The following is a 41332-nucleotide window of genomic DNA, read 5'->3' as shown; positions in this document are numbered from 1 at the left end:
TGATTCCCTGCCGTCCGCTCTCGGGGCTCTGGAAGGGCTGGTGTTACTTGCCAATCAACTGCCCGCAGGCACCAACCGGCTTGAACTTGACAGCGGCTGCGCTGTGGCCGGCATCGAGTTTCTCGGCACCGGTGACGCGATGGATTGCGTGACGGTCTCCGATCTGGCCGCAAAAAGCGGTGTCTTTGCTCGGCTGCAGTATCGCGAAAAAGGCGCCTGGAGTGGACTGTCCCTGCTCAACCGGGCCACTGAAGGCGCCAGGGTAACCTTGATCGCCTATGATGATGAAGGCAACTACCTGGGAGAAGAGGAACACCGGATCGAGCCCCGGGCGCAGTTGTCGGGCTTGCCCGAGGATTTGTTCAGTCGTCTGCTCTCCGCCCCCAGCTGTGTGCGCTATGTGGCGGATCACGCGCTTTCCGGACTCGTCATCAATTATCAAAGCACCGCCGCGACGGATGCCGGCCCGAAATCCGCCCTGATTGATATTCTGCCCGCCCTGGTGCTTGAGACCAGCGGCAGTCTGTACTAGTTTCACGACGGGGTTGGATCGGTTCCGACGCGGGGCCTGAGTTGCTGGAAAGGGGTCGAGAACGCGGTTTTTTGCCGCCGTCCTCGACCCCTTGATTTTTTAGAGGTTGTCGATCAAACGATTGATGTCATCGAGCTCGCTGTCGGTTTCAAGGTTGCCGGAGGGGCTTGGGTTGGCGCCGAAAAGCGACGCTTCATTTTGAAACGCCGCGATGAATTCGGTGTCCTCCATGGAGAGCTCAACATGGAAACTATGGTTGTCGGCGGAGCGAAAGGAGATGCGTCGGCACTGAGGGCGGGTCAGCGGGGTCGCAATCGACATGGTAATGACGCTGGCGATGGTGATGCCCTTGGGCTGATGGTTGCCGGCGATCAGGCCGAAACGGTCCTTGATCAGGCTGCGCGCCTTGCCCATGATCTGGTTAACCAGCTCCCCGATACTGTCCACCACCTCGTCCGAGGTATGGTCCCGAGCCAGATCCTCCGCCGGTAAACCCATATAGAGCATGGATTTGCGATACAGTTCCAGGGCGACTTCGCCGCCGAGGTTCATGATGAAAAGGCCGGAATAATCCCCGAAAAACTGCACAAAGCAACCGATGTCGGGCTTGAGAAACACCGCCGGGACCTTCTGAATGGTGGGGGCGATAGTGATTTTGCTGTTGGTGGCCTGGCTCAGGGTCTGTTCGCAGGCGTGAGCGAAAATGCGAGCAACTTCATTGATTGTCTGTGTGCATCCGTAAGGCATGAAAGCTCCAGTACCGTAAGTTTGCCTGCGCTCAATCCCGGCCCGTAGTCATCGGTCCGCTCTGACGACGCAGGGGCCGAGAAATATCAATATGCCCGGCCAGGGTTTTTTCAATTTTACCCCCAATTAGAATTTGTAATTGATCGTATTCCGGAAAGTTTTCGAGCAGGCTCTGCGCCAGACAAAAGATGGCCAGCCTTTCGTCCTGAGCTCCGTAGGCGGCAACCGCGGTAAGGATTTCAGGGTCCAGATCCAGGACCATGACGGGCGGAGCCAAATTGCTGTTAAGGATTCGGGTCGACTCCGGCAGCGGCGCGATTCCGGGATAGCGCGTTTCGGTTAAGCGCGCCACGATAGCGGTTATCTTTTCCGATTGGCTAAGTTTCGGCATTGATACGCTCAGGGGTTGCGGCCGGCTCAGATCGGAGGTCAGTCGATAAATTGTCAGGCTGTCCCGTGTGGTGATCGGTGGGTTGCGGTCAATTTTCGGACTTGGGTTTCGACCGGGCGGCGCCCCGGGAGCCGGCTTTTTTTGCGAAGCGGCTGGTCGGTTTGCGCAGGTCTCCTGCCCGGGGAGCTTAAATCGGTCAGCAAAAAACAGGGCAGCCAACAAACCGCAGACCAGCAGCAGAAAAAAAACGGCCGGGAGTAATCTTGGTTGCCGGGCTGCCGGGTGCGCTCCTCTATGGGTCGGTTTTTTCCTTTTATGGATAGGTTTACGAGCCAAGAATATTTCCTGCTACCGGTTTCACTCGCGTCGCCGAGGAAAATCGGTTGAGAATCAAAAAAACCTGCCTGACTAAGCCTGTCTTTTATCACAGCCGCGCCTGTGAAACAATCTCAAAATATTTCGGCTCAACCTGATGCCTTTCCTGGGCGACCACAACCCGGTTGCGGCCGTTCTGTTTGGCTTCGTACAGAGCTTTGTCCGCGCCCTGGACCAGATCAAGCCCTAACTGGCTTTCATTGCCTGCCAGCCCTAGACTGGCGGTTATTTTAAGATGGATGTTGCCTTGGGCAGCAAGGGTCAATTTCGCAATGGCGCGGCGGATGCGCTCGGCAATCTGGCGACCTTCTCGAAGCCCGGTTTCCGGAAGAATGATCGCGAATTCCTCTCCTCCATAGCGACAAGCGATATCGCTGGCGCGGAGTTCACTGGCTAAAACCCGTCCCAGTTCTTTGAGGACCAGATCTCCGGTTTGATGTCCGAAGCTATCGTTGATCTTTTTGAAATGGTCGAGATCGAGCAGAATCAGGCTCAGGGCGTGCCGGTAGCGGTCGGCCCGGGCACTTTCGGCTTGTAGCGCCTCATCAAAATATCGGCGATTGCCAAGCCCGCTCAGACTGTCCAGCCGCGCGTCTTTTTCCAGAGCCTTCAAGTGCCGGGCTTCGGTAATTCTGGTGCTGAGCTGCTGCAAACAAAAATTGAGGATTTGTCGCTTCTCCGCCGTCACCGGTCGGGACAGATACAGCTTGAGTCGCTCCGATTCCCCGGCTGCGCCGTCGCCGGCCAGGGCGAATGCCGCCAAAAATCCGTCGGGGTCGGCAGACGGAGGAAAAACCGAGGTCTGGTCGACAAGGTGTTGGGAATGGCCTTGCGGATTGAGTTCGGCCAACAGCCCGCGCAGCTGCAGGCTGAGGGCGGGGCTAAGCTTCTGGCCGGTCAGCACCACGGTGATTTGGGAGCGGTGTTCATGGAAAAGGATGGCGGTGCCCGGCGCCACAATGGTCCCCAGGTGTTTGCCGGCGGCGATCAGCATGGCTGTCGGAGACTGGAGGCGCAGGCGAATAAAAAAATTGTGCAGAAATGAGGCGCCGCAAAAACCGGGGGCTTCGTGGCGCTTGTTGACTGCGAGGGTGGATGGCTTTGAAAACAGATATCCGATGGCCGCTATTGCCGGATTGGGGCGGGAACCAAATCTGAGTGGTTGGTTGTCATAAAACATGTGTTTTCCTCCCAAAAATTCCAGATGGGGCTGATTTTGCGCCGCCGCGGCCGACGTGGATTTTCTTTACGGTCGCCGTTCGCTTGCGGTTTTTCAGCGTTCATGGCGCCCAGATTGTGGAACGCGCTCAAAGCGCTCAGACCGCTGATCGCCCTCGAAATGGCAGCTTGGCCGCAGAGCGAGCAAGGTTCTTTCTTTTGCTGAGCGGGTTCGCAACAGTCGTGCCAGGGTTCTTGCGGGCCGCTTCCGAGCCGCGAATTTATTCTATAGTAAGCTGTAAGTCGTTGATAAAACAGGGGATAAAACAATGTGAAGGTTGCGTCGGCGGCGCTGTTCTGAGCGCTTGCGTGCTCGATAAAAGGAACGCAGAAAAGGTCTTTTGAGATGCCTGTCAGAAAAATGGAAACCCAGTGTCAATTTCCCCGGCGGTAAAAAAGCAGAGGCGAAGGTGGGGCTGATTCGTGGGGGGGGTACTGAGGGCTCAACCTTTTAACATCTCAATAAAGGTTTCAAGGCGTGTCAGGGTGCGTCCGTCGATCGCGCCCGGTTGGTCGGCTTCAAGCGTCAGGCAGGGGACCGGCAGTTGCCGTTTGAAAAGAATATCTTCAATTTGACGAAAACAGAAGGATTGGGTGTAATGAATGATTCCGTCAAGCCGGCGTTCTTCGCAGGCATGAATAATATCTCGCAGGCGTCCCGTGACGGAGTAGGGATAGGTGTAAAGCGAATACTGCTCGGCGAGGCTGGTATCCGGCCCCTGGAGCATGGCGAACTGGCGTGGAACCTCATTAAAAACCACGGCCGCGCCCAGTTGTTCGAGGGTTGGGAAAAGATTGCTGAGAATCGGCGGCACACCGGCCAGGCCGAGGCGGATTGTCGGATTTGCCGGGCGGCGCCTTGCGGCCTGGCCGAGAAACGTATTCAGATCATTTGCAAAAAGCCGCGGCTCGCCGTTGAAATCGCTGGCTCCGACCAGAAAGAGCAGGTTTTCAGCCCCGGAAACCTGACCGCTCTGCCAGGTCAGACGGTCAAGCTCGCCCAGGCGCAGGCGGATTCTGTCGAGCCCGGCTTTGATCTCATTGGTGGCCCCTATCGGGGCTTGAAGTCGGTCGGCCAGGTCGTTGATGGCTTGAGTCATTTGGCGGGAATCGGGAGTCAGGGGATAGGAAAAAGGCATGACTTCTCTGCCGTCATCGGAGAGAATTTCTCCCAAAGCAATGCCGTTGCTGCAGTCGCCGCCGCTGACAATAATAATCTTTTCGATCTTTTGCTCCAGCATGACGCCGTAGAGTCCCTTGGTCCAGGCGCAGGAGGTTCGCGGGAATCCGGCGTCTTCGGCCAGATGGATGAAATGGCCGGGGTCGGCGTGGTTGATGAAAAGGTTGTTGAGATCGCAGGGTTGATGGCCGGCGGCGAAAACAACTTCGATGGGAATCGTGGAGGTGATGCCGATTTTCATGGGTGGACTCAGGCCGGGGTTGAGGTTGAGACTGCTCGTGGGCGGCAAGCAGGTTGAACGCGCTGCTTTTGTCGCGTGTCTTGATCGGCAACGCCACGCTAAAAGGGCGGACCGTTGCCGGCCCGCCCTTTTAGCCTAAAAAGAATTTTTTGGTCAACCGGAATTTATCTTGATCACCCTCGATTTTCGCGGGTGTCAACCAGGCTTTGCACCACGGAAGGATCGGCCAGGGTGGAAGTGTCTCCGAAACCTTCGACCTCGTTGGCCGCGATCTTGCGCAGGATGCGGCGCATAATCTTGCCGGAACGGGTTTTGGGCAGGGCCGGGGCCCACTGAATCATGTCGGGGCTGGCGATCGGTCCGATCTCCTTGCGCACGAGACTGACCAGCTCTTTTTTGAGTGCATCTGTACCCTCGATGCCGGCGTTCAGGGTCACGTAAGCATAGATGCCCTGTCCTTTGATTTCATGCGGCATGCCGACAACCGCAGCTTCGGCGACGCTGGGATGAAGCACCAGCGCGCTTTCGACTTCGGCGGTCCCCATGCGGTGGCCGGAGACGTTGATAACGTCATCAATCCGGCCCATCAGGCGATAATCGCCATTAGCTTCGCGCATGGCGCCGTCACCGGTGAAATAATAGCCGTCGTACTGAATGAAATAGGTGGTGCGGAAACGATCCGGGTCTCCGTAAACACCGCGCATCAAACCCGGCCATGGTCTGCGAATGCAAAGGGCTCCTTCGCCGGGCCCGTTGATTTCAACCCCGCTAACCGGGTCGACAATCAACGGATCGCAGCCAAAGAAAGGTGTGGTGGCGTAACCCGGTTTCATATCGATGGCGCCGGGCAGACCGGTGATCAGAATGCCGCCGGTTTCGGTCTGCCACCAGGTGTCGACGATCGGGCACTTGCTGCGGCCGGGAAGTTCGTAATACCATTTCCAGGCTTCCGGATTGATCGGTTCACCGACCGTGCCGAGCAGGGTCAGACTGTCGAGTTTGTGCAGCCGACTGGAAACGTATTGCTCGCCCTGGCCCGCGATCGCGCGAATCGCGGTCGGAGCGGTGTAGAGGGTGTTGATCTTGTGCTTGCCGATAATATCCCAGTAGCGGCCCGCGTCAGGATAATTGGGAACCCCTTCAAACATGACCGTGGTCGCGCCGTTGCATAACGGCCCGTAGACAATATAGGAGTGGCCGGTGACCCAACCAATATCGGCGGCGCAGAAATAGATGTCGCCGTCATGGTAGTCGAAGATAATCTTGTGTGTAAAGGAGGTGTAGACCAGATAACCGCCGGTGGTGTGCATGACCCCTTTGGGCTTGCCCGTGGAGCCGGAGGTATAGAGCAGGAAAAGCGGATCCTCGGCATCCATCCATTCCGGTTCGCAATTGGCGTCCACCTTGGCCATTTCCTCGTGATACCAGAGGTCGAAGCCGGGCTTCATGGGAACCTCGACCGCACTTTCATGTTTGACGATAATGGTGTTTTTGATGCTCGGACACATCGCAACCGCGGCGTCGACGTTGACCTTCTGGTCAATGACCTTGGCGCCGCGATAGTAGGCGTTGCAGGAGATCAGAAAGCTGGAATCGCAGTCCAGGATCCGGTCCTTGAGGGCATCGGCCGAGAAGCCGCCGAAAACGATGGAGTGCATCGCCCCGATTCTGGTGCAGGCCAGCATGCAGATGGCCAATTCCGGAATCATCGGCAGATAAAGGGTTACCCGGTCGCCCTTTTTAATCCCGTGGGCTTTCATGACATTGGCGAATTTGCAGACCTGTTCGTGTAGCTCTTTGTAGGTATACTTTCTGTCAACCGTGGGCTCGTTGCCTTCAAAGATAATCGCGGTCTGGTCGCCCCGTTTGGCGAGGTGGCGGTCCAGGCAGTTATAGGAAACATTGAGCTTGCCGCCGATAAACCATTTCAGATAGACTTCATCCTTGCTGAATTTCCAGTCCTGGACCTGGTCCCACTCCTTGAACCAGGTGACATATTCCTTGGCGATCCGGGCCCAGAAACCATCGTTATCCCTGAGCGACTCATCATAAAGCTGCTGATACTCTTCGCGACTTTTGAAGTAAGCTTTCGCTCTGAAAGAGGCTGGAACTTCGTAGACTTGTTTGAGTTCGGTGTCTGCCATTGATAACTCTCCTGCTCGTATAGGGTTGGCGGTTTACTGTGGGCTGATGTTCCCCGTTTTTCCGGCGCGCTGAGGAGGGGGTAGGCTGCCGAAAACATACAAAATACAAATGTCCCGAGGACAGTGGAGAAGTCCTGGGTTATTGTATTTATCATGTCGGGTCGGTATGTTCTATAAGAGCGTTATAAAAATGTCAAGCAAAAATTATATTAATTGAATTTAAAGGACGCCGTCCGGGTTCGACAAACGCTTGCCGGCGCCGGAAAGAATGCCGGATAAGGGATTTGCCGGGATTGGCTCAGCGTAAAATAAAATACAAATTTTAATGTTAGATAGCTTCTTTATCACGCTGGGTTGGCATGTGAATTTGAATTGTTATGCCAGTTTACGTTAAGAGTTAAAGTGGAATCGGCGCTTTGGTTTGTCTTGTCGGGACCGTGTCTTTCGAAAGAAATATAAAGGTGGTTAGGATTGGAATGCTTTGTATACAGATTGCGCTTGACTTCTCGGCGCGGATGGTTTAGTGGTAAACCATTATTTTAATTGTCCAAGTTATGCGCTATTTTTCGCAATGCTGGCCGGGTGTGTTTTATCCGGCTTTCGGCATCTGGCAGGGTATGTTTCAATTGAGTTTTGAGGAGGTTTGCAGATGGGAAAATATGAAGAGCTGTATCGTCAGTCAATTGAGTCTCCGAACGAATATTGGGCCGCGGCGGCGGCTGATGTACAGTGGGTCCGGAAATGGGATAAGGTTCTGGATGATTCCGCGGCGCCCAATTTTTATCGCTGGTTTACCGGTGCCGAACTCAATACTTGTTACAACGCGCTGGATTACCATGTCGAAAATGGCCGGGCCGATCAGGTTGCCGTGATTTATGACAGTCCTCAGACTCAGACGGTGAAAAAGATAACCTATAATGAGCTTTTAGACCAGGTGGCCCGTTTTGCCGGCGCGTTGCGGGCGCAGGGTGTGGGCAAGGGGGACACGGTCGTCATCTACATGCCGATGATTCCCGAGACGGTGGTCGCCATGCTTGCCTGTGCCCGGATCGGCGCCGTCCATTCCGTGGTTTTCGGGGGGTTCGCACCCAATGAACTGGCGATTCGCATCGACGACGCCAAGCCGAAGTTGATGATCTCCGCCTCCTGCGGGTTGGAAGGCGCGAGCAAGGTCATTCCCTATAAGCCGCTTCTCGATCAGGCGATCAAACTGGCGGCGGTCAAACCTGAGAAATGTATAATTTTTCAACGGCCGCAGGTTCAGTCTGTACTGATTCCCGGACGTGATCTGGATTGGAATGAAGTTTATGCCCAGGCCGAGCCGGCTCCATGCACGACAGTCAAGGCGACTGATCCCCTTTATATTCTCTATACTTCCGGAACTACTGGGATTCCCAAAGGGGTGGTTCGCGATAATGGTGGTCATGTGGTCGCTCTGAAGCAAAGCATGCGCCAGGTTTACGGGGTTGAGCCCGGAGATGTCTATTGGGCGGCCTCCGATGTCGGCTGGGTTGTCGGCCACTCTTATATTGTCTATGCGCCGCTTTTTCTGGGCTGCACGACCATCCTTTACGAGGGTAAACCGATCGGTACCCCCGATGCCGGTGCCTTCTGGCGGGTGATTTCCGAACATAAGGTGAAGGTTCTTTTCACCGCGCCGACCGCCTTTCGGGCGATTAAAAGGGAAGATCCCAATGGGGAGCTGTTGAAAAAATATGATCTTTCCGAGTTTAAATATCTCTTTCTGGCCGGTGAGCGTCTTGACCCCGATACCTATCACTGGGCCGCTAATCTTCTGCGTATTCCGGTTATTGACCACTGGTGGCAGACCGAAACCGGCTGGGCGATTGCCGCCAATTGTCTGGGGATCGAGCAGTTTCCGATCAAGCCGGGCTCTCCGACCAAAGCCGTGCCCGGCTATAATGTGAAAATTCTGGATGGTGACGGCAAAGAGTTGGGAGCGAATCAAGAAGGCATCGTCACGATTAAATTGCCCCTGCCACCGGGCTGTCTGCCGACCCTCTGGCAGCAGGATCAGCGTTATGTCGAGTCATATGTCAGCGTCTACCCCGGTTATTATTTCACCGGTGACGGCGGTTATATTGACGACGAGGGCTATGTTTACATTATGGGCCGGGTTGACGATGTCATTAACGTTGCCGGGCATCGTCTTTCCACCGGCGGCATGGAAGAGATTGTCGCGACCCATCCCGATGTTGCCGAGTGCGCGGTTCTCGGAGTCGAGGACGAGCTCAAGGGGCAGGTGCCGGTCGGATTTTTCGTGCTGAAAGCCGGGGTCACCAAGGACCCGGCCGAAATTGCAAAAGAGTGTGTGCAGATGGTGCGGGAACAGATCGGCGCGGTCGCCTGTTTCAAGGTTGCCACCGAAGTTGCCCGTCTGCCTAAAACCCGTTCCGGAAAGATTCTGCGCGGCACCATTCGCAAGATTGCCGATAATGAAAAGTATTCGGTGCCGTCAACCATTGATGACCCCGCGGTTTTAGGGGAAATCGAAGAAGCGGTCACTAAAATCGGATATGGAAAAGCGCGCAAAGCTTAATCTTTTTCTTGGCGCTCGGCCGAAATTCATTGCAGCTATTCAGGTGACTGAATAGTTTTAGGATGTTGAACAAAGTCAAGAAGCCGGCTCCGCGGAGGGCCGGCTTCTTGGTTTACAGGGAATCCGGACGGCGCTCCAGATACAGGCCCTGGTATTCTGCCGCGTGCTCGTAAAATTCGAGAAAAATTTCCTGTTTCTCAGAGGTCGGCCGGTGGCCCTCTAAAAGGGCGTGGATTTCGTCATCGAAACGCATTTGCAGAAGCTCGAAGAGATGAAAGCGTTGTACCGTGAAATTCAAGCTTCGCGCCGTTTTTTCAAGATGGTCGAAGCGGATGCTATACTCGTCATGATCCTTGAGGTGGATGCGGCGCGGATTGCGGTTGCTGACCGGGGGGGTGATGGCTGCATAGAGGGAAAAGGGGTAAGGCAGCATGGTATCGCAGCCGTGTTCCGTGATCACGGCGCGTTTGATGTTGGTCCGGGCCAGCATTTCCAGAACAAGCAGTGCTCCGTAATTGAAATTAAAGCTTTCCGGTAGTTCGGCCAGATCGAGTCCGTAAGCGGTAATCTGACGGGCGCATTCGAGCAGCAGTTGCGTTTCATCCAGCTGCTGCTCGAAACGGGCGGACTCTGTACAACTTTTCAGATCGCTGCGCTTAAGAAGTGATTGTAAGGTGTTTTTGCTGATCTCGGTGATGGTCGGCAAATCTCCGATAACTTCATTGAGAATGATAAGCTCGGACGAGGCTTGCCGGTTGTTCTCAAGCCAGGTGAAAATATCCTGACCGTAAAATTCGGCTTGATATAGTGAAAGTCTTTGTTGTTGAATCGCAAGCAGGCGGGGAGAAATATCCACCATGGTTACGCTTTGCGGGCGGATAACTTCAAGCAGGGCCGCCATCAGCGTTCCATAACCGCCGCCGACCTCGACAAGCTCGCCGCAGTTTGCGGGCAGGCCCCGGTCCAGCAAAAATTTTGCCAGCCGGCGGCCATAGGCCTGTGGGCGCTGCAGGGTTTTTGCAAAGGCGCCGTCTCCGTCACCGAGCGATTGACAGACCGTCATTTCCCAGAGTAGGCTGGGATGGTCGCCGGTATAGTAGGCGCTGGTCAGATTCAGGCTGGTCGAGCTCATATCACCACTCCCTTGCCGGTTGCGGCTGAAGGTCGCGTCAGCCGCGCAGCAGACGTCCGCCGATCAGGTGGTAGTGGACATGATACACCACCTGTCCCCCTTCCCGATTGACATTGGCCAGAATCCGGTAGCCGCTTTCCGCTACCGCGAAGTCCTGCGCCAGTTTTTTGATGACCCGGTGGATCTCGGCGATGATTTCCATTTCCGTATCCGGAATATCATTGATGGTCGCGTAATGTTTTTTAGGAATAATCAGCAGGTGAACCGGGGCCTTCGGGTTGATATCTTTAAAGGCAAGAAAATTCTCATCTTCATAGACTTTGTCGGCTGGGATGATTCCCTTGACGATTTTGCAGAACAGGCAGTCTTCCATAAGCGCACTCCCTCCCAGGCATTGATTCAAAGCCGTTGTCGTTATCTTATGCAGGCGTAACTTTTCCCCGTAATCTGACTCAAAAACTGATTTCATTCAGGTGGTTGCAAATTACCATCAGGCAAGCCCTAATTGCGTTAGGGTTTTGTTTTCCCGTTTTCAGCTCATGACCGCGCCGCCGGCCGCCGAGCCGACCCCGCGGGCGTAGCGGGCCAGATATCCTTGTGTGATCTTGGCGGCCGGAGCTTGCCACAAGGCGCGCCGTCGAGCTAATTCGTCTTCCGCGACCAGCAATTCCAGGCTGCGGCCCGGAATATCGATTTTTATCTGGTCGCCTTCCTCCACCAGCGCCAGTAAACCTCCGACGGCGGCTTCGGGGGAAATGTGGCCGATAGCGGCGCCCCGGGTGCCGCCGGAAAAGCGGCCGTCGGTTAACAGGGCGACCTCTTTGTCGAGTCCGATCCCGGCCAACGCCGCCGTCGGCGAGAGCATCTCGCGCATACCGGGTCCGCCGCGCGGGCCCTCATAGCGAATAACGACAACTTCGCCCGGGTTAATTTTTTGGGCAATGATGGCGGTAAAGGCTTCTTCCTCGCTCTCAAAGACCCGGGCCGGGCCCTGGTGACGCAGCATTTCTCCGGCCACGGCCGCTTCCTTGACAACCGCACCTTCGCCGGCCAGGTTGCCGGTCAGAATCGCCAGCCCGCCGGTTTGGTGATAGGGATTGTGCAAAGGTCTGATCACTTCGAAATTGGTCACGCGAACCGCCGGATGGCTTAGATGATCAGCCAGGGGCTTGCCGCTGACCGTCAGGCAGCGGCCGTTTATCAGACCTTTTTCCGCCAGGATTTTCATGATGGCGCTGACTCCTCCCGCCTGATGCAGATCTTCCAGGTGATCCGGGCCCCCTGGCGACAGGTTGCAGAGATGGGGGGTCCTGGCGCTGGCCCGGTTAAACTCGGACAGCTCCAGATTGAGTCCGGCTTCATGGGCAATGGCCGGCAGGTGTAGTGAGGTGTTGGTCGATCCTCCGAAGGCCATGTCGACCGCCAGGGCATTATGAAAGGCCTCCAGGGTCAGAATCCGGCGAAAATTAATTTGCTGTGCCACCAGATTCATGATGGCAATGCCGCTTTCCTTGGCCAGGCGAATGCGGGCCGCGTCAACCGCGAGAATGGTGCCGTTGCCGGGCAGGGCGATTCCCAGGGCTTCGGTCAGACAGTTCATCGAATTGGCGGTAAACATGCCGCTGCACGAGCCCGCCCCGGGACAGGCTGAATTTTCCAGATCGCTGAGTTCTTCCGGGCTGATTGCACCGATCTTAAGTTTTCCCATGCCCTCGAAAACCGTGATCAGATCAATCTGTCGGCCGGCGCAGTTTCCGGTGCGCATGGGGCCGCCGCAGATAACAATGGTGGGCAAATCAAGTCGTGCCCCAGCCATGATCATCCCCGGCACAATCTTGTCACAATTAGGGAGCAGGACCAGGCCGTCAAAAGGATAAGCCCGAGCCATGCTTTCCACTGAATCGGCGATCAATTCCCGGGAGGCCAGCGAATATTTCATGCCCTCATGGCCCATGGCGATGCCGTCGCAGATCCCGATTGTCGAAAATTCCATCGGCGTGCCGCCGGCCATGCGAATCCCGGCCTTGACCGCGGCGCAGATCTGGTTGAGGTGGAGATGGCCTGGAATAACTTCGTTGGCCGACTGGGCGATGCCGATTAAGGGGCGTTGCAGTTCGCTGTCGGTATAGCCGAGGGCTTTAAGCAGGGAACGATGCGGAGCCCTTTCCGCGCCTCTGGTTATGAGATGAGAGCGCATAGATTTACTCCTGTGCGGTTGGCGGCGAGTGGTTTTCAGGTTGCGTCTGAGTCATGGGTTGGTATGGTTTCTGCTCTTGCTGGAGCAATGCCGGGATCTCGGTCGCATAGGCTACGGGAAAGGTTGTTCCGCTGTCGCCTTCCATCTGGCCGATGCTGCCGTCATCCCCGAAAAAATCGATGATTGTCATTCTGCCGAGGGGTTGGATGAAGCTTAAGCCCAGAATCTTACCGTTAATGGGATCCTTGATGACCTTCGTGGCGGCGAAAACCTCAAGTTGCCGCCCTTGGCGGAGGCGGCTGCGATGCCCGGCTTCAACGACAACTTGAGTTTGATTTTGCGGACTGATTCGACACCACCAGGAAGCTGCACTGACGAGTTTACGCAGGGGAACTGGATCATTGGGAACCAGAGGGCGTAGTAGCTGGCCGGTTGAGGTTTCTCTGAAGGTGAAGGAGGCGACATTTTCCCCGGTCTGGCTGTCAATCCAGTCACAGGTGTAATTATGCAGCTTCGTTCCGGCACGCTGGCTCAGAAAGATGATAAATTGCGCCGTCAGTGGTTGCTCCTGTTGCCGCAGCCAGGCGCGACCGGCCTGCAGAAGCTCGTCTCTCTGAGTCAGCAGTCGGTATGGTCCCGCAAAATTTTCTTCAAGATTTTGCTGGACCCGTAACGGGAGTTTTTCTTCAAGTTCCATGATCAGCAGACTGACCAGTTCAGGCCGGAGAATACTGCTGCGGGAAGGAAAGAAAAAAGCCCGGCGCCTAAGCAGAGGCGTCTCCTCCGCGCTGTCGGCCTCGGCCGCTTGGCTCTGCAGGGTTTCTTCCTCGACGGCTGGGGGGGGGCTCGGAGAGCTTTCCGCCCAGGGAGTTTCCTGATCCGGCGTGTTCTCTTCTGCTTTTTCCCCCGTTAACGCAGCCACCTCGGGGATTGAGGCGCTTTCATGATAGGCTTGGTACCGGCCCGCGTGATAGACCTGCATCGGTATCCAGAGCGTCGGCGTTGCTTCCGGGTCCGACGACGCTTGGGGGTTGCTTACCCGAATATAAACCACGCCCTTGACCTCCATGGTCTCGAAATTGAAGCGGCTGTCTTCGGGAAAACGATCGATTTCGAGGCGGGGAAGAAAGGGAAGACTGCAGCCGCCAAGCCCGAAAATAAGGGTGAAAAGTAAGAGCAAGAGCCCACGTGGCCGGCACGGAAAAGGTTTCATGCAGTGTGATTTCAGGTCAAGGGTTGAAAAATAACGGGGATGCAAAGCCTTCTTCCAGCCCCGTGCAGGGGGCGCAGGGAAAATTATTCAACCGCCTTGACCATGTCGTCCTGAGCGAATTTGCCATTGGCCAGGGGTTCACAGATGGCTCCGTCGAGACCAAAAAAATCCACTATTTTAACGGTTCCCTTGAGGGCTCCCTGGGCCTGCCCCAGGGAAAGCCTGGTGCCTGGGTCTTTGATTTCGCTGCCTTTGGCGTAAACCCTCAGATTCTGGCCCGCTTGCAGCCCGCTCATGCGCCCGGCATTAATCAGAAGGCGCTGATTTTCAACCTGGATGACCCTGGCGCTCCAATCGATCATTCGGACATGGCCGACCAGACTGCCGATAACCTGTTCCGAACCCGGGGTCGCGGGGTTTAAATTATAGCTCTTGACCGGATAGCCGGTGGTCGCGTCCAGCAACTGCAATTCAACCTGCTGGGTCGGCGTATTGTAGGCGCCGCCCATATAGTTGTAATTGCCGGAAAAGTGAATTTTTTCCAGAATTATGGCATGAGCTCCGAGCTCCTGACCCAGTTGGCTGATTCGGGCCTGGGTATCCAGCGATAGATTGTAAACCTGAGCCGTACGGCTGTATTGCTCAACGGCCTCGCGGGGAATCAGGTTGATGCCGGGAGCTGTGGCCAGTTGCTGAAAGATTTTCTGGCTGAAGGCATCCTGCGGCGAAGTACTGAGTCCGTGTTGCGGATAACTTATTAAAAACAGCACTTTACGCTTGATTCCGCTGAAAGAAAAAGCTTCGTTTGCAGGGGCTCCGAAAAATGAGCTTCCAGCAGCATTGCTTTCCACTATTCCTCCCGGCAGGGTCGCTTCCAGGCCGCTTCCGTAAACTGGGTGCATCGGTTGCAGGGGCTGGGCTTCGGGATAGGCGCCGTAAGCGAGGTTTCCCGTCCCCGAATAAACCGGCGCGGCCGTCATACCGTAAGCCGGTTGCGCGGTGGCCATGCCCTGGGCCTGATAGTTGGAAGCCGGAGTCTGAGTCGCGCCGTAATAACCTGGAGTGGCGTTCATCGCATAGTTGGGATTGGGATTGTAAGGCTGTCCCGGCTTGAAGGCGTCGGCGACCGGGGCCGGCTGGCCATAGGCCTGGGTATATGTGTTGTTGTCGGCCATGGGCTGCTGATAAAGATTAGCATTTTGCACCGGCGCCTGGCTTGAGTATTGGCCGCTGTATTGCGGTTCGTCATCAATCAGGCTGGAATCCTGGACCAAAGCCTCTTCCTCCTGGACCTTTTGGCTGCCGAAAAATGGAATGTGCCAGCTGCAGCCGCTGACCATGAAAGCCGCTATTATGCAGAAAAATACGATCTTTCTTGTCATGGGTGTTTTCTCCTTGGTATGATGCTTGAAAATTGGCGGCCCCGCTAAAACACAGCTTTATCCTGAGAGTCCGTTGCCAGAAAATCGCGGCTCCCCAGGGAGTAGAGCTGTTTTTTACACGGCCGATAGATGCTTTGTCCAGCTATGGCATAGACCGGATTCTTTTTCAATCTTTTTTGTGGTAAGCTTTGTCGCTCAGCCAGGCGGAGCGACAGGTTGAATTAAAGAAAGTGACTAATGCGGGAACGAGTCCTGCGACTCAAATGGCCCTCATGGCCCGCAAATAAGTACTCTAATCAGCCAGCCCGGTTATTCTGTGGATGTTCTGGAAAGATGGCCTGATTTTTGTCGGAAATCGGGATGGTGTTCCCAAAATTTCCTGAAAGTAATCAGCTTTCGAGCTGGTTTGCGCGGAAGTGTTTACAGAAATTCCGACAAGCCGGCTTGCTGTAATTCGGCTACGACTTCCTTGACCTGCTGAGAACTCCCTTTCCGGCAGATCAAAAGCGCGTCGTCGCTTTCCACCACAAGCAGATTTTCAACATCCACCAGGGCCGTTAGCTTGCGACTGTAGACCGTGTTGTCGGTGGCCTCGATCGAGATGACCGGCGTGCTCTGCGAAAAAGGGCTGAGCTGTAATTCGTCAAGTGAATCCCAACTGCCCAGATCACTCCAGGGAAAATCAGCGGGAACGACGACGACCCGAGTTGATTTTTCCATGATGCCGACATCGATGGACATGGGGTCGACCTCCTGGAAAAATTGACTGAGGGCTGGTTGCAAGCCTTCGGCGGCCAGGAGTGCGGCAAATTTTATCCGCGATTTTCCCAGTTCGGGAGCCAGTTTGCTGATTTCGCGCAGGATCGTACCGGCCTGCCAGATGAAGATTCCGCTGTTCCAGTAGTAGCCGCCATCCATAAGATAGGTCGCGGCCGTGCGGTAATCGGGTTTTTCGACAAATCTTTTAACTTCGTAGGCGGCGATTTTTGCCTTCTCCTCAGGCAGTTTCGTGCCGCCCTGAATATAGCCATACCCAGTTTCGGGGCGGTTTGGGCGGATCCCCAGGGTTACCAGACTGCCGCTGGCGGCGCATTCCGCCGCGCGACGTAAATGGTCATGAAAGCGCCCGGGATCACCGATGTAATGATCGGCTGGAAACACCATCATGATAGCGTTGTCGCCGGCCTTAAGCGCCAGCAGCTGCGCGGCCACGGCAATGGCGGGCCCGGTATTACGCCCCTCGGGCTCGGCGATGATCTGGGTTCTGTCCAGCCAGGGCTTGAGCAAGCCGTAAACCTCATCGGCCTGTTCCTGGTTGGTGAGCACCATGATTCGCTCCGCCGGAATATAGGGCAGCAGGCGTTCCAATGTGGTTTCCAGGGTGGTTTTTCCGGAGAGCAGGGGAATGAGTTGTTTCGGTTTCTGATGACGGCTCAAAGGCCAGAAACGGGTTCCGGAGCCTCCAGCGAGAATAATTCCATAGACTTCTTGCATGGTTATGTCCTTGGCAGGGCTTGAAAAAGATATTGGTTACAGATTTTCCGGGGTGGTTACCGGGGGTACGCGCTGATAATCATCCTCGTATCTGACGATGTCGTCTTCGTCAAGGTAGTCTCCGATTTGTACTTCAATGATTTTTACAATTGCCTTTCCCGGGTTGCCGAGCCGGTGCCGGCTATTCCGGGGAATATAGACATGCATGCCGGTTTCCAGACGTAGATCTTCATCACCCAGAGTCACTAGGCAGGGACCAGCGGTTACCACCCAGTGCTCGCTGCGTTGCCGATGAGATTGCAGACTCAATCGCTGGCCGGGATTGACCAGAATTTCCTTGACCTGATAGCTTTCCGCCAGCAGGAGGGAACGATAGGATCCCCACGGGCGAGAAACGGGGTCGTGCATCAGTCTTCCCTCGCGGTTTAGTTGAGCAACTCCAAGGCGTATTTGCCGTTTTGGTTACGGGTCAGGACAACCATGACTTCCTGATTTTCTTTCTGGGTAAAGCCGAAGTCGACAATGTCACGCGGAAATCGGGGCGAACGCCAGGATTCGCGCATCTCTCCGGCCTGCCATTGAACCCCGATAATCTGATCATATTTGATCTTGTCATCGATAATCAGGCCGATGCCCTTATCCACCAGCCCCGGGTTCACGACCCTTTCCTTTTTGATCAGAAAACTCTGCCGGCCATAGCTGTTGCGCATGACAAAGCGGCGGGCGGCATAGCGTATCTCAGCAGTTTTGGTAATCGAAAAGCCGCCTTCATAGACGGTTTTAGCAAGTTTCTGCAGGTAGATGGTCTCATCGAAAGCTCCGAAATGTTGGTCGCAACTGACCAACATTTCGGAGCTTTCGGCATTAAATCCAGCCAAGTTGCCCTGTTCATCGATGATCAGAAGCTGATTTTCGTTAAAAGGGTTCAGTGTGAAATTGTAGATGGAAAACACATCCCGAGCCTGGCGGAACTGGTTGCGGACCGAAAACCTGCCCTGAAAGAAACCTCCCCAGTGAATCGGTACCTGGTACTGCTTGAATGCGCCCATCTCCTGGGCCAGCAGCACCCGCTTGCCGTCTCGCAGTTCAAGTACGCGAAAATAGTAGGGGTAGTCTTTGCCGAGGAGCGCGATTTTAGTTCCCTGGTTTTCGACGATCAGGGAATAAAGCGCGGTATCCTTTTTGTTATCGACGGTCTTCGGTCGGCCAAGGGTGACATAGAGTTCGTCTCTGCCGTTGTGGTTGAAATCTCCGGCGTGAAGGTGCAGAGGAATGGCGTCGTTATAAGGCAGGCGAAAACGTCCAAGCGGGACCAGCTTGGGCTGGTCGTCTAGGCGGTAGATTTCCAGCCATTGTTCATTTAAAAGAACAAGTTCCTGTCCGGGGTGCTGGTCCCAATCGGCAAAAACCAAGCGTTTGTAGGGGTTCTTGAGTTCAATCTTACCCGCCGGCTGAGAGCCGGGAGCCGGTCCCGAGGCCTGAGTGAAGGATCTGCCTTCAGGGTCAGAGGCGCTACCGGATGTCGAGGTGAGCGTGAATTGAATTCCCGCCGGATGGCTTATGGGAGGCGCCCAGCCCAGGGCGAAACGGTTCTGATAAAAAATATTCTGCTCGCGATCGGTTAGACGGCAAAAAAGCATGGAGCCGGCGGCTTCCAGAGCGATGATCAGGGGGCGAATCCCCGGAGTTTCACCAGCGCCGATCTGGGCTTTGTGCATGACGGCGTAAGGAATCTGGTTCGCCTGCAGAGCGCGGGTCAGATCGAGGTAACAGGGCAGATCCTGCGGCGCGGTAAGATTGCTGTAGAGGTAGACTCGGTTGTGCGCCAGTGGAAACAGGGGCGCTCCGGGGAAAATCTTTTGTGAGCCCGGAAGAATTGTGCCCCGGGCCTGGTTGCCGCTGATTTGCGTAACCTGGATGCGGGCCAGGTTGTCCTGCAGGGACAACGGGACTCCCGGCAGGCTGTTGCCCTTGACCGCCAGGGTCGCGCCAACACTGATCTGCGGATCCGTGAGCGACAGGATGGCGGTCGTGCCCTGAATCACATCAAGTCGCCCGACTGATAGATTGCCGGGGTTGAGACGATATCTGATGGTCTGCGTTAATTCCTGCCAGGGATTCGAGGCTCCCAACGCGGTTTCGAACAGAAAAAGGCTGAAAATCAACAGCGCCGCGGGACAGGTTCTTCTGAGTCTAATCATGTTCGGCATGGTCTCTTTATCGGGAAAAAAGCGTTGGGCTCAAGGCCGGCGGAAATTCTTTGCAGGGTCACTCCTTCAGAATATAGAGAATAATAGATATCCGGACCATAAAGCAAGTAAAAAAAGCCCGACCATTTCTGGTCGGGCTTTTCAGTCAAGCCTTTCGGCAAGCCTTTTGGTTCAGATAAGCTTTAGCTTACCAGGACCAGCATATTTCCAGGCGGCTGATCCAGGCCGTGTCATCGGCTTTCTTGCCGAGCAGATCCTGTACGCCGTCGCCGGGATCAAGAAAGCTGGTGCAGAAACTGGTGACGACGTTGCTGGAGAGAGGATAGGTGACCAGCGCGTCCACAGTCCAGCCGATTTCATCGTTTTTCAGGTTCAGGCCGTCTTTCTCGGCAAACCACATGTAAGCGGTCTGGACCTTGTAGGAAACCTTGTCGAGCTTACCGGTGGCGCCCATGCCCAGATATATCAGACCGGGGTTGTTACCGGTACCGCCGGCGCCGATACCGCCGTAAGTGGCGCTGCCGCCGCCCAGACGCTCAGGCACCAGGCCGTACAGCGGGGCGCCGAGGCTGCCGAGGTGTTCGTACATGATCGCGCCTTCCATACCGAAGGTCGGAGTGTAGCGGGTGATGTTGGTGATGCCGACGAAACCTTCGGCATCGTCATCGGTCAGATCATCGTCGCCCTGGACATAGAAACCGCCCAGGTAAGGCTGAAATTCGGGCATCAGGTCGAGTTTCAGAGCGGCGAAGGCGGCCCAGGATCTGATGTCGTAGTCTTTGCCGCCGGGGGCGGCGTCGTTGATGGTGCCGGTGACGCCGACGACTTCAAAGCTCGGCATCAGCATGCCGATCTTGCCGTAGCCTTCAAAGCCGGCATAATAAGCCTGGGCGTTGCCGTATTTCTGAATGCCTTTGCGCATGTCGCTGTAGGTGAAGAAGGGGCTTAAGGTCAGGCCGCAGAACTTGAAGTTGAACTTGGCGTTGTAGGTATACCAGTCGGTATCGCGATAGTGATTGCCGCCGGTGCTGTTGACATCGTCGGAATCGTTGATCAGGAGCATGTAAACCTGCCAGTCCATGACCTTGTCGACCTCGCCGGAAAGCATGATGTACGGATGGTCGTCCCCGTAAAGCAGACCGCCGGTCTTAAGGTCCTGAAAGGTGACATCCCAACCGGTGGACAGTTTGACCGGGCCGAAATCATACCAGAAATTGGAGCGCTCCACCGAGAACTCGCTGCCGAAATCGGAGCTGACATTGCCGTAACCACTGTAGGTGTTGCGGTCGACGTTGTCCTTGCTGTAATGGATATCATTTTCCAAAATGACTTTGAAGCCGAAGTTCTCGCCTTTACCGGCAAACCCGATGCGCAGCTCGTTGCGGACGAAGAAGCCGGCGCCGAAGCCGCCTTCATCCAGGGTCAGCGGGTCGTTGCCGCTCGGGTTGCTGCTGTCGAAGTCGATCAAGTTGGTTGAATAGGTGGGGATGAAACGATTGTTGCCGAACAGGGTCAGGTCGACCCCCTTCTTGGCGCTGACCGTGCCTTCGCCCATGGCGGCGAAAGACACACCGGCCGTGGCGAGAATAAAGATTACGCTCACCAGTAATGCAAGATAACTTCTCTTCATCTGTGTTACTCCTTTTCTAGTTGTTGAAATAAAACTGAAACCACTTCTCTGACTGACGGATGATAAAATCGACCGACCGTCCACGAAGACTTTCCGTTGCGGAGCCGCCGCGCCGGACCGGCTTATCCGGTGTTGCATAATCAAGGTTTGCCGCTTGCCTCTTGTTTAAGGCTCGCTCAATCTCGCCCGCGAGCCGCTTGCGTGGTCTCACCCCCTTTCTAAATACCATGCTGTCTTCAAGCATGGCTTGGCAATCAGCAAAAAACGAGTCTTATCGGGTTGCAATGCCTGTCTGTGGAAGCGAAAATACTATAACAGCTTTTTAGGCTACGCGGGCTAAATATCATTTCAGCCCGCGTTTGTCAACCTAATTTTTAGATATTTTTAATCTTAATTTGAAATAATCTTAATGTTTTCCGGGGTGAGGGTAAGGGGGAGGACGGCGTTTCCGGTGATCAGATAGGTGGTTTCCGTGGTGACGGCGGTTGCGGGCAGATCCCTGTAGGGGGCCGGAGCCTGGTGGTGGGGGGGGAAGGTCAGTTTAGGTTCAAGGGCGACGACCATGCCTTCTTCCAGAAGCATGCGGTTTCCCCGGGCCAGGAAAGGAAACTCATCGACTTCAAGGCCGACGCCGTGACCGACGAAGCTCACCTGGTCGCGGCCGTGACCGAGAAAATAATCGCTAAAACCAAATTCGGCCGCCAGTTTCAGGGCCCTGGCGTAAATTTCGCCGCCGGCCCGGCCGGGTTGCAGGGCCGCGACCAGTTCATGGTTAAGGCGGAGCAGGTCGTGATGGGTGCGCTGTAGTTGCGCCGATGGCTCGCCGAGGCAGAACATGCGGGTCAGGTCGGCGAGGTAGCCTTCGCAGTTGACCATGAAATCGATGCTGATCGGGGTTCCCGGTTGTAATTTGGTGTCGGAGGCTCCTTGAGAAAAGGCGGCGCCAAGCCCCAGACCGTTGGTCGGTGAATCAAGATAGCCACGCCGGGCCCCTTCACCGCCGCTGAGGGTGTGACCAAAAAAAAGTTCGTTGTTCCAGCCGCGCATGCGAACGATGCCAAGGTGTCCCAGGCGCCGCGCCTGATGTTCAAGCTCGGCCATCAGCTCGATCTCGCTGAGCTTGCAGGTCAGGACCGTGGCGGCATGGTCCATGACCTGATCCATGATGGCGGCGGCTTTGGTGATGCAGCTGATTTCATAAGCACTTTTGCGGGCGCGCAGGCTGCGGATCAGGAAAGAAGCGTCACTAAGGCGGCAGCTTTCCGGCAACAGGCTGCGCCAGCGTTCGGCCACCCGCACCGGAACCACGTCCAGCTCCAGGCCGAGGTTTCGAGCGCCGCCGAGCTCGGTCTGGAGCTCCCGGATCAGTTCAGCGTGGTCGAGCGGTTGGGGCCGAATTTCGGAGAGCGGGGATTCCTGACGGGCCCGCGCCAGGCTGCGCCGCACCCAGAAGACCGGCTTTCCGGAGCGAGGCAGCCAGAGGACGCCGTCCTGCAGGGTGCCGGTAAAATAATAGCGGTCGACGTTTTGCAGGACGAGAAGGCCCTCCAGTTCGGTCTGGGCGAGGCTTTCCTGGGTTTTTTTCAGGCGCTGTTCGATTTCGCCGGCCGGTACCAGCTGGTAGGACGCCGGTAGTTCCGGCGGGGACGGGTCCATATTCATCAGTCGTGTCAGCTGTTTTCCGCTAAAAGTTCTTGTGCGGCGACGGCGAGGCCTTGAGAAAGTGTTTCAAGGCTCGTCGATTTTTTTCTCTATGTGGGAAAGATAGTCGTTGATCTCTTTTTTGAGCTTGCCGAGTTCAAAAAGCCGGTTTTCGATTTCGGCGCTGTGGCGGCGCAGGAGTTCCACGACCTTGGGCAGCACCTTCTTGTTGTTGCGATGCCGGTTGTAATGATTTTCAAGTTCCGCCATTTCGCCCAGGGAGAGACCAAGGAGTTTGAGTTTTTTGATAAAGCGCAATCTGCGCAGGTCGTCATCCGTGTAAATCCGGCGTCCACCTTCGATTCTCTTGACGGTGTTTAACAGACCGATCTCTTCGTAATAGCGGATGGTTCTGGTGCTGAGATCAAGAATCTTGCCGAGTTCGCCGATGCGATAGCGTTTCAGGTTGGCTTCAACCTGGGGCTCCGGGGTGCTTTCCATGTTCTCCAAGGCGGGGTCGGCCAGCGGGTCAATTTCTTAAAGAGGTTGTCGGGTCATTTATTTTTCGCGTCGCTGTCTTTAGTAGAGTAAGCGGAAAATCTTGTCAAGAACTTTATTGCCGTGTAAAGTGGTGAAAAGGTTGGTTTTTTTTGGTCTTTTCGGCCCCCCGGTAAAGCCGCTTGGATTTCCTTAAATCGCTGTTCTGCCGCTGCGGGAAATTATGTTAAGTTTATAACGTATGCTTTAGTCTCTGTAAACATGACTGGTTTTGTGGTTGAGGGGAGAGTTGCTTTTCAGTTGACAAATGGGAATCGCTGAGATAGTTGCGGTTTGATATAAAGATGTTTTATGGGGTTTGCGGGGAATGGGCATGGCGGAAGAGTCAGGTGCGGATTTGACGTCCGAGCTGCTTGAAATTCAGGACCTCTGTTTGAACTTTGGGGGAGTGAATGCTTTGCTTGGGGTTGGATTCAGGGTTCGTCAGGGGGAAATTCATTCCCTCATCGGGCCGAACGGAGCCGGAAAATCGGCTTTATTAAATGTTATCAGTGGCTTGAGTCGACCACAGAGGGGGGCGGTGCTTTATCGGGGACGGAATCTGGTTACGCTGCCGCCACATAAGATCGCTGGCCTGGGGATTGGCCGTAGTTTTCAGCAGGTCAGCTTGGTCAAGGGGATGACGGTTCTGGATAATCTGCTTCTCGGCCGGCATGCGCGGCTGCGGACCGGGTTCTTGCGCAGCGCCTTTTTCTGGGGTGGGGCTCGCCGGGAAGAGCTCGAGCAGCGTGAAATGGTGGAGGAACTGATTGGTTTTTTAGGTCTGTCGCCGTTTCGTGACCAGCCGGTTGGTGCCTTGAGTTACGGTTTGCAGAAGCGTCTCGAACTGGGCCGGGCCCTGGCCCTGGAACCGGAACTTCTGCTTCTCGATGAGCCTCTGTCCGGAATAAGCCGGGAAGAGGTCGCGGAGATGGTTCGTTTCATTATTGAGATCAATCAGAAACGTTTCGTCACGGTGCTGCTGGTTGAACATGACATGGAGGTGGTCATGGAACTTTCAGACCGGGTAACGGTACTTAATTTCGGTGCATTGCTGACTACCGGGACCCCGGTTGAGGTGCAGAGCAACCCGCTGGTCATCAGCGCTTACCTGGGGGTTGAGGATTCATTTCTTCAGTCCGGTTGCGCTGAGGGCTCCGTTTGAGGACTAAAGAATGGATTTTTTTCTGCAGCTGCTGATCAGTGGCATGGTTATGGGTGGTATTTACGCCTTGGTGGCTCTCGGTTTTGTGCTGATTTACAAAGCTACCGGGGTCATAAATTTTGCCCAGGGTGAATTTTTGCTGGTCGGCGCCTATGTCTGTCTGGCCCTGATGGCCCAGCTGCAACTGACTTTCTGGGTCGCATTTTTACTGACGATGGGGGTTGCGGTCCTGTTGGGTCTGATTATCGAACGTCTGGTGTTGCGGCCGATGATCGGCAAGCCGATTATTTCCGTAATCATGTTGACGATCGGTCTCTCCAGTGTCTTGAAATGTCTGGTGCTGCTGGTCTGGGGTCCCCATGATCGGGTTTATCCTCAGGATTTTTCCCAGCCCCCCCTGGCCCTGGGAAACCTAATCATCTCCCCGGTCTGTCTCTGGGCGCTGGGCGTTACCGGGTTTTTTCTGGTTTTGTTCACGCTGTTTTTCCGCTATACTACCGCGGGTCTGGCGCTGCGGGCCGTGGTCTCTGATTTACAGGCGGCTCGGTCGGTGGGGATCAAGGTCAAGAATAGTTTTGCCCTGGCTTGGTGTATTGCCTTTATGCTGGCCGGCGGGGCTGGAGTCTTTCTCGGCAATATCAATGTGGTTAATGTTTCTCTCGGATTTTACGGGCTCAAGGTTCTTCCGGCCGTGATTCTGGGGGGGCTTGACAGCTTCGTGGGAGCGGTTGCCGGAGGATTGCTGATCGGTTTGGTGGAAGTTCTGGCCGGAGCCTATCTCGATCCTCTGGTTGGCGGGGGCACCCAGGAGGTGATTCCTTTTGTCGTTCTGCTGATTGTTCTGCTGGTCAAACCCTATGGTCTTTGGGGGAGGGGTGCGCTTGAAACTATCTGAGCTCGAAGGGCAACGGCGATGGGGCTGGAACGGGGGAGGACGGAGTTGAGTCTGAGCTCGCCTGCACTCGACGGCAAAAAAACCGACAACCGCGATTGCCTGAAGACAGCGGCCTCATCAAAAGCCTTTTCCCCTGGGCCCCGTTGGTTTTTTGGGATGGTCTTTCTCTATGTGATGCCGCTTTTTCTCGACAGCTATCAGCTGTATGTCTGCAATCTTGCCGGGATCGCGATAATCGGGGCACTGGGGCTTAATCTTCTAGTCGGTTATACGGGGCTGATCTCTCTGGGGCATGGGGCCTTTCTTGGTATCGGAGCTTATGCTTCCGCCAGTCTGGTGATGGATCTGGAGGTGCCGTTCTTTGTCGCTCTGCCCGGTGCCGGCTTGATAACCGCCATGTGCGGCATGATTTTTGGACTTCCTTCTCTGCGTCTGAAAGGTTTTTATCTGGCGATCGCTACCTTGGCCGCACAGTTTATTATTGAATTTCTGCTGGTTCATGTTGAGTTTATCACCAACGGAGTGCTCGGTAAAATGGTAGCCTTTCCTTCTTTTATGGGGTTCTCTTTTGATACCGACCGGCGTTATTTCTATCTGGTTGTCAGCATCGTTCTTGGCGCCCTGATCCTGACCCGCAATCTAGTTCGAAGTCGGCCCGGTCGGGCCTTGGTCGCGATCCGCGATCAGGCCGTCGCCGCCCAGGCGATGGGCATCAATCTCTTCAAATACAAGCTTCTGGCCTTTGGTTGCAGCTCCTTTCTGGCCGGGGTGGCCGGTTCTTTGTGGGCTCATTATGTGACCATCATCACCCCGGAGCATTTTACTTTCGGGGTCTCGATTGAGTATTTGGCGATGATTATTATCGGAGGTATGGGGCAGTTGCTCGGTTCGGTTCTCGGGGCCATCTTTATGGTTTTGTTGCCTGAGTTTCTGCGGGTCGGCTGCAACCTGTTGAGTGGTGAGTTCCCGTTGATTGTGAATCTGTTTGCCGCTCTTAAGGAGGGCGTCTTCGGTTTGATAATCATCACCTTTCTGATTTTTGAACCGGAGGGCCTGGCCCATCGCTGGCAGCTGATCAAGGATTATTGGCAAAACCGGCTGTCTTTCCATTGATGGTTTCCATTGTCCAGGGTAAAAGCCGTATCCGGCGGCGTGTTTTCTGGTAAGCAAGCGGCCCGGCATGTTCTTGATGAGGTTGGCGCATTTTTTTGCCGACCCGAGCCATTCAGGGTCAACAGGGGGGGGATGAAAAAGATTTTTAGCCGTCTGGGGACGGGATTGCTGTTGTTGCTGTTCTGCGGTTCGGTGCAGGCGGAGAAAACCATTAAAATCGGCGGCCTCTTTGATATTACCGGTGGAACCGGTTCGGTCGGCACCCCCTACGCTCAAGGGGTGCGCGATTATGTGCGTTATCTGAATGAGGAACAGGGGGGGCTTAACGGGATTCCGCTGGAACTTCTGGATGTTGATTACGCGTATAAAATCTCTCAGGCGTTGGCGGCGTATAAAAATTTCAAGAATTCCGACGTGGTCGCTATTCAGGGATGGGGAACCGGTGATACCGAGGCGATGGCGCCGCTGATCAATAAGGATCGGATTCCCTATTTTTCGGCTTCATATTCTGAACATCTTTGTAACCCGGCTCTGACGCCCTATAATTTTTCGGTCGGTGTCACCTATGCCGACCAGGCGCGAGCCGTGCTCTCCTTTATACGGGAAAATTGGGCCGATGAGAGTCGTCCACCCCGGGTCGCGTTTATTTACAATGATACCGGATTCGGGCGTTCACCTTTTTTTACCGTCAGATATCAGGGCCATCTTTTTCCCGGTGCCGAAGATTATGCCCGCGCCCTCGGAATTGAGATCGTGGCCCGAACGATCATTGATTTGCGTTCTCTGGAGGTCAGCCCTCAGTTGCTGGGCCTGAAAAAAGCCGATCCTGATTTTATCCTGGTACAGCAAACCTCGGAGATGGCGACGATCTTGAAGGATGCTGAAAAACTGAAACTGAGAAGTCGTTTTTTTGCTTTGAATTGGGCTATGAGTCGCGAGATTCTGGCCCAGGCGGGGGCGGCGGCGGAAAACTGTTACTGGGTCAACCCGTTTTGTGTCTGGGAAGACAGCGGCCCCGGAGTGAGCCAGGCAAAAATGGTCAGCCTTAAATATCATCCCGGTAAAATTCAGCCCGTAAACTATTTTCAAGGTTTTGTCGCGATGCAGGTCATGGTCGAGGGCTTGCGGAGGATCAAAGGGGAGGTGACGGGACCGAAGCTTAAGGAGGCCCTTGAAACCATGCAGGAATTTGAGACCGGAGGATTGACCATGCCGATCAGTTTTTCCCCTGTCAGTCATAAAGGGACCATGGGGATGAGGCTTTACCAGGTGCGGAATGGTCGCTTTGTTCTGGTTGAGGCGTTGCGGCTTGAGCGTCGACCGCTTTAAAGCTGAATCTCTTATGCTTAAGCTGGATCATGTTGAAGTTATCTATAATCAGGCCGCTCTGGTTTTAAAAGGCTTGTCGCTGAGGGTTCCCCACGGGCGGATCGTGGCGTTGCTGGGTGCCAATGGAGCCGGAAAAAGTACCGCATTAAAGGCGGTTTCCGGATTGTTGCGGGCTGAAAACGGCGTGGTAAGCGCCGGCAGCATTGCGTTTCTGGGACAAAAAATCGTGGGCAAGGCTCCGCAAGCGATTGTTCGGGACGGTATCATTCAGGTGATGGAGGGCCGGCGGGTCTTTAAGGATTTGAGTGTAACCGAAAACCTCAGAGTCGGAACCCATGCCCGTCGGGGGCGCTTCGCTTTAAAGGAGGAGCTGGAGGTGGTTTTCAATTATTTCCCTCGTTTAAAGGAGTGTCGGAGCCGGTCCGCCGGTTCCATGAGCGGCGGAGAACAGCAGATGCTGGCTATCGGTCGGGCCCTGATGGCGAGACCGAAATTGATGCTGCTGGACGAGCCTTCATTGGGCCTGGCACCGCTCCTGGTCCGGGAAATTTTCGAGATTGTCAGGCGTATCAATCAGCAGGAGGGCATTACGATCCTGTTGGTGGAGCAAAACGCCAACCCGGCGCTGCAAGTCGCCGATTATGGCTATCTCATGGATGGGGGCCGGGTGGTGCTTGAGGGGGAAGGTGTCAGTCTGCGTGGCAATCCCAAGGTCAAAGGTTTTTATCTGGGCTGCGGGACCGGTGCGGGGAAGAGGGCCCAGGACATGTCGAACAGGAGCGCCGCGGATTCCAGGAAAGGAAGGCAGGTTTCGCGAGCAACCTGAGTCGATAGTTCGTGAACGGTCAGTGTGATGGCGTCATCTCCCTTCAACCCTTCCGGCCAAGCCCGGACGAGCCCCCGGAACGAGAGTCACCGCGGCGCCTGCCTCAGGTTTCGCGGGCGCCTCGCCTTTGGAACGGTTACTGTGTCGGCCGGTGTTTTTGCGATTTTCAAGAGTTCTTACGAATTCATCAATTGTGAATGGCGGATCGGAAATCGGGGTCGTCGTTCTGGAGGGTATGAGCATGCTGGTCAAATATTGGATGAAGAGCAATCCCTTTACCGTAAGTCCCGAGACCCTGGTGATCGACGCGCAAAAGATCATGCGTCAGCATCGTATCCGCCGGCTGCCCGTAATGAAAGGGTCGCGGCTGGTGGGGATTGTCACACTGGCCGGTCTGCGTGAGGCCCAGCCTTCCAAAGCCACCAGCCTGAGTGTTCACGAGCTTAATTATCTTCTGGCCAAAATGACGGTGGGAGAGATCATGAGCCGCGAGGTGATAACCTGTTCCCCGGAAATGACCATGGAAAAAGCGGCGGTGCGCGGCACCAAGTATGGAGTCGGGGCGCTGCCGGTGCTCGACAACGGCAAGCTGGTCGGAATTATCACGGAATCTGATATTTACCGGGCCTTTCTCCAGATGTTGGGGGCGACCTATAAGGATTCAGTTCGTATAACCCTAGACAATTTCCCCCGGGAGCAGGACGATATTATTCGGGTGATCGAGATCCTGAACGGTTTGCGTGGTCTGCTGGTCAGTCTGACCCTGATCGATGATGTTCCGCTTGTCGGACGCCGGGAGCTGGTTTTCAGAGTGCAGAATGTCAATGTCGAGGCTTTAGTAGCCGGTCTGCAGAATAAGGGTTACACGGTTTCTAATGTCTCCCGGGCGGATTGATGCGGGCCGGGACCGCGAAAGTTTACCGGCCCGGCGGCGTGCTTTTTGCTCCTGATCGCCGACCAAGGTCCAGGGCCTTGAGATTGGCGGCTTCCAGAGGGGGAGGGGAAGCCAGGCTTCGGACCGTTTCGCAAAGCAGGGTGAAATCGTAAGGGAAAGCCGGATGCTCGGCCAGCCAGCCCGCAAAAACCAGGTTTGCGGCCTGCGGCAGACCATTTTTCACCGCGATTTCGGTGGCCGCGCAGCAATCTCGGGCCGGCAGAAGCCGTGCGGCCAGCGGACTATTGATCAGGGCTTGGCCGTTTTCCTGAAGCAAATGCCGGTTGCGCAGGTATTCGGGCGCGGCCAGGACCAGAAGGAGGTCGGCCTGGCCGCGCCCGATCAGAGGAGAGCGGTAGTTTCCGATTTTAACCTGACTGGTTACGGAGCCCCCCCGCATGGCCATGCCATGGCTTTCATAAGTGATAAAGCTGTCTCCGTTCAGCAGGGCCGCCTGGCTGATCAGGCGGGACAGAAAAACTACGCCCTGGCCGCCGAGCCCGGCAAGCAGAAGTTTGCAGTCGATCATCAGGTACCCCCAGTTTCCCGCCCGTTTCAGGAGGCGGCCGTTTTGATGGCTTCCTGCGGGCAGACGGACAGACACTGGCCGCAGCCGACGCAGATAACCTGGTCGATGGTTACTCGTTTTTCTAAATCCTGCTCGTTGCGAACCAGGGCCGGGCACTCGAAAGCGTTTATGCAGTAGCCGCAACCATTGCAAAGCCTGTCGTCAATGATGACTTTGAGCCCGGGCAGGCGCCGGCGTTCATCTTTGATCATCAAGCAGCCGCGCCGGGCGATGACCGCCGCAATGCCGCCTTCCGGAGACCGGGTGTACTGTTCAGCCCTTTTCAGCTCGGCAATCATCGTTTCCCGGTCGTAAGGGTCGACCACGCTGATATGCGTGAGGCCGCAACCGGTAAGTAAAGACTCCAGGGGCAGGGCGGGGCCTCGACTGCCGTCAGCTCTTAAACCGGCCGCCGGGGTCGGCTGGTTGCCGGTCATGGCGGTGGTGCTGTTGTCGAGCAGCAGCAGAACAAAACGATTGTCTTCCCAGCGGGCGTTAACCAGGGCCGGAATGCCGGAGTGAAAAAAGGTCGAGTCACCGATAATTGCGGTAATCGGTGGTGTTTCCTGTTGGTGCCGGGCAAAATTCCGAAAGAAGGCTCCGGCCTGACTGATGGATGCACCCATGCAGAGGCAGGTATCCAGGGCCTTGAGATTGATGCCCAGGGTGTAACAGCCGATATCACCGGCGTAAATGCCTTGAGGCAGGGCCTTTTTGAGGGCGTAAAAACTTGAGCGATGCGGACAGCCGGGGCAGAGGCTGGGGCGTTTTCCCGGAGCCACTTCAGCTAGCTCGGTTTTTCCCTCAGCGTTTTTCGGGCGGCCGCAGAAGCGGTGCAGGGCTGTGCGGACCAGCTCTGGGGTCAGGGCTCCGGCATCGGCGATCAAGCCGTTCAAGCGGCCACTGATTCTTTCCCGATGGCCGAGCTGGAACTCAATGACCGGCATGCTTTCTTCAATTACCAGTAGCCGTTCGTGGCGCTCCAGCAGGGTTTTTCCCGCCAGGCGAGACAAGGGATACGGCAGGTCGACCTTGTAAAGTGTGAATTGCCGGGAAAAACTTTCGGGCAGTTCCTCGAGCAGGTCGGCAATCAGGGCCCAGGCGCAACCGGAAGCGACGATGCCGTAGGGTGCCCAGGAACCGGCAGCACCGCCGCCGGGGGCGGCGGTGAAATTAAAACGTATATCCTCGGCCAGGGTCAGGAGTTTCTGGTTGAGTTCCTGATGCAGTCGGAGACGGTGTTTTGGGGTTGCCGCCCAGCGTTCCGGCTGGCGGTTGAACTGCGGCGGGCGGCTTTTGGTGTCAGGTATTTTCCTCAGAGTGATATTCTGCCGGGCGTGGCAAAGGGTGGCGGTGGGTCGCAGCAGGACCGGTAGGCCAAGCTCGGCGGACAATTCCAGGGCGCGGCCGGCGAAAAGCTCGGCTTCCTGCGGGGTTGCCGGGTCGAAAACCGGAACCTTGGCCAGCATTGCAAACATGCGGCTGTCCTGCTCTGTCTGCGAGCTGTTGGGGCCGGGATCGTCGGCGCTGATCACCACCATGGCGCCGGTTACTCCCAGGTAGGCGCTGCTGAGGAAGGCATCGGCAGCAACGTTGAGGCCCACCTGCTTCATGGCCACGGCACTGTAAAGCCCGCTGATGGCGGCAGTGAAAGCCGATTCCAGGGCGATTTTTTCATTGACCGACCAGTGGCCGTAAACCGAGAGCCCTAAGTTTTCCCCTTGGCTTAAAAAGGATGGCAGAATTTCCGAAGACGGCGTCCCGGGGTAGGCGTAAAGCGAGTCACAACCGCCTGCCAGCAACCCTCGAGCCAAGGCTTCATTTCCAAGCATCACCTGCTGCAATGTCAACTCCCTATTTGAGACTTAGACCGGAATGCTTTTTTCTCCGGTAGCGAAAAGCCTGCATCAGCAAGCCGATAGCGAAGCCGATCAGCAGCACAGCGCTGCCGGCAATAAACCATTTGATTCGGTAAGCCGTTTTCAGGAGTTCGCATTTCTCGAGAATTGTGGATTCTCTTTCCTGGCGAAGCTGGTTTTCGGCCAGCAGTTTCCGGTGCTCGCTCTGCAACTCCAGAAAAGCGGCGGATTCCTCGCGCAGGGTGTTGTAGTCCTTTTCCACCCGGTTGAGTTTTTGGCGCAGTTCTTTGATTTCCCGCAACAGACTGGTATTACCCTTGCGGTATTCCTTGTTGGTTTCGGTCAGGGAGATAAGCTTGGTTTTGCTGTTTTGCTCCAGCTGTTTCATCTCTTCCTGCAGCCTGGCCAGACGTTTGGCTGCGGGCTCCAGTTCAGTGAGAAAACGCTTTTCAATCCAACCTTCACGATCTTTGCCGTAACTGATATGGGCCCAGTCGCCATCGTTGTTTTCCAGCAGGATAACCTTGTCACCGGTGACCAGGGGGGCGATCAGCTTATATTCGTGGCCGGCGCCGGCCCGGGCATAGACTCTGATTTTGTCGGAGATATAGCGGACTTCATTTTCCGCTTGGGCCTGGCAGAAGCTACCGGAGAGCAGAAACGCAAAGAGAATCAGGGTGATTTTAGCCGGTCCGGGCCGGAGATTTTTTTCTGGCAACATGTTAATTCCCGATGTGAGATCGATTAGTGGTTGACATCTTTTCGCGTGGTGTTTTGCTTTCAGCTGGCGAAGTGGTACGCGGCCGGAGTCTTTTGTGCGAAAAGCGCGTATTTTTTCGCCAGATGGATGATTTGCCAGACGATTTTCGCGGTGGCTCCCCAGATGGTTACACCATTGATGTGGTAGGCCAGCTGGGCGCTGTTTTGGTGGCCGTTGAAATAGAAAAAATCAATTTCGTTACGCGGGTGGAAAAATTCGTCCAGGGGGACACTGATCAAATCATCAACCTCATCGGCGGAAAGTCGAAATGGATACGGATAAGGGATTGTGCCGATGAATGGCGAGACCAGAAAGCCGGTGGTGGTATTAATCTCATCCAGACCACCGAAGATGGTTATGTCGCGGCTTTTTACCCCGATTTCCTCTTCGGTTTCACGAGTGCTGGTGGCTTCCAGGGATTCATCCCGGGAGTCCCGAACCCCGCCCGGAAAAGAGATCTCACCCTTGTGGTTTTTGACTGTTTGCGAGCGCTTGATAAAAAGTATTTTCAACTCCCCCCCGTCGACGTAGAGGGGGCACAAGACCGCAGCCCGGACAGCTTCGTCGGAAGAGATTACCTGCGCTTTGTAAGTCGAGAAAAAATCTGCCAGTTTTTCCAGGGGCATGGTGGTTAAAGATAGGTAATAGGGTTATTGGGCGCGAGGGCGCGAAATCGCCTTGGTCGAGTAGCTGCGAATGAACCGGTCTGCGGTCACATTCCCGACGGATCCGAGCGTATTTTTTTCAATCCGACACAAAAAGTAGCAGAAGGCTGCCGACAAAGCAATCCCTTTTTTTAAACAATGGGGCCGGAGTAGTAGGCGGCGGCCTGTTGATAGAACTCACTTTGTTGTCCGCTGTGGCGCGGAGAAAAATGAAAAAGACGCAGGCGCCGGACGCCGGCCAGCTGGGCCAGACGCCCGGCCTGGCCGGACGTCAGATGTCGGCTGGCCGCCGCTTTGGCGGTAGCAGAATCGAGAAAGGCGGCCTCGCAGAGAAGCAAATCGGAATGCCTGATCAGAGGCAGCAGGGTTTCTAGGTTTGCCGGGGTGAAACTGGTGTCGGCGACGTAGGAAATTTTTTGTCCCGGTCTGGTGATGGCGATACTCGCGGCAATTTCTTGTAGGGTGAAGGACTTTTCGCCAAGGCGGATTATGGTCTCGCCGGCAGCCTGACTCTGCAGCAGCTCACGGATCCGGGTCAACCAAGGCCCCGGGGTCCAGCCTTGAGAGGCCAGGGCCTCGGGTCGAAATTTGATTTGTAGGGGCTCCTCAAGGGCAAAGGCCAGGCAGGGGATGTCATGATCGGTAAGCACCGCTTTTACCCTGAAGGTTGGAGTTTGCAGGATAAGGTGGTCGTTTATTGTTTGTCGGATCAAGGTTTCGGGCTGAAAACGGTGACGGCAGACAAAGACCGTTTGCCGAATTTCATGTTCGTCGATTTCACTGACGCTGATCCGCAGTTCATAGTCGCTCACCAGATTCCATTGGTAGCCGGCGAGCTTATGGCCCAGCAGGGTGATTATGCCGGGAGGACCGAAGACCTGTAGATGCCGAGAGCGATTTAAATTCAGGCGCAGCAGGTGGTCAAAGCCGATCAGGTGGTCAATATGGCCATGACTGATAAAGATCAGAGAGGCTCTCAAAATTTGCCGGTTGGAGAGGGCGTGTAGATCTCCTAAATCAAAAAAAAGGGCGGTCCGGCTGAAACAATGCTCCAGCCGGAATCCTGGATCACCGAAAGGCTGATTTAAAGGTTCTACGAGCCAGGGAAAAGTCATTTCCAGAAAGCCGGCGCGGGCCGGGCTTGTCAAACAAGCGATTAAGATGGCGAATGTTTTCGCGCCGGTAGCGTCGCTCTAGCTAGCCAATAACCCGAGTCTTGTCAACCTGATTCCGCGGTTTCGGCTGATTTACTGCATAACCGGGGTAAAATAGTTGCGAGAATGATAATTTTCGTGTTAAGTTGATTCGCTTTTGGAGAGGTTTGCTTTTTTGTGAGTTGTCCGGGTGGTTTGCGAAGACCGCTTTTTAGAGTTCGATGGTTTCGAGGTGAAGGGTTTGTCAACAGGTCTGATACTTAAAAATTTCACGCCCCGGGGTATGGCTTTGGCTATCGGCAGCCTGCCCTATACGGAACTTGAGCCGGCGCTTGAGATTATTGCCACCTGTCTGCCGGAGGTTCCTTTCTGGCCGCAGTTGCCGAATCGCTCTTTTTGGGAAGGGATGTACGTTCAGTATGGCGAAGGCCTGCCCGGAGCGGAGGTTGATGAAAAACACGGGCGTTTTTTTGTGGATTCCGGCCGGCCCGGTTTCGCTGAGGAGTTGACCGCCTTTTATGAAGCCGTAATGGCGAAAAATCTGGATTATTTTGCCATCAGTCGGGAGCGGGCCAGCGGTTTGATCGAGGGCCTGCCGGTTTTGTCCCGCCGTTATGCCGTCCGACAACCGTTTCTGGTCAAAGGTCAGGTAACTGGTCCGGTCAGTTTCGGCCTGGGAGTAACCGACCGCTCGAAAAAATCGATTATCTATGATCCCACCATGGTCGAAGTCATGGTCAGACATCTCAATATGAAGGCCCGCTGGCAGGAGGCCTTTCTCCAGCACTGTTTTCCGGGGTTGCCGACCCTGACCTTTTTCGATGAGCCCTATATGGTTTCCTTTGGAACAGCGTTTTGCACCTTGTCGCGGGAGCGGGTTCAGGCGCTTCTCAAAGAGGTCGGGGCTGGTCTTGAAGGTCTGGTCGGGGTGCATTGTTGCGGGAATACGGATTGGTCCTTGCTGCTCGAGATCGGGGTTGACTTGTTGAACTTTGATGCCTATGAATATGGCGATAACCTGCTTTTGTACGAAAAAGAGCTGGCTGTCTTTCTTCGGAACGGAGGTTATCTGGCCTGGGGAGTGGTACCGACCAGTGCGGCCATCGACGATGAAGATGCCGCGTCACTCTTTCTTCTCCTTAAACAGCAGCTTGAGCGTCTGGGGGGGAGCGGGATTCCACTGGAGACGGTATTGCAGCGCAGTTTTATCTCGCCCAGCTGTGGTGCCGGCTCGCTGACGCCACAGCGTGCGCTAAAGGTTTTTGAAGTGACGCTGGAACTTTCACAAAAACTACGTGAACATTATAAGCTGTAGGGTTATTTGGATATACAGGGAAATGATTTTTTATAATCCGGAGGTTGTTGCTGGTGGGTGACAATAAAAAAAAGCGCGACAAGAATATGCCAGAGGACGGGATCGAAGGCGACGGTTTGAAGGCTGAAGGTGATGACTTCACCGACGAGAATGAAGATTCCGAATTGGAAGATTATGATCTGGAGGCGGAGGACGAGGAAACGGAAGGTTTGGCTGACTCCGCGGATGAGGGTCTGGAGGATTCTCTGGCGGTCATCGAGGAACGGGCCGGCCAAGGTCAAAATGGAGCTCCGGAAGAAGGGGAAACCCTGGTGCTTCCGGATGAGTTACCCCTGCTGCCGATTCGGGATGTGGTGGTATTTCCTTTTATGATCATGCCGTTGTTTGTCGGTCGTGAGGCCTCAATCAAGGCTGTCGATGAGGCCCTGGCCGGAGACCGACTGATCTTCCTGGTGACCCAGAAAAACCTGCGGGAGGAGAATCCGGATCGCAGCGGGGTCTATCGGGTCGGCACCATTTCGATGATTATGCGGATGCTGAAACTGCCGGATGGCCGGGTTAAAATCCTGGTCCAGGGATTGGCCAAGGCCGCGATTACCGAGGTGGTCCAGCGTGAACCTCTGTTCAAGGTGCGGGTCGAAAAAATCGAGGATATCGAGGGCCGGGGTAAACTGGACCTTAAAACCGAGGCGATGATGCGCAGTGTCAAAGAGCGCCTGGAGAAGGTTATTTCACTCGGCAAACCGATTGCTCCGGAAGTCGCGATGATTCTTGACAATGTCAATGTGCCGGGGCGTTTGGCTGATTTGATTGTTTCCAATCTCGGGGTTAAACTCAAGGTCGCGCAGTCCTTTATGGAGGAGCCAGATGGCCGCAAACGCCTTGCTGATATCAATAAAATTCTGGCCAAGGAGATTCAGGTTCTGAGTATGCAGGCCAAGATTCAGAATCAGGCCAAGGAGGAGATGACCAAAACGCAGCGCGAATATTTTCTCAAGGAACAGATGAAAGCGATTCGCCATGAACTTGGCGACCAAGAAGATCGTTCCGCCGAGATTGAAGAGCTGCGGGAAAAGATAAAAAATTGCAAAATGCCGAAACCGGCCTTTGAGGAGTCGAATAAGCAGCTTGATCGACTCGAGAGGATGCATCCGGACGCGGCGGAAGCCAATATCATCCGCACCTACATCGACTGGATGATAGATGTCCCCTGGAGTAAACAGACCAAGGATAATCTTGATTTGAGTATGGCTCGAAAGATACTTGAAGAGGATCATTTCGGTTTGACCAAGATCAAGGAAAGGATTATCGAATATCTTGCGGTTTGTAAGCTGAAAAATAAATTGCGCGGTCCGATTCTGTGTTTTGTCGGCCCCCCGGGGGTTGGTAAGACCTCGCTCGGAAAGTCGGTGGCCCGGGCTTTGGGCCGTAAATTTTACCGGCTTTCACTGGGCGGCATGCGGGATGAGGCCGAGATTCGCGGTCATCGGCGCACCTATATCGGAGCCTTGCCTGGGCGGGTGATTCAGGGACTGAAGCAAGCCGGCACCCGGAACCCGGTTTTCATGATGGATGAAATTGATAAGATCGGCAATGATTTTCGCGGTGATCCGGCCTCGGCGTTGCTTGAGGTCCTGGATCCCCAGCAAAACTACGAGTTCAGTGATCATTATCTCAATGTTCCTTTTGATCTCTCCCACGTCATGTTCATCACGACCGCCAATTCGCTGGAACCGATTCCCGCGGCCTTGCGTGATCGCATGGAGATTATTGAGCTTTCCGGTTACACGGATGAGGAGAAACTGCATATCGCCAAGCGCTACCTGATTCCCCGGCAGATAGAGGAAAATGGTATCAGCGCCAAACATATCTCTTTCTCCCAACCGGCACTGCTCGCTCTGGTCAACCATTACACCAGGGAATCCGGAGTGCGGAATCTGGAGCGGGAAATCGGATCTTTATGCCGCAAGGTGGCGACCAAGGTCGCGGAAAAAGGCCGGGTTGGCCGAACCCTGGTGACTCCGGCCTCGTTGCATCGTTTTCTCGGACCGGTTAAGTTTCTGCCTGAAGGCGGAAAAGGGGAAGACCAGGTTGGGGTGGCCACGGGGTTAGCCTGGACGCCTTACGGAGGAGTGGTGCTGATGGTTGAAACCCTGCTGATGCCGGGCAAAGGGGAGCTTTCCCTGACCGGTCATCTGGGGGATGTCATGAAGGAATCGGCCCATGCGGCGATGAGTTTTATCCGATCGCGCTCCCGTCAGTTCGGTATCGGGGATGATCTTATCAAGGAAAAGGATATTCATATTCATGTTCCGGCGGGCGCAACCCCCAAGGATGGCCCTTCGGCCGGAATCACGATGCTGACCTCGCTGCTTTCGGCCATGACCGGGATTCCGGCCCGACGTCAGGTGGCCATGACCGGAGAACTGACCCTGGCGGGTCGGGTGATGCCGATCGGCGGTCTTAAGGAGAAGGTGCTGGCAGCTTTGCGTTTTGGTGCGACCACGGTTTTGATTCCTGAGGATAATCGCAAGGATCTGGAGGACATTCCGGCCAAGATTCGTAAGCGCCTGAAGATTGTTCCGGTCTCCCGGGCCGAGGAGGTGGTGCCCTTGGTGCTGGTGCGCATTCCCGAGCCGTTGCCTGAACTGCGGCCGGAAAAAAAAGGTGAGTTCCGTGAAAAAGCCGGGGGCGCGCAAAATGGTGGCGGCGTGTAAGCCCGTGAGTGAAACCGCTGATTAAGGTAACTGGCGTGCCGAGATCATCACTGGCCGATTGGGGTGAATTCGCTTTTATTGAGGCGTTGAAAAAACGCTTGCCTCCGCTTTCCGGGGGCTTGCGTTTGGGACCCGGTGATGATGCCTCTTGGTGGTTGCCGGACGATGCCGGGGGAATCTTGACTACGGCCGACATGCTGGTGGCCGGGGTTCACTTCGATTTGCACTATACCACGGCGGCGTCCCTGGGTTACAAGGCCCTGGCGGTTAATCTCAGTGATCTGGCGGCGATGGGCGGGAAATCCGGCGCGACGGCCTATCTTTCTCTGGCCCTGCCGCCAACCCTCGAAAAGCGGTGGCTCGAAAGCTTTCTGGACGGTTTTTTAGGTCTGGCCGGTACCCAGCGAGTCCAGCTGGCCGGTGGGGACACGGTTAGAGGGCGGGAGTTGGTTATTGCCGTGACCCTCAACGGGCAGCCCGCCGGTTGCTCTCCGATTTGTCGCCAGGGAGCGATGGTCGGTGATGATCTTTATCTGTCCGGCTGGCTGGGTGATAGTTATCTGGGGCTGAAATTGCTTCAGGGGCGTCTTGCGGAGACGGCCGGCCGGGAGCGGGAGGCGGCCTACTTGCGTGAGCGCCATCTTTGCCCGCAACCCAGGGTGAGCCTTGGAGAAAAGTTGGGCGCCAGCGGGGTGGTAAGCGCCATGCTGGATGTAAGTGATGGCTTGGTGGCTGATCTCGGTCATCTGCTGGTTGCCGCCGGGGGCTTGGGAGCCCAGCTGGAGGCGGAACGTCTGCCGCTGTCGCCGGCGGCCGGATTTTTCCTGCACTCCGGGTTGGTTGATTATCCTCGCTTGTTGAGCGGGGGAGAAGATTATGAACTGCTGTTTACAGCTCCTCCGGCACAACGTCAGGCCGTGGCCGCGGCCTCCGCGGCGGCCGGCACTGCGGTGACTAGGATCGGCCGGATTACTGCTGCGGCCGGAGTTGTTTTCTGCCATCAGGGGCTGAAAACAGCCTTGAGCGGGTTTGGAGGTTATGATCATTTCAGAGCTTAAAGTAGCTGATCTTAAAGCCAATCAGCAGGTGGCCATGCAGCTTCTCGTGCGTCGCAAGACTCTGGCCCGCAGTCGGAATGGAAAGGAATATCTTAATCTCAGACTGGGCGATCGTTCCGGTGAAATTACGGCATTTCTCTGGGATGACGTAGACGTCGCCGAGGCTCAGATCAAAGAGGGAGATTGTGTCGAGATTAAAGGGCACAGTCAGATTTTTAACGGCAACCTGCAGCTTAATCTGAGTTTAGTCAAGCTTTGGCAGGGGCCGGTTGATCCGCTAAAATTTCTTCCGCATACCGATAAGCATATTCCAACGATGGAGCGGGATCTGCGTCGTCTTGTGATGGATCTTCGGGACCCTTGGCTGCGCCGTCTGGGCGAGGCTTTTTTTGTCAAGGACCAGGCCTTTGCCCGCTCTTTTTCCCTGGCCCCGGCGGCTAAGGCCATGCATCACGCCTGGTTGGGCGGGCTGCTTGAACATACGCTCGGGGTCGCCCGCCTGGCTGTGCAGGTTTGTCCGCTTTATCCGCAGGTTGACGGCGACCTGGTGCTCGCGGGGGCGCTGCTGCATGATATCGGTAAGGTTGAAGAACTGGTCTACGAGCGCAGTCTTGATTACTCGACCCCGGGTCGACTGCTTGGGCACGTCATGATCGGGGCGCGGATGGTGCGCGAGAAAGCCTCGAATATCAAAGGCTTTCCAGGGGAAACGCTGATGTTGCTCGAGCATCTTATGCTGAGTCACCATGGTGAATACGAGTATGGTTCTCCGAAAAAACCGAAAACCCAGGAAGCGGTGCTCCTGAATTTTATCGACGATCTAGATGCTAAACTGGTGGCCATCGGCACCTTCATGCATGCCGCCCGGGAGCTCGGTTCCGAGTGGAGTGACTTTCATCGTCTTTTCGGTCGGCCTTTCTACCTTGGCTCCAAGGGCAAAATTGAGGGCACGACGGAGCCTGATTCAAGCCTGGCTCAGAATGGCGAAGCTCCGTTGCTGTTTTAGCTGGAGGCGTGGTTATTGCCCTGAGTCTTCGGGCTGATTCTTTCCGGCTCCCGCGGCTTTGTGAGGCCTAAGCTTTCGTCTGAAGCGAGCGGACTTTTGAGAGACCCTTGACAATGATTCAGATGGTTGTTATTTTAGCCCCCGTTAGCACTCTTCGCCATAGAGTGCTAACGGGTTTTTTGTGGGTTCGTCTGGCAGGGGTTTTCGCGTGCATATGGAAAATTTTTCGGATCGACACATAAACGTTTTGCAGGCGGTGGTCGAAGACTATATCCGCACTGGCGAACCGGTGGGTTCGCGTAGTTTGTCGCGCAGCGCGCGCTTCAAGCTCAGTCCGGCGACCTTGCGGAATGTCATGGCTGATCTTGAAGAGGGAGGTCTTCTTTGTCAGCCGCATACCTCGGCAGGCCGGGTTCCAACCGACCAGGGATTTCGTTTCTATGTTAACCGGTTGCCCTCTTTTGCGGGTCTTAACGCGGAGCTTCGCCGGCAAATCGATGCGCGTCTGGAGCTTTCCGGAGAGCGTTTCGAGACGGTTCTGCATGACGGGGCCCTGACTCTGGCCCAATTGACTCCATATGTCGGGGTTGTCAGCCTGCCAGATTTTCGACAGATGGTGCTGCGTCATATTCGCTTCGTCAAACTGAAAGAGCGGCGAATTCTGGCCGTCATGGTTTCGGTTTCGGGAGCGGTACAGAATGTTTTGTTTGAATCTGAAAATATTTTGAGCCAGGACCAGCTTAACCGTTTTTCCAACTATCTCAACGCTTTGCTTGGCGACCTGACCCTGAACGGGATAAAACGCAAAATTCTTCAGGAAATGGCTGGTGATAAGCGGAGTTATGACGAGTTGTTTGTGCAGGTGCTGGCCCTGAGCCGCAGTTTTTTTGCCAAAGATCCTGAGCTGCAGAGTGAAGTCATGCTGGATGGTAAGTTGAATCTGCTGGAGCATCCGGAATTTACCGATGTTGAACGGATGAAAAAGATTTTTCGGGCCTTTGAGGAAAAGGGCGCGATTTTGAAGGTTCTGGATGAGGCTCTCGGCGGTGAGCGTCTGCGGATTATCATTGGCTCCGAGAACAGTTGTGAGGAAATGCGGCATTGTTCCCTGGTAACCTCGGGTTATGGGCGGGGGGGTCGAGTC

At 55.2% G+C, this 41332-nt stretch carries 33 protein-coding genes; 12 read left to right on the top strand and 21 right to left on the bottom strand.

The genetic code is table 11. The features are described from left to right. Window positions 1-631: 631 nt before the first annotated feature. The 5 genes from ENN66_11020 to acs form a co-directional block, all read right to left on the bottom strand. Window positions 632-1279 carry a DUF3334 family protein gene (locus tag ENN66_11020; protein ID HDS17113.1) on the bottom strand — a complete coding sequence of 216 codons (648 nt, stop codon included), beginning with the start codon at window positions 1277-1279 and terminating at the stop codon, window positions 632-634. 31 nt (window positions 1280-1310) lie between these two features. Continuing rightward, window positions 1311-1670, bottom strand: a complete 360-nt coding sequence (locus tag ENN66_11015; GenBank protein HDS17112.1) for a hypothetical protein — start codon at window positions 1668-1670, stop codon at window positions 1311-1313. 424 nt (window positions 1671-2094) lie between these two features. Continuing rightward, window positions 2095-3225, bottom strand: a complete 1131-nt coding sequence (locus tag ENN66_11010; protein ID HDS17111.1) for a GGDEF domain-containing protein — start codon at window positions 3223-3225, stop codon at window positions 2095-2097. Between the two features lie 481 nt (window positions 3226-3706). Beyond that, entirely contained in the window at window positions 3707-4684 is a 978-nt protein-coding gene (locus ENN66_11005) for a 2-hydroxyacyl-CoA dehydratase (protein HDS17110.1), read from the bottom strand. A 173-nt stretch (window positions 4685-4857) separates the two neighbouring features. Then, window positions 4858-6828 (bottom strand): acetate--CoA ligase, encoded by a 1971-nt coding sequence (acs, locus tag ENN66_11000; protein ID HDS17109.1) that lies wholly within the window; start codon window positions 6826-6828, stop codon window positions 4858-4860. A gap of 649 nt (window positions 6829-7477) precedes the next feature. Between acs and ENN66_10995 the strand changes: the two genes are divergently transcribed. Beyond that, window positions 7478-9388, top strand: coding sequence for a propionyl-CoA synthetase (locus ENN66_10995; protein HDS17108.1), 1911 nt, complete (start codon window positions 7478-7480; stop codon window positions 9386-9388). A gap of 112 nt (window positions 9389-9500) precedes the next feature. Here the strand turns inward: ENN66_10995 and ENN66_10990 are convergent, their stop codons facing one another. The 11 genes from ENN66_10990 to ENN66_10940 all read right to left on the bottom strand — a co-directional run bounded on the left by ENN66_10990 (window position 9501) and on the right by ENN66_10940 (window position 22788). Beyond that, window positions 9501-10520: a hypothetical protein gene (locus tag ENN66_10990; protein HDS17107.1), complete on the bottom strand. Its 1020-nt coding sequence runs from the start codon at window positions 10518-10520 to the stop codon at window positions 9501-9503. A gap of 37 nt (window positions 10521-10557) precedes the next feature. Beyond that, window positions 10558-10893, bottom strand: a complete 336-nt coding sequence (locus tag ENN66_10985) for a histidine triad nucleotide-binding protein (GenBank protein ID HDS17106.1) — start codon at window positions 10891-10893, stop codon at window positions 10558-10560. Window positions 10894-11052: 159 nt separating this feature from the next. Then, window positions 11053-12717: a dihydroxy-acid dehydratase gene (gene ilvD / locus ENN66_10980; GenBank protein ID HDS17105.1), complete on the bottom strand. Its 1665-nt coding sequence runs from the start codon at window positions 12715-12717 to the stop codon at window positions 11053-11055. A gap of 4 nt (window positions 12718-12721) precedes the next feature. After that, window positions 12722-13930 (bottom strand): hypothetical protein, encoded by a 1209-nt coding sequence (locus tag ENN66_10975; GenBank protein HDS17104.1) that lies wholly within the window; start codon window positions 13928-13930, stop codon window positions 12722-12724. A gap of 83 nt (window positions 13931-14013) precedes the next feature. Continuing rightward, window positions 14014-15312, bottom strand: a complete 1299-nt coding sequence (locus ENN66_10970; GenBank protein HDS17103.1) for a hypothetical protein — start codon at window positions 15310-15312, stop codon at window positions 14014-14016. A gap of 420 nt (window positions 15313-15732) precedes the next feature. Continuing rightward, on the bottom strand, window positions 15733-16806 hold the full coding sequence (locus ENN66_10965) for a mannose-1-phosphate guanylyltransferase (protein HDS17102.1): 1074 nt from the start codon (window positions 16804-16806) through the stop codon (window positions 15733-15735). Between the two features lie 36 nt (window positions 16807-16842). Beyond that, on the bottom strand, window positions 16843-17214 hold the full coding sequence (locus tag ENN66_10960) for a cupin domain-containing protein (protein ID HDS17101.1): 372 nt from the start codon (window positions 17212-17214) through the stop codon (window positions 16843-16845). 17 nt (window positions 17215-17231) lie between these two features. After that, window positions 17232-19007, bottom strand: coding sequence for a VCBS repeat-containing protein (locus ENN66_10955; GenBank protein ID HDS17100.1), 1776 nt, complete (start codon window positions 19005-19007; stop codon window positions 17232-17234). A 196-nt stretch (window positions 19008-19203) separates the two neighbouring features. Further along, complete coding sequence (locus ENN66_10950) at window positions 19204-20646, bottom strand: hypothetical protein (protein HDS17099.1); 1443 nt, start codon at window positions 20644-20646, stop codon at window positions 19204-19206. Between the two features lie 390 nt (window positions 20647-21036). After that, window positions 21037-22308, bottom strand: a complete 1272-nt coding sequence (locus ENN66_10945; protein HDS17098.1) for an aminopeptidase P family protein — start codon at window positions 22306-22308, stop codon at window positions 21037-21039. A gap of 66 nt (window positions 22309-22374) precedes the next feature. Then, on the bottom strand, window positions 22375-22788 hold the full coding sequence (locus ENN66_10940) for a MerR family transcriptional regulator (protein HDS17097.1): 414 nt from the start codon (window positions 22786-22788) through the stop codon (window positions 22375-22377). A gap of 370 nt (window positions 22789-23158) precedes the next feature. On the opposite strand from ENN66_10940, the gene ENN66_10935 reads away from it, so the two are divergent. The 6 genes from ENN66_10935 to ENN66_10910 all read left to right on the top strand — a co-directional run bounded on the left by ENN66_10935 (window position 23159) and on the right by ENN66_10910 (window position 29047). Further along, on the top strand, window positions 23159-23989 hold the full coding sequence (locus ENN66_10935) for an ABC transporter ATP-binding protein (protein ID HDS17096.1): 831 nt from the start codon (window positions 23159-23161) through the stop codon (window positions 23987-23989). 10 nt (window positions 23990-23999) lie between these two features. Beyond that, entirely contained in the window at window positions 24000-24884 is an 885-nt protein-coding gene (locus ENN66_10930; GenBank protein ID HDS17095.1) for a branched-chain amino acid ABC transporter permease, read from the top strand. 18 nt (window positions 24885-24902) lie between these two features. Continuing rightward, complete coding sequence (locus tag ENN66_10925; GenBank protein ID HDS17094.1) at window positions 24903-25997, top strand: branched-chain amino acid ABC transporter permease; 1095 nt, start codon at window positions 24903-24905, stop codon at window positions 25995-25997. Between the two features lie 132 nt (window positions 25998-26129). Beyond that, entirely contained in the window at window positions 26130-27326 is a 1197-nt protein-coding gene (locus ENN66_10920) for a branched-chain amino acid ABC transporter substrate-binding protein (protein ID HDS17093.1), read from the top strand. 13 nt (window positions 27327-27339) lie between these two features. After that, window positions 27340-28152, top strand: coding sequence for an ABC transporter ATP-binding protein (locus ENN66_10915; GenBank protein ID HDS17092.1), 813 nt, complete (start codon window positions 27340-27342; stop codon window positions 28150-28152). Window positions 28153-28345: 193 nt separating this feature from the next. Continuing rightward, entirely contained in the window at window positions 28346-29047 is a 702-nt protein-coding gene (locus ENN66_10910) for a CBS domain-containing protein (protein HDS17091.1), read from the top strand. 22 nt (window positions 29048-29069) lie between these two features. On the opposite strand, the gene ENN66_10905 is transcribed toward ENN66_10910, so the two are convergent. The 5 genes from ENN66_10905 to ENN66_10885 all read right to left on the bottom strand — a co-directional run bounded on the left by ENN66_10905 (window position 29070) and on the right by ENN66_10885 (window position 34053). Further along, complete coding sequence (locus ENN66_10905; protein HDS17090.1) at window positions 29070-29615, bottom strand: pyruvate ferredoxin oxidoreductase; 546 nt, start codon at window positions 29613-29615, stop codon at window positions 29070-29072. Between the two features lie 26 nt (window positions 29616-29641). Next, window positions 29642-31486 carry a 4Fe-4S dicluster domain-containing protein gene (locus ENN66_10900; protein ID HDS17089.1) on the bottom strand — a complete coding sequence of 615 codons (1845 nt, stop codon included), beginning with the start codon at window positions 31484-31486 and terminating at the stop codon, window positions 29642-29644. A gap of 22 nt (window positions 31487-31508) precedes the next feature. Then, window positions 31509-32234, bottom strand: coding sequence for a TIGR04211 family SH3 domain-containing protein (locus ENN66_10895; protein HDS17088.1), 726 nt, complete (start codon window positions 32232-32234; stop codon window positions 31509-31511). A gap of 59 nt (window positions 32235-32293) precedes the next feature. Beyond that, a complete protein-coding gene (locus ENN66_10890; GenBank protein HDS17087.1) occupies window positions 32294-32899 on the bottom strand; it encodes a CoA pyrophosphatase in 606 nt (201 codons plus the stop codon). Window positions 32900-33069: 170 nt separating this feature from the next. Then, complete coding sequence (locus ENN66_10885; protein HDS17086.1) at window positions 33070-34053, bottom strand: ribonuclease Z; 984 nt, start codon at window positions 34051-34053, stop codon at window positions 33070-33072. A gap of 280 nt (window positions 34054-34333) precedes the next feature. Here ENN66_10885 and ENN66_10880 point away from each other — a divergent pair, with 280 nt between their 5' ends. The 5 genes from ENN66_10880 to hrcA form a co-directional block, all read left to right on the top strand. After that, window positions 34334-35407, top strand: coding sequence for a hypothetical protein (locus ENN66_10880; protein HDS17085.1), 1074 nt, complete (start codon window positions 34334-34336; stop codon window positions 35405-35407). Window positions 35408-35493: 86 nt separating this feature from the next. Beyond that, the gene (lon, locus tag ENN66_10875) at window positions 35494-38124 is read left to right on the top strand and encodes an endopeptidase La (GenBank protein ID HDS17084.1); all 2631 of its coding nucleotides are present in this window, start codon (window positions 35494-35496) and stop codon (window positions 38122-38124) included. Window positions 38125-38132: 8 nt separating this feature from the next. Further along, entirely contained in the window at window positions 38133-39182 is a 1050-nt protein-coding gene (thiL, locus tag ENN66_10870) for a thiamine-phosphate kinase (GenBank protein ID HDS17083.1), read from the top strand. Beyond that, window positions 39163-40188 (top strand): HD domain-containing protein, encoded by a 1026-nt coding sequence (locus tag ENN66_10865; protein ID HDS17082.1) that lies wholly within the window; start codon window positions 39163-39165, stop codon window positions 40186-40188. The genes thiL and ENN66_10865 overlap by 20 nt, the downstream gene beginning before the upstream one ends. A gap of 214 nt (window positions 40189-40402) precedes the next feature. Next, on the top strand, window positions 40403-41332 hold a 930-nt coding region (hrcA, locus tag ENN66_10860; protein ID HDS17081.1), incomplete at its 3' end, for a heat-inducible transcription repressor HrcA.

Source organism: Pseudomonadota bacterium (genome assembly GCA_011049115.1).
Classification (GTDB): domain Bacteria; phylum Desulfobacterota; class Anaeroferrophillalia; order Anaeroferrophillales; family Tharpellaceae; genus DSCM01.
This window is presented reverse-complemented; position numbering and strand designations above follow the sequence as displayed.

What these genes read in the sequence shown, in the direction of transcription:
- ENN66_10970 (HDS17103.1), bottom strand. Translation starts at nt 15,312, where the DNA reads ATGACAAGAAAGATCGTATTTTTCTGCATAATAGCGGCTTTCATGGTC.
- ENN66_10955 (HDS17100.1), bottom strand. Translation starts at nt 19,007, where the DNA reads ATGATTAGACTCAGAAGAACCTGTCCCGCGGCGCTGTTGATTTTCAGC.
- ENN66_10895 (HDS17088.1), bottom strand. Translation starts at nt 32,234, where the DNA reads ATGTTGCCAGAAAAAAATCTCCGGCCCGGACCGGCTAAAATCACCCTG.
- ilvD (HDS17105.1), bottom strand. Translation starts at nt 12,717, where the DNA reads ATGCGCTCTCATCTCATAACCAGAGGCGCGGAAAGGGCTCCGCATCGT.
- ENN66_11010 (HDS17111.1), bottom strand. Translation starts at nt 3,225, where the DNA reads ATGTTTTATGACAACCAACCACTCAGATTTGGTTCCCGCCCCAATCCG.
- ENN66_10915 (HDS17092.1), top strand. Translation starts at nt 27,340, where the DNA reads ATGCTTAAGCTGGATCATGTTGAAGTTATCTATAATCAGGCCGCTCTG.
- ENN66_10905 (HDS17090.1), bottom strand. Translation starts at nt 29,615, where the DNA reads ATGATCGACTGCAAACTTCTGCTTGCCGGGCTCGGCGGCCAGGGCGTA.
- ENN66_10920 (HDS17093.1), top strand. Translation starts at nt 26,130, where the DNA reads ATGAAAAAGATTTTTAGCCGTCTGGGGACGGGATTGCTGTTGTTGCTG.
- ENN66_10900 (HDS17089.1), bottom strand. Translation starts at nt 31,486, where the DNA reads ATGCTTGGAAATGAAGCCTTGGCTCGAGGGTTGCTGGCAGGCGGTTGT.
- ENN66_10885 (HDS17086.1), bottom strand. Translation starts at nt 34,053, where the DNA reads ATGACTTTTCCCTGGCTCGTAGAACCTTTAAATCAGCCTTTCGGTGAT.
- ENN66_10925 (HDS17094.1), top strand. Translation starts at nt 24,903, where the DNA reads ATGGGGCTGGAACGGGGGAGGACGGAGTTGAGTCTGAGCTCGCCTGCA.
- ENN66_10990 (HDS17107.1), bottom strand. Translation starts at nt 10,520, where the DNA reads ATGAGCTCGACCAGCCTGAATCTGACCAGCGCCTACTATACCGGCGAC.
- ENN66_10935 (HDS17096.1), top strand. Translation starts at nt 23,159, where the DNA reads ATGGCGGAAGAGTCAGGTGCGGATTTGACGTCCGAGCTGCTTGAAATT.
- ENN66_10940 (HDS17097.1), bottom strand. Translation starts at nt 22,788, where the DNA reads ATGGAAAGCACCCCGGAGCCCCAGGTTGAAGCCAACCTGAAACGCTAT.
- ENN66_10930 (HDS17095.1), top strand. Translation starts at nt 24,000, where the DNA reads ATGGATTTTTTTCTGCAGCTGCTGATCAGTGGCATGGTTATGGGTGGT.
- ENN66_10865 (HDS17082.1), top strand. Translation starts at nt 39,163, where the DNA reads ATGATCATTTCAGAGCTTAAAGTAGCTGATCTTAAAGCCAATCAGCAG.
- ENN66_10975 (HDS17104.1), bottom strand. Translation starts at nt 13,930, where the DNA reads ATGAAACCTTTTCCGTGCCGGCCACGTGGGCTCTTGCTCTTACTTTTC.
- ENN66_10950 (HDS17099.1), bottom strand. Translation starts at nt 20,646, where the DNA reads ATGAAGAGAAGTTATCTTGCATTACTGGTGAGCGTAATCTTTATTCTC.
- ENN66_10995 (HDS17108.1), top strand. Translation starts at nt 7,478, where the DNA reads ATGGGAAAATATGAAGAGCTGTATCGTCAGTCAATTGAGTCTCCGAAC.
- ENN66_11005 (HDS17110.1), bottom strand. Translation starts at nt 4,684, where the DNA reads ATGAAAATCGGCATCACCTCCACGATTCCCATCGAAGTTGTTTTCGCC.
- ENN66_11020 (HDS17113.1), bottom strand. Translation starts at nt 1,279, where the DNA reads ATGCCTTACGGATGCACACAGACAATCAATGAAGTTGCTCGCATTTTC.
- ENN66_10960 (HDS17101.1), bottom strand. Translation starts at nt 17,214, where the DNA reads ATGCACGACCCCGTTTCTCGCCCGTGGGGATCCTATCGTTCCCTCCTG.
- acs (HDS17109.1), bottom strand. Translation starts at nt 6,828, where the DNA reads ATGGCAGACACCGAACTCAAACAAGTCTACGAAGTTCCAGCCTCTTTC.
- ENN66_10985 (HDS17106.1), bottom strand. Translation starts at nt 10,893, where the DNA reads ATGGAAGACTGCCTGTTCTGCAAAATCGTCAAGGGAATCATCCCAGCC.
- ENN66_11015 (HDS17112.1), bottom strand. Translation starts at nt 1,670, where the DNA reads ATGCCGAAACTTAGCCAATCGGAAAAGATAACCGCTATCGTGGCGCGC.
- ENN66_10965 (HDS17102.1), bottom strand. Translation starts at nt 16,806, where the DNA reads ATGCAAGAAGTCTATGGAATTATTCTCGCTGGAGGCTCCGGAACCCGT.
- lon (HDS17084.1), top strand. Translation starts at nt 35,494, where the DNA reads ATGCCAGAGGACGGGATCGAAGGCGACGGTTTGAAGGCTGAAGGTGAT.
- ENN66_10945 (HDS17098.1), bottom strand. Translation starts at nt 22,308, where the DNA reads ATGAATATGGACCCGTCCCCGCCGGAACTACCGGCGTCCTACCAGCTG.
- ENN66_10890 (HDS17087.1), bottom strand. Translation starts at nt 32,899, where the DNA reads ATGCCCCTGGAAAAACTGGCAGATTTTTTCTCGACTTACAAAGCGCAG.